Source organism: Undibacterium hunanense, assembly GCF_014284335.1.
Classification (GTDB): Bacteria; Pseudomonadota; Gammaproteobacteria; order Burkholderiales; family Burkholderiaceae_D; genus Undibacterium; species Undibacterium hunanense.
In genome coordinates this window covers 1-57,671 of the sequence record NZ_JACOGF010000007.1, presented here as the reverse complement: position 1 = coordinate 57,671, position 57,671 = coordinate 1, and the positions used below count along the sequence as shown (strand labels likewise).

Annotated in this window: 47 protein-coding genes and 2 pseudogenes (1 of these 49 running past the window's edge); 26 read left to right on the top strand and 23 right to left on the bottom strand. The window is 51.5% G+C overall.

Translation table 11 applies throughout. The annotated features are described in order from the left end of the window. The 4 genes from H8L32_RS14670 to H8L32_RS14655 form a co-directional block, all read left to right on the top strand. A protein-coding gene (locus H8L32_RS14670) for a tautomerase family protein (RefSeq protein WP_186948004.1) crosses the window boundary here: on the top strand, positions 1 to 107 show its final stretch. 274 nt of this gene lie to the left of the window's left edge; only the last 107 of its 381 coding nucleotides appear in the window; its start codon lies beyond the left edge, outside the window; its stop codon occupies positions 105 to 107. A gap of 176 nt (positions 108 to 283) precedes the next feature. Next, on the top strand, positions 284 to 868 hold the full coding sequence (locus H8L32_RS14665; protein ID WP_186948003.1) for a TMEM175 family protein: 585 nt from the start codon (positions 284 to 286) through the stop codon (positions 866 to 868). Between the two features lie 52 nt (positions 869 to 920). Next, complete coding sequence (locus tag H8L32_RS14660; RefSeq protein WP_186948002.1) at positions 921 to 1,907, top strand: alpha/beta hydrolase family protein; 987 nt, start codon at positions 921 to 923, stop codon at positions 1,905 to 1,907. Between the two features lie 113 nt (positions 1,908 to 2,020). Then, on the top strand, positions 2,021 to 2,839 hold the full coding sequence (locus tag H8L32_RS14655; RefSeq protein ID WP_186948001.1) for a DUF2189 domain-containing protein: 819 nt from the start codon (positions 2,021 to 2,023) through the stop codon (positions 2,837 to 2,839). A 17-nt stretch (positions 2,840 to 2,856) separates the two neighbouring features. Here H8L32_RS14655 and H8L32_RS14650 read toward each other — a convergent pair whose 3' ends face one another. Then, on the bottom strand, positions 2,857 to 4,899 hold the full coding sequence (locus H8L32_RS14650; RefSeq protein WP_186948000.1) for a hypothetical protein: 2,043 nt from the start codon (positions 4,897 to 4,899) through the stop codon (positions 2,857 to 2,859). Between the two features lie 326 nt (positions 4,900 to 5,225). Continuing rightward, positions 5,226 to 8,603 (bottom strand): S41 family peptidase, encoded by a 3,378-nt coding sequence (locus H8L32_RS14645; RefSeq protein WP_186947999.1) that lies wholly within the window; start codon positions 8,601 to 8,603, stop codon positions 5,226 to 5,228. Between the two features lie 215 nt (positions 8,604 to 8,818). Here H8L32_RS14645 and H8L32_RS14640 point away from each other — a divergent pair, with 215 nt between their 5' ends. Then, a complete protein-coding gene (locus H8L32_RS14640) occupies positions 8,819 to 10,600 on the top strand; it encodes a glycoside hydrolase family 44 protein (RefSeq protein ID WP_186947998.1) in 1,782 nt (593 codons plus the stop codon). 62 nt (positions 10,601 to 10,662) lie between these two features. On the opposite strand, the gene H8L32_RS14635 is transcribed toward H8L32_RS14640, so the two are convergent. The 4 genes from H8L32_RS14635 to H8L32_RS14620 form a co-directional block, all read right to left on the bottom strand. After that, the gene (locus tag H8L32_RS14635; protein WP_186947997.1) at positions 10,663 to 11,676 is read right to left on the bottom strand and encodes an NADP-dependent oxidoreductase; all 1,014 of its coding nucleotides are present in this window, start codon (positions 11,674 to 11,676) and stop codon (positions 10,663 to 10,665) included. 276 nt (positions 11,677 to 11,952) lie between these two features. Further along, positions 11,953 to 13,947, bottom strand: a complete 1,995-nt coding sequence (locus H8L32_RS14630) for an alpha/beta hydrolase family protein (protein WP_186947996.1) — start codon at positions 13,945 to 13,947, stop codon at positions 11,953 to 11,955. 191 nt (positions 13,948 to 14,138) lie between these two features. Continuing rightward, positions 14,139 to 15,338: an acetylornithine transaminase gene (locus H8L32_RS14625; RefSeq protein WP_186947995.1), complete on the bottom strand. Its 1,200-nt coding sequence runs from the start codon at positions 15,336 to 15,338 to the stop codon at positions 14,139 to 14,141. A 481-nt stretch (positions 15,339 to 15,819) separates the two neighbouring features. Continuing rightward, positions 15,820 to 16,845 carry a CDP-6-deoxy-delta-3,4-glucoseen reductase gene (locus tag H8L32_RS14620; RefSeq protein WP_186947994.1) on the bottom strand — a complete coding sequence of 342 codons (1,026 nt, stop codon included), beginning with the start codon at positions 16,843 to 16,845 and terminating at the stop codon, positions 15,820 to 15,822. A 566-nt stretch (positions 16,846 to 17,411) separates the two neighbouring features. Here H8L32_RS14620 and H8L32_RS14615 point away from each other — a divergent pair. Further along, positions 17,412 to 18,989 carry a methyl-accepting chemotaxis protein gene (locus tag H8L32_RS14615; RefSeq protein WP_186947993.1) on the top strand — a complete coding sequence of 526 codons (1,578 nt, stop codon included), beginning with the start codon at positions 17,412 to 17,414 and terminating at the stop codon, positions 18,987 to 18,989. An 86-nt stretch (positions 18,990 to 19,075) separates the two neighbouring features. Continuing rightward, a complete protein-coding gene (locus H8L32_RS14610) occupies positions 19,076 to 19,993 on the top strand; it encodes an SDR family oxidoreductase (protein ID WP_186947992.1) in 918 nt (305 codons plus the stop codon). Here the strand turns inward: H8L32_RS14610 and H8L32_RS28360 are convergent. The 6 genes and pseudogenes from H8L32_RS28360 to H8L32_RS14590 all read right to left on the bottom strand — a co-directional run bounded on the left by H8L32_RS28360 (position 19,918) and on the right by H8L32_RS14590 (position 26,000). Continuing rightward, positions 19,918 to 20,427: a sensor histidine kinase gene (locus tag H8L32_RS28360; RefSeq protein ID WP_408058906.1), complete on the bottom strand. Its 510-nt coding sequence runs from the start codon at positions 20,425 to 20,427 to the stop codon at positions 19,918 to 19,920. The genes H8L32_RS14610 and H8L32_RS28360 overlap by 76 nt on opposite strands. A gap of 15 nt (positions 20,428 to 20,442) precedes the next feature. Then, a pseudogene (locus H8L32_RS28355) lies at positions 20,443 to 21,132 on the bottom strand (PAS domain S-box protein); the annotation flags it as partial. A 168-nt stretch (positions 21,133 to 21,300) separates the two neighbouring features. Continuing rightward, positions 21,301 to 22,647: pseudogene (locus H8L32_RS28350) on the bottom strand (CHASE domain-containing protein); the annotation flags it as partial. Positions 22,648 to 22,670: 23 nt separating this feature from the next. Continuing rightward, on the bottom strand, positions 22,671 to 24,452 hold the full coding sequence (locus tag H8L32_RS14600) for a GspE/PulE family protein (protein ID WP_186947990.1): 1,782 nt from the start codon (positions 24,450 to 24,452) through the stop codon (positions 22,671 to 22,673). 22 nt (positions 24,453 to 24,474) lie between these two features. Then, the gene (locus H8L32_RS14595) at positions 24,475 to 25,293 is read right to left on the bottom strand and encodes a spermine/spermidine synthase domain-containing protein (protein WP_186947989.1); all 819 of its coding nucleotides are present in this window, start codon (positions 25,291 to 25,293) and stop codon (positions 24,475 to 24,477) included. Between the two features lie 206 nt (positions 25,294 to 25,499). Further along, complete coding sequence (locus H8L32_RS14590) at positions 25,500 to 26,000, bottom strand: DNA-deoxyinosine glycosylase (protein ID WP_186947988.1); 501 nt, start codon at positions 25,998 to 26,000, stop codon at positions 25,500 to 25,502. Between the two features lie 195 nt (positions 26,001 to 26,195). Between H8L32_RS14590 and H8L32_RS14585 the strand changes: the two genes are divergently transcribed. Together H8L32_RS14585 and H8L32_RS14580 are read left to right on the top strand one after the other, a co-directional pair. Continuing rightward, positions 26,196 to 26,648, top strand: coding sequence for an outer membrane lipoprotein (locus tag H8L32_RS14585; RefSeq protein ID WP_186947987.1), 453 nt, complete (start codon positions 26,196 to 26,198; stop codon positions 26,646 to 26,648). 249 nt (positions 26,649 to 26,897) lie between these two features. Continuing rightward, positions 26,898 to 27,404 (top strand): DUF3016 domain-containing protein, encoded by a 507-nt coding sequence (locus H8L32_RS14580; protein WP_186947986.1) that lies wholly within the window; start codon positions 26,898 to 26,900, stop codon positions 27,402 to 27,404. Between the two features lie 78 nt (positions 27,405 to 27,482). On the opposite strand, the gene htpG is transcribed toward H8L32_RS14580, so the two are convergent. Further along, on the bottom strand, positions 27,483 to 29,393 hold the full coding sequence (gene htpG / locus H8L32_RS14575; RefSeq protein WP_186947985.1) for a molecular chaperone HtpG: 1,911 nt from the start codon (positions 29,391 to 29,393) through the stop codon (positions 27,483 to 27,485). A gap of 281 nt (positions 29,394 to 29,674) precedes the next feature. Between htpG and H8L32_RS14570 the strand changes: the two genes are divergently transcribed. Further along, entirely contained in the window at positions 29,675 to 30,472 is a 798-nt protein-coding gene (locus H8L32_RS14570; protein ID WP_186947984.1) for a type 2 periplasmic-binding domain-containing protein, read from the top strand. A gap of 333 nt (positions 30,473 to 30,805) precedes the next feature. Further along, positions 30,806 to 32,884, top strand: coding sequence for a TonB-dependent receptor plug domain-containing protein (locus H8L32_RS14565; RefSeq protein WP_186947983.1), 2,079 nt, complete (start codon positions 30,806 to 30,808; stop codon positions 32,882 to 32,884). 57 nt (positions 32,885 to 32,941) lie between these two features. Here the strand turns inward: H8L32_RS14565 and H8L32_RS14560 are convergent, their stop codons facing one another. Together H8L32_RS14560 and cysS are read right to left on the bottom strand one after the other, a co-directional pair. Further along, the gene (locus H8L32_RS14560; RefSeq protein WP_186947982.1) at positions 32,942 to 33,562 is read right to left on the bottom strand and encodes a hypothetical protein; all 621 of its coding nucleotides are present in this window, start codon (positions 33,560 to 33,562) and stop codon (positions 32,942 to 32,944) included. A 90-nt stretch (positions 33,563 to 33,652) separates the two neighbouring features. Further along, entirely contained in the window at positions 33,653 to 35,026 is a 1,374-nt protein-coding gene (cysS, locus tag H8L32_RS14555) for a cysteine--tRNA ligase (RefSeq protein WP_186947981.1), read from the bottom strand. A gap of 421 nt (positions 35,027 to 35,447) precedes the next feature. On the opposite strand from cysS, the gene H8L32_RS14550 reads away from it, so the two are divergent. Together H8L32_RS14550 and leuE are read left to right on the top strand one after the other, a co-directional pair. Further along, positions 35,448 to 36,533, top strand: a complete 1,086-nt coding sequence (locus tag H8L32_RS14550; RefSeq protein ID WP_186947980.1) for a GGDEF domain-containing protein — start codon at positions 35,448 to 35,450, stop codon at positions 36,531 to 36,533. A gap of 62 nt (positions 36,534 to 36,595) precedes the next feature. After that, positions 36,596 to 37,252: a leucine efflux protein LeuE gene (gene leuE / locus H8L32_RS14545; RefSeq protein ID WP_186947979.1), complete on the top strand. Its 657-nt coding sequence runs from the start codon at positions 36,596 to 36,598 to the stop codon at positions 37,250 to 37,252. A 56-nt stretch (positions 37,253 to 37,308) separates the two neighbouring features. On the opposite strand, the gene H8L32_RS14540 is transcribed toward leuE, so the two are convergent. After that, the gene (locus H8L32_RS14540) at positions 37,309 to 38,730 is read right to left on the bottom strand and encodes an aminotransferase-like domain-containing protein (protein WP_186947978.1); all 1,422 of its coding nucleotides are present in this window, start codon (positions 38,728 to 38,730) and stop codon (positions 37,309 to 37,311) included. A 194-nt stretch (positions 38,731 to 38,924) separates the two neighbouring features. Here H8L32_RS14540 and H8L32_RS14535 point away from each other — a divergent pair, with 194 nt between their 5' ends. The 11 genes from H8L32_RS14535 to H8L32_RS14485 all read left to right on the top strand — a co-directional run bounded on the left by H8L32_RS14535 (position 38,925) and on the right by H8L32_RS14485 (position 48,571). Further along, a complete protein-coding gene (locus H8L32_RS14535; RefSeq protein ID WP_186947977.1) occupies positions 38,925 to 39,536 on the top strand; it encodes a LysE family translocator in 612 nt (203 codons plus the stop codon). A gap of 37 nt (positions 39,537 to 39,573) precedes the next feature. Then, the gene (locus tag H8L32_RS14530) at positions 39,574 to 40,446 is read left to right on the top strand and encodes a DMT family transporter (protein WP_230412222.1); all 873 of its coding nucleotides are present in this window, start codon (positions 39,574 to 39,576) and stop codon (positions 40,444 to 40,446) included. A gap of 19 nt (positions 40,447 to 40,465) precedes the next feature. Continuing rightward, the gene (locus tag H8L32_RS14525; RefSeq protein ID WP_186947976.1) at positions 40,466 to 40,630 is read left to right on the top strand and encodes a hypothetical protein; all 165 of its coding nucleotides are present in this window, start codon (positions 40,466 to 40,468) and stop codon (positions 40,628 to 40,630) included. A 58-nt stretch (positions 40,631 to 40,688) separates the two neighbouring features. Then, positions 40,689 to 41,147: a RidA family protein gene (locus H8L32_RS14520; RefSeq protein WP_186947975.1), complete on the top strand. Its 459-nt coding sequence runs from the start codon at positions 40,689 to 40,691 to the stop codon at positions 41,145 to 41,147. Positions 41,148 to 41,202: 55 nt separating this feature from the next. Beyond that, a complete protein-coding gene (locus H8L32_RS14515; RefSeq protein WP_186947974.1) occupies positions 41,203 to 42,396 on the top strand; it encodes an aminotransferase-like domain-containing protein in 1,194 nt (397 codons plus the stop codon). A 191-nt stretch (positions 42,397 to 42,587) separates the two neighbouring features. After that, positions 42,588 to 43,199 (top strand): outer membrane lipoprotein, encoded by a 612-nt coding sequence (locus tag H8L32_RS14510; RefSeq protein WP_186947973.1) that lies wholly within the window; start codon positions 42,588 to 42,590, stop codon positions 43,197 to 43,199. 200 nt (positions 43,200 to 43,399) lie between these two features. Then, positions 43,400 to 44,236, top strand: a complete 837-nt coding sequence (locus H8L32_RS14505; protein WP_222619365.1) for a substrate-binding periplasmic protein — start codon at positions 43,400 to 43,402, stop codon at positions 44,234 to 44,236. Positions 44,237 to 44,314: 78 nt separating this feature from the next. Next, positions 44,315 to 46,258 (top strand): ATP-binding protein, encoded by a 1,944-nt coding sequence (locus tag H8L32_RS14500; RefSeq protein ID WP_186947972.1) that lies wholly within the window; start codon positions 44,315 to 44,317, stop codon positions 46,256 to 46,258. A gap of 74 nt (positions 46,259 to 46,332) precedes the next feature. Continuing rightward, positions 46,333 to 47,046 (top strand): pseudouridine synthase, encoded by a 714-nt coding sequence (locus tag H8L32_RS14495; RefSeq protein WP_186947971.1) that lies wholly within the window; start codon positions 46,333 to 46,335, stop codon positions 47,044 to 47,046. Between the two features lie 124 nt (positions 47,047 to 47,170). Continuing rightward, positions 47,171 to 47,785 (top strand): ParA family protein, encoded by a 615-nt coding sequence (locus H8L32_RS14490; RefSeq protein WP_186947970.1) that lies wholly within the window; start codon positions 47,171 to 47,173, stop codon positions 47,783 to 47,785. Between the two features lie 153 nt (positions 47,786 to 47,938). Continuing rightward, positions 47,939 to 48,571: a lysophospholipid acyltransferase family protein gene (locus H8L32_RS14485; protein ID WP_186947969.1), complete on the top strand. Its 633-nt coding sequence runs from the start codon at positions 47,939 to 47,941 to the stop codon at positions 48,569 to 48,571. A gap of 84 nt (positions 48,572 to 48,655) precedes the next feature. Here H8L32_RS14485 and H8L32_RS14480 read toward each other — a convergent pair whose 3' ends face one another. Further along, on the bottom strand, positions 48,656 to 49,744 hold the full coding sequence (locus H8L32_RS14480) for an acyltransferase family protein (protein WP_186947968.1): 1,089 nt from the start codon (positions 49,742 to 49,744) through the stop codon (positions 48,656 to 48,658). 300 nt (positions 49,745 to 50,044) lie between these two features. On the opposite strand from H8L32_RS14480, the gene H8L32_RS14475 reads away from it, so the two are divergent. Then, positions 50,045 to 50,653: a flagellar basal body-associated FliL family protein gene (locus H8L32_RS14475; protein ID WP_186947967.1), complete on the top strand. Its 609-nt coding sequence runs from the start codon at positions 50,045 to 50,047 to the stop codon at positions 50,651 to 50,653. Positions 50,654 to 50,818: 165 nt separating this feature from the next. Here H8L32_RS14475 and H8L32_RS14470 read toward each other — a convergent pair whose 3' ends face one another. The 4 genes from H8L32_RS14470 to H8L32_RS14455 all read right to left on the bottom strand — a co-directional run bounded on the left by H8L32_RS14470 (position 50,819) and on the right by H8L32_RS14455 (position 54,137). After that, complete coding sequence (locus H8L32_RS14470) at positions 50,819 to 51,697, bottom strand: EF-hand domain-containing protein (protein ID WP_186947966.1); 879 nt, start codon at positions 51,695 to 51,697, stop codon at positions 50,819 to 50,821. Positions 51,698 to 51,896: 199 nt separating this feature from the next. Further along, positions 51,897 to 52,910, bottom strand: a complete 1,014-nt coding sequence (locus H8L32_RS14465; protein ID WP_222619364.1) for an ATP-binding protein — start codon at positions 52,908 to 52,910, stop codon at positions 51,897 to 51,899. A gap of 8 nt (positions 52,911 to 52,918) precedes the next feature. Then, a complete protein-coding gene (locus tag H8L32_RS14460) occupies positions 52,919 to 53,650 on the bottom strand; it encodes a response regulator (RefSeq protein ID WP_230412221.1) in 732 nt (243 codons plus the stop codon). A gap of 1 nt (position 53,651) precedes the next feature. Further along, on the bottom strand, positions 53,652 to 54,137 hold the full coding sequence (locus tag H8L32_RS14455; protein WP_186947963.1) for a CinA family protein: 486 nt from the start codon (positions 54,135 to 54,137) through the stop codon (positions 53,652 to 53,654). Positions 54,138 to 54,600: 463 nt separating this feature from the next. Here H8L32_RS14455 and H8L32_RS14450 point away from each other — a divergent pair, with 463 nt between their 5' ends. Beyond that, complete coding sequence (locus H8L32_RS14450; protein ID WP_186947962.1) at positions 54,601 to 55,428, top strand: HDOD domain-containing protein; 828 nt, start codon at positions 54,601 to 54,603, stop codon at positions 55,426 to 55,428. A gap of 58 nt (positions 55,429 to 55,486) precedes the next feature. Here H8L32_RS14450 and H8L32_RS14445 read toward each other — a convergent pair whose 3' ends face one another. Together H8L32_RS14445 and H8L32_RS27590 are read right to left on the bottom strand one after the other, a co-directional pair. Continuing rightward, a complete protein-coding gene (locus tag H8L32_RS14445) occupies positions 55,487 to 57,100 on the bottom strand; it encodes an NAD(P)/FAD-dependent oxidoreductase (RefSeq protein WP_186947961.1) in 1,614 nt (537 codons plus the stop codon). Between the two features lie 178 nt (positions 57,101 to 57,278). Continuing rightward, positions 57,279 to 57,671 (bottom strand): hypothetical protein (locus tag H8L32_RS27590; protein ID WP_222619363.1); only part of this gene is annotated, 393 nt, incomplete at its 5' end.

Sequence of the window (57,671 nt, the reverse complement as noted above, 5' to 3'; positions counted from 1 at the left end):
AGCGGCTTTGCGACAAGAGCATGAATCCGGAAAACATCATGGTCTGTTTCAGGGAAACTGCCTGGGAAAACTGGTCATTTGCCGGTGGGCGATTGCTGCATACCTGAGAGTCTGGGTGTAAGGCTGTCTGACGAAATGCGCTTTGGAATCGGCGCTGGCCGGTATACCATGGCGACTGGCTCAGTACACCCTGCTTCCACGCGAACACCGTAGCAGCTTGCTGCTGGCGGCAGATGTGTATATCCGATCGCACAGACAAGACTAAAGAATGAGGTAGTTAATAATGGGAAAAACCCGACTGGAAGCATTCAGTGATGGCGTTATCGCTATTCTGATCACCATCATGGTGCTGGAAATGAAGGTGCCACATGGCGGCACGCTGGATACCTTGCTGGAGGTCTGGCCTGTATTCTTCAGTTATATACTAAGCTTTATCTACGTCGGTATTTACTGGAATAACCACCATCACATGCTGCATACCTGCCACCGGGTCACCGGCGGCATCCTGTGGGCCAACCTGCATTTGTTGTTCTGGTTATCCCTGATACCCTTTGCATCTGGCTGGGTCGGTGAAAATCATTTTGCTTCTGCGCCAGCGGCGCTGTATGGCCTGGTGTTGTTGATGGCAGCCATTGCCTATTTCATTTTGCAGCAGCAGATCATTGCGACCCAGGGGCCGGATTCGATTTTGAAAAAAGCCGTCGGCACCGACTGGAAAGGCAAGCTGTCGCCGATTACCTATGCAACAGGCATTCCCCTGGCTTTCTGGTACCCGCTGGTTTCCATGGCTCTGTATGTCACCATGGCCATGATCTGGCTGATACCTGATCGCCGCATCGAAAAAGTCTTGAGAAATCATGATGCCTGAAGAGCCGGTATTTGATTCATTTCCCGTTCAAAAGCAATCACCATATAAATCTATGCGCCTGATTTTATCTGCCGTTTTAAGTATTGTCTGTTTGAGTTTCTATGTTGACGGCATGGCTGCCGAACCGCCGGTGATACAGATGCCTGAACAGGATATGGTACTTGCAACCGATACCGGCAAGATAGCTGGCAGCTTGCTGTTACCTGCCGGTGCTGGTCAGGCTAAAGTGCCAGTAGTACTGATCATTGCCGGATCTGGCCCGACAGACAGGGATGGCAATACTGTAGGCATGAAGGGAAAAAACAATTCCCTGAAAATGCTGGCGCAGGACATGGCCGCTGCCGGTTTTGCATCCCTGCGTTTTGACAAGCGTGGTATTGCAGCCAGCAGTGCCGCAGCCACCAGCGAATCTGCCTTGCGTTTTGAAACCTATGTCCAGGATGCAGTCGCCTGGTTGAAGTTGCTGAAAACCGATGTGCGTTTTTCTGGCGTGGCCGTGCTGGGCCATAGCGAAGGCTCACTGATAGCCATCCTGTCGGCACAGCAAGTGAAGGTAGGCGCAGTGATATCAGTTGCGGGCCCGGCGAAAAATGCTGGCGATATCTTGCGTCAGCAATTCCAGGGCAAATTGCCACCTTTGCTGACACAAAAAAATGAAGATATCATCAGTGCCCTGCAAGCCGGAAAACTGATTAGTGATGTGCCGCCAGAACTGAAAGCTTTTTATCGTGACAGTGTGCAGCCCTATCTGGTTTCCTGGTTTCGCTACACCCCGGAAAATGAAATCGGCAAGCTGACTTGCCCGGTCTTGCTGCTGCAAGGCGACAATGACATACAGGTCGATGCCAAACAATTGACTGCTCTGAAAACCGCCAAACCGGACGCGACGCAACTGCTGGTTCACAATATGAATCATGTGCTGAAGATAGTCACCGGCGACATGAGCCAGCAAATGGCCTCGTATGGTGACCCAGGCCTGCCGCTGGCACCCGAACTATCCTCTGCGCTGACCAGGTTTTTACGCGACAAGCTGCAATGAGGCGTGCCTGAGTGTCACCTATGTATCGTTTGACTATCTGCCCAGGCATTGCCATTCCTCACTTGCTGGCTTAGGATATCAGCCAAACAAAGCTGATAAAAAGGGGACCGGCAATGGGCAATCAAACCAGGGATGGAGATAGTGCGCCGCCCGATATCAAGACGGTGATAGACAGGGAAGCGGTATTTCCGCCCTTGCGAAGGGTGGGAATATTCCGTCCTTTTGCCTGGTTGAAAATGGGCTGGCAAGACTTTCGTGCATCCGGTGGTGCCAGTTTATTTTATGGCGTCTGTTTTGCTGCCATGGGTCTGATACTGAAACTGGTGCTCAATAATGCACCAGAATATCTGTCTGCCCTGACTTGCGGTTTCCTGCTGCTCGGCCCCTTGCTGGCGCTGGGCTTATACGATATCAGCCGTCGTCTGGACAATGTACGCTCCGGCCTGTTGGGGAGTGTATTTTCCATGCGCGGGCGCTGGAGCAATATCGGCGTACTGGCTCTGGTACTGGCCGTCATCATGATGGTCTGGGCGCGTGCTTCGCTGGTGATCTTTGCGTTGTTCTACAACAAGGGTATGCCAACCATGCACGGTTTTCTGGCGCAGCTGTTTTCCCTGGATAACCTGGAGTTTCTGGGCGTCTATCTGTGCATAGGTTTTATCTTCGCCAGCCTGGTATTTGCGATCAGCTGGGTATCCATACCATTGATGCTGGACAGGGACACGGATGCCATCACGTCCATGATCATCAGCTGTGTGGCCCTGTTCATCAATGTGCCGGTGACGATGGTATGGGCAGCACTCATTATCGCCAGCGTGGTGCTGGGTTTCATGACCTGGAACATCGGCTTTCTGATCATCATGCCTATCATCGGTCATGCGACCTGGCATGCGTATAAAGAGGTGGTCGGTCATGCCGATGATCGTCAATAGGCGAATCACTTTCAGTATCAGGCATTGACATTGATATTGCCCGCGACTTCTGCAAGTTTATCCGGCTCACCCAATTCTTCGGCTTCATGATAAGCAGAATCAGCCTCTGCATCATGGCGCTGGTTTTGGGCGTGTTCATGTAAATCCAGCGTCACGGGTTCTACGACGGTGATTGCTTCTGTCGCTGTCACCGTGTCAGTTTGCGCTGGACGCGGTTTTTCTGTTGTATTGGCTTGAATACCATCCCTCACACGATATGCCGCTACCGCGGCGGAAATCAGGGGATTGATGCCGTCCTGTATGTGCGGTATGTCAGTTGCATTGATATTGGCATTGACTGCGGCACTGTTGCTGGCAGACATTGTTTGCTGGGTGCTGGTATTACTGGTCACTGTACTCGCAGTTGTCGTCGAAGCCAGGCTGGCTGGCGGGCTTTGATTGCTGGCCGTTATATTGCTTGCTGCCGTGCTGGTCTGGTTAATGGTAGCTAGCGTGGTATCCAGTGTCTGGCTCACTGCTGCCAATGCAGAGTAGTTGTTAGGGGCTGTTTTCGTATTGCCCGATGCCGTGGTGGATGCGGCGTTTTCATTGGATTGTATTGAATTTACAGCGATCTTGTTTTCCAGCTGGCTTTCCGTCAGTAGCGACGACGGTGTTGTCACGGGTGTCGTAACATTTGCGGCCAGCCTGTTTTCAGTTACTGTATTTGCCTGTACAGCTGTGGATGTGTCCACGATTTCAGTTGATGGCGATTGGAGTGGTGTCTGTACCGATGTTTGTGCCGGTGTTTGGATATTCAGTGACTGTGGCAAGGTAGTGTTGGCTGTGTTTGCTGTATCTGCCGTATCTGCCGTATCTGCTGTGATTGACAGTGTGTTGCCAGTTGCCGCGGCATCAATGGCCTGCGCATTTGATGCCACATTCAAATCTATACCTGTTCCTGTATTGGCCACAGAATCGGGAACTGTATCAATCCTTGCATTGGTAGCATTAGTACCATTAGTACCATTCGTGCTTATCGTCAAAGCTGCATTGGTAGGCGTATTAATTTGTGCCGTGTTTGTAGCGTCATTTGAAGCAGGTAATCCTGCTGCCCTGGTTTCAGGTGACGCCGGGATACCAGGTATTGCCTGCGCAGCGTCGTCCACAGTATTGACAGTAACTGTGTTTGATACATCGGCATTTACTGCAGCCTGAGAGTTTCTGGCGGTTTCGATTTCAGCCTGCAATGCCTTGTCCGCTAGTGTTTGCTGTAGTAGTGCCTCTGCATTGGCCGCCGGAGTAACAGTATTCACATTGCCTGTTGCTGTCGCTGTCGTGCCTGTGGTGTCAGTGTTGGGATCGCTGTTGGCATTGATATTGTTACTGTTGTTGGCTGCATTCGTTGTTGCGGTATTCTCAATTGAATTGTTGTCGGTATTCGACAGGATATTGCCGGAAGCGAATTCCTGATTTTGTGTAATGACCGTACTCTCTGCGCTACCCAATACCTGTAGTGCTTGCGCCAGTAAAGCAATCGTGCCTGAGCTATCTTTTGCCAGTACATTTTGAAAACTGGCCACGTCAAGTGTCAGCAAACTATTGCTATCGGGCTGGGATGCATTTTGCAGATTAATCCCTATGCCTCCCAATTGTTCGAACAGACTGGTGCCATCCGCATTTTGTGCGCCAGCATTGATAGCCTGCAACAGACTGTCGCTACTGGTTGGGACCAGAGGGTTTTCGGACAGACTGGAATTGCTGGCTTGCAGTTGATTAAAGGCATCCACAAATGAACTTGCAATGGCAGTGAGCTTGGCAAGGTCTGCTTCGGTTTGAATTGTGTCGGTGCGATTGACGCCATCCGAAGTTTGCCGGTTTTGCAATTTGCTCACGTAGGCCAGTAATTCACCCAGGCGAGAAACATCAACAGTAATATTGCTGTTGCGTGCCGTGTCCAGCAAGCTGGAATCAGCGCCTATGCCTGATGTCAGGGATAGCGCACTGACCGTATCCGGACCGCGTGCTGCCGTAACTTGTAATCCCGGAGTCGTCACTGAACTGATGGGCGAGATAATCATGCAATGCCTGCCTTCTTTGAACATACTTTTATACGTGCTTACAGATTATCTGCCAACTGGTCAATATTCTGTGCGGTATGTCACTTAGAACCTGTCTGCGATCTTACTGCGCGCGTGATCGGGGCTCATGTGCTGCTCAAAATGCTCATGTAACTAGAGTACATTCCGCTTTTTGCGCTGCGTTTTATGTTCCCCTGACCCCGCCGACGCACGCTCGCTACAGATCGCAAACAGGTTCTTAGAAAACGAAACAGCGAAATATCATTGCAGAATGAAAAAATCCTCATAGCGTTCAGCTATGAGGATTTTTTATGCAGCAAGAAAAACTATTTATTCAGCGGGGGAATGACTTGAGGCACCAGCGCTTTAACTGGTTGCTCTTTAAGTTTTTTCTCCAGCAGTTGTATGGCGGTTTCCAGTTGTTGATCCTTGCCGTTGAAGGTGGCGTGCGGCAGATTGTCCACTTCCACATCTGGTATTACGCCTACACCTTCGACCAGCCAGCGGCCATCCATGCCAAACTGTGCATTTTCAGCTGCCCTGATCATGCCATTGTCGGACAGAGTATTGCCGTCGGACAGCCATACACCAGCACCGGCAGTACGTTTGCCGACCAGTGGGCCGAGTTTAAGGGCCTTGACGCCAGCGGCAAAGGTTTCACCGTCAGAGTAGGTCAATTCATCGACCAGCACCACCAGATGACCACGGAAGGTCTGCTGCATGTTGACGTAAGGAGCAGATGTTGGGTTAGCCCAGAATGCCCAGGCCTTGCGCAAGAGTTTTTCTATGATCCAGCTGTCGATATTACCGCCGCGATTACGTCGCACATCGATGATCAGGCCATCGCGTTCGATGTTGCTGTAGAAATCGCGTGCAAAGCTGTTGATGTCTTGCGCACCCATGGCACGCAGGTGCAGATAACCGATGCGACCCTGAGTCTGCTTGTTGACCTGCTCGCTACGGCTTTGCTCCCAGTCGCTGTAACGCAGATTGGCATGCTTCATCATATTCACTGGCGTGACGATAACGGCACGGACTGCTTGGTCGCCGCGTTTCACATGCATCAATACCTGTTTATCGGCCTGGTTGGTCAACAGGTCCGAGATATCGCGCGCTTCCAGTACGGGCTGGCCATTGATGGCGGTGATGATGTCGCCTTCTTTGACATCCAGATCAGGTTGTGACAGCGGCGTGCTTTCGGATGGCAATTCCGGTTCGGTATGATAAATATGATCGATACGGTAGCCTGTATTGGTGCGGCTCAGTACGGCACCCAGCGAAGCAGCCTGGCCTTCCGCAGCTACACGGCGGACGTCACCCGGGCGTGTTTGCGAATGCAGGGTGCTGACTTCACTGGCCATCAGGCCAAGTACATCATTCAACTCGGCCCTGTCGGTCACGCGATCCACCAGCGGCGCATATTTGCTGCGTACCTTGTTCCAGTCCACGCCGCGCATTTTGTCATCAAACAAAAAGTCGCGGTGCATGCGCCAGGCATCGGCATACATTTGCTGCCATTCGAGTTTAGGACTGAGGAAGAAACTCCAGTCACTGATATTCACCTTGGCCTTGCTGATGTCAGACGGTTGTCTGGCACCGGCTTCAACGACGATGAAATCACCCGGGCTATTGGTGCTGTGGGTGCGATAAAACACATGCTTTTTGTCGGCAGACAAATCAAACTGACGTATATTGCCTGCAAAAATATCTGGTTGCGGTGCAGTTTTGCTGATGGCCAGGGTTTTCAGTGTGGCCTTGCCATCGGTGCCTTCGAGCTCGGTAAAATACAGGCGTTTGTCATCGATCGCCAGATCACGATAATTGCCATAGGCCAGCGGTACCTGGTAGAGGCGCTCTGCCAGGCCAGCATATTGAATGGCGGGCAGGGCTGGTTTTGCCGGTTTCTTGCTGTCCTCGGCTTTATCCGTGGTTTTGTCTGTAGTTTTGTCACCAGTTTTTTCAGCTGATTTGTCGATGGATTTATCGACGGATTTATCTGCGGGCTTGTCGGTTGCTTTGTCTGCCGCTTTGTCTGGTGTCTTGTTCAGTTCATCATCTGCCTTGAACGGGAAGCGGCTGCCAGTTTGCAGGGCCAGTGCGTAGATGCCGGTGCGTTTTTCAAAATGCGGCCCCATGTTGCGGTCGCCCCAGGGCGCGCGATTGCTGACCTGGAAATTGCGTTCAGAATAGAAGTAAAGCCAATGCCCATCCGGTGAAAACACAGGGTTGTGCGAGTTGTATCGGTCGCTGGTGACAAAATGCAATTGCTTGCTGTCCAGCGCATACAGACCTATCTGCGATCTTTGCAGTTTGTTGTCTGCCCTGACAATGGAGATGGTCTTGCTGTCGGGGGACCAGACGATTTCTTCCTGTCTTTCAGCCCCGATTTTGCCAGCATCATCAATCACCTGGTTGGTTTTTGTGGCCAGATCGAGCAGCCATAACCTGCCGCGCTTGTCGGTATGCGCCAGCCATTTGCCATCGGGAGAAGGATAAATGTGATAGCGATATACATTGCCATTGGTGGTCAGCATTTCTGGCTTGCCTACGCCATTGGCAGGAAATTTCCATATTTCATTTTCACCACTGGTGTCGACAATCGCGAATACCGATTTGTCGTCATGTGAAAAAATGGCTTCGCGGGCGCGTGCATTTTCAGGTACTGGCAAGTCTATGCGACGTTGCGGGCCAGTACCGGCAATCGTTACGCGACCGCGGGCGGTGAACAGCAGGCGTTCTTCCTTGCCGGATATTTCTACATTCGTCAGGTATTCCAGTGGCGTCTTGATCTGGCGTTTGCGCTGCTGGTCAAAATCAGATACCAGGTCTATGTTGATGAGTTCGTCTTTGGCAGTGGCAATATCGAGCACGCGCAGGTCTGCCCCCAGTTGATAGGCAATCTTGCCATCGCCCAGATTGGCGTTACGCACTTCCCAGTCCTTGTGCTGGGTCAGCATGCGGGCATCGCTGCCATCGGGATTGGCGCTCCATATATTGAAAGCACCATTGCGGTCGCTAACGAAATACAGGCGACCTTTCCACCACATCGGGCGGCGGTTATTGCTGGTGTCGCCGGCAAACAGCTGCGTGGCTTCGGTTTTGGCCTGGACGTCATAACGCCAGACCTGTGCCGTGGCACCACCGCGATACTGTTTGACATTGTCATTCGTCATTTGCAGGCCAAAGCGGGTGAAGTACAGGTACTTGCCACTTTCATCAAGTACTGCTTCATTCGCATCTGCCACCGGGAAGACACGACGCAGCATGGTCTGCGGATTGATGGCGGCCACCACGCGGTGGGATGAAGGACCGGTGCTGTTCAGTGTACTGACCAGGACTTCGCCGCTGTTGGTCCAGCCCAGTACATTCACCTGGTCATTTTCGAAACTGATGCGCTTGGGCACACCGCCACTCATGGGCATGACATAGGCTTCCGTCGGGCCTTCATAGGCGGCTGAAAATGCCAGCCATTTGCCGTCATGCGAGATGGCAGGCAAGGTTTCTGCCGCCGGGTGCGTGGTCAGTCTTTGTGCCTGTCCGCCGTGACTTGCCACTTTCCATAAATCGCCTTCGGCAGTAAACACGACTGCATCTGCACGTATGCTGGGGAAACGATAATAGGCTGGTGCAGCCAATGCCTGCATGGCTGTCGCAGTAGTCAGGCCTGCCAGGCTGAGGGTAAGCGCAAGTGTAGAAAGTCTCATTTTTGTCTGGTATTGGTGTGGAAATAAGAGAATGGGAGCAAGTTTTTTGTTTTTGTATCAAATATGCTGCACAGCTGATGAATAAAACGGCAAATATTGCGGCAATTGTAAATAAATATTACATATTTGCCGGATAAAGAAAGCTAACTTCTGGCATACTTTGACTTTAATATTTCCAAGTGGAAATGGTGCTGTGGCAGGCCAGGAGTCATCTCATGAGACAAGTCAGCGTTTGCAAAGTTCTTGCAATTCTATTTATTTCGGCAGAATTTTCGACATCGTCGGCACAGAATGTCACGTTCTCTATCGACACTCAAGCTGAACGCAAAGCCATCAGTCCGCTGATTTATGGATATAACGCCTATGCCGACGGTAGCAACCGTGCCGGTCTGGCAAATCAGGGTGGTCTGGCCAGCCTGCAAGGTCTGAACCTGCGCTCGCGCCGTCTGGGCGGCAACAATATGACCAGTTATAACTGGGAAAATGGTGTGAGCAATTCCGGCGCAGACTGGTGCAATTCATCGAATGCCGGTGTGAGTGCGATGAGTGGTGCCGGTGACCCTCTCCAGACTGCCGGGCTGGCTTATTATGCCCCCGGTGCTGCGCTCAAAAGTTTTCATGACCAGTCGCTGCTGCTGGGGACATATTCCCTGTTGCAATTGCCTGCTGCCGGCAAGTTGCCAAAAGATATCGTCAATCTGAATCCTCCTTCTACCTGCAATGGTTCCCAGTTATGGCAAAGCACGGCTGGGCCAGCCAATGTGGATACGGCGCGCTGGGTCGACATCGTCAATGACAAGCCCGCTGCTGCCGGTGGCCTGAGCCTGGCACCTGGCCTGACGGATGGTGTGGTGTATATCGATGAAGAAATCAATTTCCTGGTACAACAGTATGGTGCTGCAGCAACAAGCAGCGGTATCAAGGGCTATGAGCTGGATAATGAACCAGACCTGTGGCATCACTGGACCACCAGCAGTGGCGAAAGTGGTACCCATGCCAATCTGTATCCGCAAGTAACAACCGTCAGCGATGTGCTGCAAAAGAATATCGCGCTGGCAAAGACCATCAAACGTATGGATGGCGGAGCCGAAACCTATGGACCAGCTATCAGCGGCTATCTGGGTTTGTTCAGTCTGTGGGCAATCTGGGATGGTTCGCAATCTCACCAGCCAACTGACTGGGCGCAATACAATGTCGAGCCCTATGTCAGTAATGGCAGTGGTGACCGTTATCGCTATAACGGCATGACCATGGCAACTACCTATCTGGCGAAGATGCAGCAGGCTTCCCAATCGGCAGGCAAGCGTTTGCTGGATGTGTTTTCATTCCACTATTATCCACAGGCTTCAAGCTCCACTACCGACCGGGTACAGGCGGCACGCAGCCTGTGGGATGCAACGTATGTAGAACCCACCTGGATTACCCAGTCTGGTAATGGTTTTACCGATGGCCGCGGGCTGCAAATGCTGCCCAAGCTGCAACAGGCCATCACTGATTTTTATCCTGGTACCAAGCTGGCCGTGACCGAATATGATTTTGGCGGCAAGTCCGATATCACCGGTGCCATTGCCCAGGCCGATGCTTTGGGTAGCTTTGGCAGGCAGGGGGTCTATCTGGCTACGTATTTTGGGGATGCCGAAGGCTTTATCGCCTCTGGTTTCAAAATCTACAGAAATTATGATGGCAATAAATCGGTCTTTCCTGCTACTTCAGTCAAGGCTGTTGCCAGCAATAATGCCAATGCAGCCGTGTATGCAGCAGTTGACAGCAATGACCCGAATGTCATCCATGTGATCGCCATCAACCGTCTGGCCAGTTCACTCAACAGCAGTTTCCAGCTTAGCCATCCTGTGACGCTGAAATCGGCCCAGGTCTGGGGTGTCAGCGGTACGAATACTGCAGTCACCACCAGAAGCGGTTTGAACAATATTGCGCAAAACAAGTTCAGCTACAGCCTGCCAGCGCGTTCGGTACTGCATTTTGTGTTGAAACCCTGATCATTCAAAGGCGTCAGTGAAGCAAAAGCCGTCAGCATACTGGCGGCTTTTTTTCGGGCGCTTCAACTTTGCATCACTTTAAGAATCAGTTTGCCATTGTTTTCACCGGTGAATAATTTCTGGAAAGCTTCAGGAAATTTTTCCAGACCTTCCACGATATCTTCACGGCTTTTCAGTTTGCCAGAACTGATCCAGCCTCCCATATCCCTGGCTGCTTCCATGGCGCGTGGGTAATAGTCAGATACCATTACGCCCTTCATCGTGGCCCGTTTCACCATCAGGTTCAGGTAATTTGATGGCCCTTTGATCGGGGTGGTATTGTTGTATTGCGAAATCGCACCGCAGATAACAACGCGGGCACCAAAAGCCAGTTGTGCCAGTGCAGCATCGAGAATATCGCCGCCAACATTATCGAAATACACGTCTATGCCATCCGGGCAATGCTGGCGCAAGGCGGTACTCACATCTTCGGTCTTGTAATCGATGGCGGCATCAAAGCCCAGTTGTTCAATCAGGTAACGGCATTTGTCGGCGCCACCGGCAATGCCGACCGCGCCTGCCCCCTTGATTTTGGCAATCTGGCCGACGATAGTGCCGACGGCACCGGCAGCACCAGATACCACGACCGTATTGCCTTCTCTGGGTTGCCCAACTTCAAGCAGGCCGAAATAAGCCGTCATGCCCGGCATGCCCAGTGTGCTCAGGTACAGGGGCAAGGGGGCCAGCCTGGCATCCACCTTGCTGATACCCTTGCCGTCGGAATACGCATATTCCTGCATGCCCAGTAAGCCGCTGACATGTTCACCGGCAGCAAACCTGGCGTTTTTGCTGGCGACCACCTGGCCAACGGCCAGGGCACGCATCACTTCGCCGATGGCGACAGGCGGCATGTAAGAATTTTTACTCTCATTCATCCAGCCACGCATGGCCGGGTCCAGCGAGATATACAGGTTTTTAATCAAGATTTCATCTTCCTGCAAATCGTGCAATTGCTCGGCGACATAGTTGAAGTCGCTGGCTTTGACACTGCCCTGGGGGCGGCTGGCAAGCTGGAACTGATAGTTGATGGTATTCATCTTGTTCTCCCCCGGCTGCTATTGGTTTTTTTAGGTTGTTATTGTGATGCAGCTTGGCACTGACCACGCATACCAGTATAGGCAGGAAGTTACTGCTTGATAAGGGGGATTTTTTGCGAAATGTCGCGCAATGTTGTGGCGTGAAACAGCGCAGTAGGTAAAGCTGCTGTTATAGAAAAAGGCCACGAAAGTGGCCTTTTTGCAGGAAAAACTATGTGCTACGTATTATTTTTTGTTGGATTTGCTGTTGGATTTGCTATTGGCTGATGCCGGTTGTTACGGTGTTTTGCCTATGTTCTTGTCAAGGAATTTTTCGACGCGGCCCCAGAAGTCGATATTGTTCTTCAACAGGTAAAAGCCGTGGCCTTCTTCGGCATATTCCACCCATTCGACATCGGCATTTTTTTCCTTCACGGCCCGGTAGAATTTAGTTCCATGTTCTATCGGTACACGGCGGTCGCGTGTACCGTAAGCCATCAACAGCGGACGCGTCAGTTTGGCTGCATTTTCCAGTGGTGAAGTGGCTTTCAGTTGTGCTGCATCCTTGGTTTGATCACCAATCAGCACCGGCATGCCATACCATTTCCATTCATCGGAAGCATCGCTCCAGTGAATATTGTAGAGCAGGTTGATGTCGGTCACACCCACCCATTCTATGCCGCAGCGGAACAAATCCGGATCCTTGATCAGGCCCATCAGGGTGGCATAGCCACCGTAACTGGCGCCGGCGATACAGATACGGTTCGGGTCTGCATAGCCTTTGGCGATGGCCCATTTGGCGGCATCGGCCACGTCATCCTGCATGGCCAGGCCCCATTGTTTCATGCCAGCATCGAAATGTTTGACACCAAAGCCGGTGCTGCCACGAAAATCCGGTTCAATCACGGCATAGCCGCGTGAGGCCAGAAACTGGACTTGCGGATTCCAGTTCCAGTGACCGCCACGTACGTAAGGGCCACCATGCACCAGCACAATGGTGGGTAGATTCTTGCCGTTTCCATTTACTGGCAGGGTGAGATAAGCTGGAATTTCGAGACCATCACGAGCAGGGTAGCGCAGCATTTCCTTGGTGGCCATTTGCTCGGGCTGTATGTCAGGATTGCTGCTGCCCAGACGGACCAGTTTGTCGCTGGCAAAATCATATAACTGCCATACACCTGGATTGGTATCGGAATAAGAATGAATAATCGCGACACTGGCCTTACTGTCGTCGGCGAAAGTCAGCATGTTGACTGTGTCGGGCAAGAGCGCATCGATCTTTTTCTGTCTTTCGGCTGCCACTGTATCAAACCAGCGCGTGGCCGGCTTGCTCATTTCGTAGCGTATGCCCAGCACTTTCTTTTGCTGGTCGCTGTAGATCAGGCCGCCATCGAAGTCATATCCCTTGAGTTCAAGCACAGGCTCGCCATCCAGCTGGTTCTTTTCCAGGTCGAAGCGATACAGGGCGCGCGTGTTCTTGCCATTGTAGGCACGTACATACAAGTCACCTTCAGGACTGAAAAAGGTCGGGTCCAGACGTGCATTTGAGGTCCAGGGGGATGATGCCAGCTTACGCCATGCATTGGTCTTCGGGTCCATGTAAAACACGGTGGACTCGGCACCATCTATGGTTTCGGCAATGCGTGGTACACCGGATTTGTCGATCAGCCATTTGCTGACCTTACCCGGACGTTTGATCAGTTCGGTATTGCCGGTCATGGTATTGAGGCGATACAGGTCATAGGTTCTGGAGTCAGAATCCTGGGCCTGCTGTACATACACGTCTGGTGTACTGGAACCGTGGACGACATCAAGAAAGTAAGTGTGCCATGCCAGTGACGGCCCGGTTACTTTTTCGCGTGCACTGGTGTATTGATGCGTGACCAGGCGCAAGCGTTTCGAGCGGTCTTTATTGACGGCGTACAGGCCTGGTCCAAAGAATTGCTCAACGTCCTTGTGTTGATAATTGGTCAGGTCATACACCAGTCTGTCGTTATTGATCCAGTGGAAAGAACGGACATCCTTGTCTTCATAATTGGCAATGACTTCAGGCTTTAACTGACCGACTTCCAGCACTGCCAATATGACACGGTCATTGGCACCCAGCATCAGCATGCCTATGGATTTGCCGTCTGGTGACAGGCGTGCTTCTCTGAATTTAGGATGTTTGAAAAAACTGGCAACAGGAATCGCTTCCGTTGCGGCCTGGGCAGGTGCCAGACCCAGCAGGCTGATACTGCAAAAAATGCAGGCAGTTAATTTGAAGAATAAATTCTGTTTGAACAAGGACATGAGCGCTTCCGCAAGTGAAAGAGATCAAGCATTATACGCATGTAAAATGCCAAGATGGCAAGTTGAAATCCGGAGAATTTGTATTCCATTCCGATTCGAGCCATGGCTCTAAAATAAGAAAAGGCATGCACAAAAAATGATTGTGCATGCCTTCACCGAAGACGTATATCTTGATTTTTATGCAGTAAAAATCATGCAGCCTTGTTTTTTACTTCCTGTATCACCACGCGCAGCATGCTGATCAACTGATCGATTTCTTCTTTCGTCACATTCAATGCCGGCATGAAGCGCAGCAGGTCAGGGCGGGGTGAATTGATCAGCAAGCCGACCGGCTCCATATCGCGTGCAGCATCCACCAGCTTGCCACCGATGTTGTCGCCCAGCTTCAGAGCGCGCAGCAAGCCAAAGCCGCGTTCACCCTGCATGCCGAATTCGGCAGACAATTGTTCCAGTTGCTGGCTCAGGTATTCGCCTTTTTCCTTGACCGATGCCAGGAAGCCAGGTTTGGTCAGTTCCTTGAACACGGCAATGCCGACGGCGGTCATCAACGGTGCACCGTTGTAGGTGCCGCCCTGGTCGCCGGGTACAAAACAGGCCACTTCTTCGCGGCACAGCAGGGCACCCAGCGGTACGCCGCCACCGATGCCTTTGGCCAGGGTCATGATGTCTGGTTCTATATTTGACAACTGATAGGCGAACAATTCACCGGTGCGGCCCATGCCGGATTGCACTTCATCCACGATCAGCAGGATGCCGTGCTTTTTGGTCAGTGCGCGCAGCGCCTGCATGAATTCCGGGCTGGCCGGAATGACGCCGCCTTCACCTTGCACCGGCTCTAGCATGACGCCCACGGTCTTGTCGGTGATCAGCTTTTCTACCGAAGCGATATCGTTCAGATCAGCCTTGGGGAAGCCGCTGACTTGCGGGGCAAAAATCGTGTCCCAGCCGGGTTTGCCAGATGCCGACATCATTGCCAGGGTGCGGCCATGGAAACCATGGTCAAAGGTAATGATTTCAAACGCGCCATTCTTGTTCAACTGGCCCCACTTGCGCGCCAGTTTGACTGCACCTTCATTGGCTTCGGCACCACTGTTGGTGAAAAACACACGGTCAAAGCTGGAGTTTTTAGTCAACAGATCGGCAAACTCCACCATCGGGGCGTTATAAAAACCCGGGGAAGGGTTCAGCAATTTTTTGGACTGGCTGACCAGTGCTTCATGGATCACGTCAGGGCTGTGGCCCAGGCAGTTGACAGCCCAGCCTTGCAGATAGTCGAGATATCGCTTGCCCTTGTGATCAGTCAGCCACATGCCCTTGCCTTCGACGAACACAAGTTCGGGGCGCGGTGTGATGTACATCAGGGAATTTACGTTGTACTGACTGAATTCCATTTCAAGACTCCTAAGGTCGTTACAGGGGGGAAAGACAAAAAATCAGGATAAAAAAAAGCCACAGGACCGAACCTGTGGCTTGATATTCGTGGTGTCGCTTTTTACGCGCACGCTCACTCTTACATCGGCCCAGGCTCGCTTGGCGAGACGCGACGTCGTGCAATATTTGGTGAGGACATGTCAGTAAAGATTTTCATAAAACGGATAGTAGGACTTTTTGCGCACTGCGTCAAAATAAATTTGTGGGACTTACGCAAAAGCGCCCCAACTGCGTTGCAGCTCCTTGCCGTACTATTCGTACTGTCTTCGTCGCTTGTGGTGCAGTCGGGGTTTCAGACAACATGTTGTCTGCCGACGTAACGAACCTCCCTTGCAAGGGAGGTTTCCTAAAAGCGATAGCCTTGTTGGGACGATTTTGCGTAAGTCCCGTTTATGGAGATTTTCATATCATGTTTTTATGACATGCGGCAGGCTAACAGGGTCAATTTGCCAGATCAGCTTCTGAGGTGAACGAGTCGGCATAGAATTCGTCCGCAGGTAACTGGCACTGTGCCGTGAAGTCCCGTTTGGCTGATTCCACCACCACCGGCGCACCGCAGGCATACACCTGGTAGCCCGACAGGTCGGCATGATCTGCCATGACAGCCTGGTGTACAAAGCCGTTGCGACCGGTCCAGCCATCTTCTGGCTGGGCATCAGAGATGACCGGGATATAGCTAAAACCGGGCAATTGTGTGGCCCATTCTTTGCACAGGGCATCCATATACAGGTCAGCAGGGCGGCGGCCACCCCAGTACAGACTGACAGGTCGCTTCGACTCAAGATGGATCAGATGTTCCACCAGCGCCTTGATCGGGGCGAAACCGGTGCCGGATGCCAGCAAAATAATTGGCTTTTCACTATCTTCACGCAGGAAGAAGGTACCTTGCGGGCCTTCAAAACGCAGGATGTCGCGTTCTTTCAGTGTGGAAAAGACCTGGTCGGTGAACAGGCCACCCGGCATGTGGCGTACATGCAGGCTGATATGTTCGTCGAGGTGAGGGGCATTTGCCATGCTGTAGCTGCGGCGCTTGCCATCTCGCAACATGAATTCTATATACTGGCCGGCGCGGTATTGCAGGCGCTCATTAGCGGGCAATTGCAGGGCGATGAGCATGACATCGTCAGACAGTTTTTCCAGTTTTGCTATGCGGCTAGGCATTTTCTTGACCGGATAATCACCGTCAGCAACGATTTCACGTGCTTCTATGGTCAGATCTGATTGTGGTTTTGCGCAGCAAAACAGGGACATGCCCTGTGCTTCTTCCGCTTCCGGCAGGGCACGCACCTGATGCGGGCCATGCTTGACCGTGCCGCTGGCGACTTTGCCTTTGCACGAGCCGCAGGCGCCATTTTTACAGCCGTATGGCAGCACGATGCCAGCACGCAGGGCGGCTGAGAGCACGGTTTCATCTTCGTCACAACTGAATTGACGGCCACTAGGGGTGACAGTTACTTGAAAAGTCATCGGGTATGTTTTGAAATAAGTAGGGTCTGTTCTGGATACCGGAACACTAAAGCCTGGTGTGTTCTGCCAAAAGAGGGGCAGACAGGAATCAAACGGGAAGACATGATAGCGTAAATCCGGCAAGACCAACAAGCATGCATGCTGGCGGCAATATGAAGCTGACCCGGCAGTACGCCAGTGACAGGCCCCCGCTGGCAAGCCTGGCGTAAAAATACGGACATGTACTGTTAAATTTCAGCCTGCATAATTACATCAAATAAGCATGCCACATAAGCAGGTCACATAAGCAGATCAAATAAGCATGTCACATAATGAGTCTATATTCAGTATGTATAAGTGAGTATGGCTTATGGTGTTTTTGATATTTATTTAACTTATGTTAATTATTTTCCTCAGGGAAATCAGTACAATTGTTATAGAGGGCTACTATGGCTCATTTATATAGCTCATTTATATTGTTCAAGCGCCGGTTTTCTTGTAGACAGAATGTGTTCTGAAATTGAAAATTGTATTTTGCAATAAAACACGATGTTTACAGCATCGTATAAAGTTTAAAAGAGGTTGATATGAGATGGTTTCTGAACTTGAAGATAGCCTACAAGCTGTTGCTTTCGTTTCTTGTTGCTCTGAGCCTGACACTGGCCACGGGTATCTTCGGAATCGTGCAAATCTCGCACCTGAATGCAGCTTCTACCGAAGTACTCACCGATACCCTGCCCAGCGTGCGTTATGCATTGCTGATGAAGGCGACGCTCAACCGCATGCGCGTGTCTGAACTGCAGCACATCCTGTCCAACGAAGAAGTGGATTACAGCTACTACGAAAAAAGCATAGAATCCCGCTCCACCGAATTTATGGGGTATGAATCCAAATACCGCTCGCTGGTCAGTTCACCGGAAGAAAAACAGATATTCGATTCCCTGGCACAGTCTTTCACCGCCTATGGAAATGCCAGCAAAAAATTACTGGCCTTGTCACGCGCCGGAAATACCGAAGAAGCCCGCAAGGCGATTCGTGGTGATTCCGTCAAGCTGTTCCGTGCCGTGAATGATCTGGTCGACAAACTGGTTGAACTGAGCCAGGCTGAAAGTGAACGCGCTTTGGTGACCAATGACAGCCTGTTTTCATCATCGCGTTTATGGATAGCTGGCATACTGGCTGTCGCCATGCTGCTTAGCGTGATTCTGGCCTTGTGGATTGCCCGCCTGATCAGCCGGCCATTGCGTGCTGCGGTCAGCATTGCCGAAAGTGCTGCCAGTGGTGATCTGACGGTATCGATAGAAGTCGGTTCAGAAGATGAAATTGGTCAATTGCTGCGCGCCATGCAAGCGATGAATACCAGCTTGCAAAAACTGGTGGGCCAGGTGCGTGAAGGCACCGACGCCATCAGTACGGCATCGCAAGAAATTGCCACCGGCAATCTGGATTTATCCGCCAGGACTGAGCAACAGGCGGCATCACTGGAAGAGACTGCATCGGCGATGGAAGAGCTGACTTCCACCGTCAAGCAGAATGCGGATAACGCCCGTCATGCCAATAGCCTGGCCGCGTCTGCTTCCAAAGTGGCAGGCAAGGGTGGTGAAGTGGTTGGTGAAGTGATTGCCACCATGAGCTCCATCAATGATTCATCCCGCAAGATTGTGGACATCATCAGCGTTATTGACGGCATTGCCTTCCAGACCAATATTCTTGCATTGAATGCCGCAGTGGAAGCTGCCCGTGCCGGTGAGCAGGGACGTGGTTTTGCCGTGGTCGCAAGCGAAGTACGTAACCTGGCGCAACGCAGTGCTGCAGCGGCCAAGGAAATCAAGGAATTGATCAATGATTCTGTAGAAAAAGTCGGTGCCGGCAGCAAACTGGTGACCGAGGCTGGCAGTACCATGGAAGAAGTGGTCGACAGCGTGCGCAAGGTCAGTGACATCGTCAACGAAATCAGTTCTGCCACGATGGAACAAAGCAGTGGCATAGAAGAAGTCAACATTGCCATCATCAAGATGGATGAAGTCACCCAGCAAAACGCCGCACTGGTGGAAGAAGCCGCTGCCGCCGCACAATCCATGCAAGACCAGGCGGTGCATTTGACCAATGCCGTCAGCGTATTCCGCCTGGATTCAACTTCTGTGCGTAGGGCGACACCGAGGTAAGTGGTGTAAGCTGGAATTTTTATGGTCAGCGTTGCCGGTATGGCATTTTTCCTGCGCATACCGGACCTGGCCGTCTAGTCCTGAACATGAAAAAACAGTGTAAACAAATCGGCAAGCCACGCTTGCTTATCGTCGGCTGTGGTGATGTGGGCATGCGCCTGCTGCCTTTGTTGCAGACGCATTTCCGGGTATTCGCCCTGACCAGCCAGGCGGCACGCTTTTCAGAATTGCGGGCTGCCGGGGCGGTGCCTATTCTGGCGAATCTTGACCAGCCGCATAGTCTGGCACGACTGGCCGGGTTGGCAAGCCGGGTGGTGCATCTGGCACCGCCACGCAGCGAAGGGAATACCGATATCCGTACCCAAAACCTGATTGCGGTTTTGGCTGACAAAAGTCAACTGGTGTACGTCAGTACCACCGGCGTGTATGGTGATTGCGCCGGTGCCGAATTTGATGAAACCAGAAGCGTGAAACCGCAAAATGCCCGGGCAACACGGCGGGTGGCGGCAGAACGCAGCCTGCGTGCCTGGGCCAGGCGCAGCCAGTCTGGTCTGTCTATCTTGCGTGTACCTGGCATTTATGCGGCAGAGCGCCTGCCACTGGAACGCTTGCGCAAGGGTACCCCAGCCCTGATAGAGGCGGATGATGTCTACACCAATCATATCCATGCCGATGACCTGGCGCAGTTGATACGGCTGGCGCTGTTTCGCGCTTTACCCAATCGTATCTATCATGCGGTGGATGACAGCGATATGAAGATGGCCGCCTATTTTGATCTGGTGGCAGATAGTTTTGAATTACCACGCCCGCCACGTCTGCCAAGGACAGAACTGGCGCAGCAGGTCAGCCCGGTATTGCTGTCTTTCATGTCAGAATCGCGGCGCTTGCGTAATCAGCGCATCAAGCTGGAACTGGGCGTGCGCCTGCGTTACAGCTCGGTCAGGGAAGGGGTGCTGGCGGCACTGGATTCCAGCGGCAGGATGATGAAAAAGACAGAACCCTGACCCTCTTCGCTGTGGAAGCCGATTTCGCCGCCCATTTTTTCTATCATGGTCTTGCTCAGACTTAAGCCTAGTCCGGTACCCGCATATTTACGGGCAGCCTTGGCATCTTCCTGGGTAAACTTTTGGAAAATGCTGCTCTTGAATGCCTCTGAAATGCCGATGCCGTAGTCCTGCACTTCGATGCGGGCATAATTGATGTTGGCGCTGATGGTGACATCAACTCTTCCATTTTCACGCGAAAACTTGACAGCGTTGGACAATAAATTCGACAAAACCTGGGTAAAGCGTTGTGAATCTACCCTGACCGGCAAAGCGCGTTCTGCCAGTAGCTTGTAGCGTATGTCGACGCCAAAATTCTGGGCATAACCCAGATTTGACTGTATGGTGTTTTGCACCAGTTCGTCTAGTTGCTGGGTTTCCAGATGAAATTGCATGCTGCCGTATTCAAGTTTTTCAAAATCCAGCAAATCATTGATCAGCGTGGTCAGCCGTGTCGCATTGTCATTCGCCATGACCAGCATGGTATGTGCCTTGCCAGGAATTTCCCCGGCGACGCCACCCACCAGCAAACCCAGCACGCCGCGTATGGATGTCAGTGGAGTACGCAACTCATGCGAGACGGCAGAGACAAATTCTGTCTTCAGTTTTTCAACCCGTTTTTTTTCTGACAGGTCATGCATGATGATGACCAGCAGTATCTTTTGCCCCAGCTTGACACGGGTGATGGCCAATTCTACCGGTACTTCATGACCATCTTTTTTGATGGCCATCACTTCTTCACGGTCACTTTTACCTGTCTCTTCAAATGACATACCCAGACTTGAGCTGGTCAAATGGCGTACCAGCAGCATGCGGGAATCGGGATCGGGAAACAGGTTCAGCATGTTCAGGCCAAGCAGGCTGTCATGCGTGTATTTGAGCAGGATTTCTGCCGATTGGTTGGCCGATTCGATGACGCCATATTCATCGGTAGTGAGTATGCCTTCCGCCGCATTGTCGAGTATGGTGCGCAGGCGTTCTTCACTGTCGTGCAATTGCGTGGTTCTTTGCGCCACCAGGTTTTCTATGCCATAGGTATGCGCGGTAGCTACCAGCAAATAAGCGCCCAGCAAGCCGGTGAACAGCAAGCCACCTATCATGGTGATCCAGGTGATCCAGGCGACATGGGATTTCCAGTATTCGGACGAAGGCTGGGCCAGGAAAGCATATTGCCTGCCGCCGAAATTGATGGTGGACTGGAACAGGTAACGATTGTCGATTTCTGCAATGTCGTCGAGGAAGACCCCTTTTTTTCCTGGATAGGACAGGTCATAGAATTTGACGCTGAGATTTTTCAGGTCTTCGCTTGCCAGGTTGTCCTTGACCAGTGCCCCCATGCGCAACATGCTGACTGCCGTACCTGAAAATGCAGTTCTTCTCTGCTCTATGTTCTCCAGTGGCTTGCCATGTTCATAGACCGGGGCGAACAGCAGTACATGCAGTTGCAGGTCGCTAGCCTCCAGTGATGTCAGCGGATCGGTGACTGTCAGGTGACCGCTGTCGCGGGCATCTTCAATAGCGTTTCTGCGCAACACGCTGGAACCCATGTCATAGCCGAAGAACTGATGGTTACTGATAAATGGTTCTATGTATTTGACGGGGTAATATTCATCCCTGATTCTGGCTTCGTCCAGTGATTGCCGTTCATTCATTTCCAGTATCTGGAAATTGGCAAACCCCTCACGCAGCACGGATACTTCAAAACTTTCCCTTTGCGACTGCATCACTTTGGGCACCCAGGCCAAAAAGGAAATGGCTTTTTGATTGGCAATGGTATGGCTCACGAACGTGGCGAATTCACTCCTTTCGACCTGATTGGAACTGGCATACAGACGTTCGACATTGCGCATGATGTCGGAATGGCTATCCAGCCGGTTTTGCAGACTTTGACCTACACGTTCTGCTTTCAGGCGAAATTCAAGCTGCTGTTTCTGTTCTTCGCGATAGCGGGTGAAGGTGAATGCCGTGACCACCAGCAGCAGGCAGACAAATAGCGGCAGCATGACGCTCCATCTGCGGGCATGCCAGATGGCACGGGGTTTGCCAAAGATGACCATGACGATGGGGGTGATCGTCAGCACGCCGAAGGTGTCGCCGGTCCACCAGGCTATCCAGTTATTGGTGAATTCTGGCCAGGGTACGATATTCAGCGTTGCCAGGGTAAGCACGCCTATGCTGGCATTGATCAGGCAGGCGACCAGCGCGCCATAAAAAAAGAACTGGAAAATACGTTTGTCAGTGCCGAGTGACAGATCGTCCTGCAAAAAATGACGCACCATGCGACAACCTGCTGCGGCCTGCAGCATGGCACCGATAGCAACGGCGGATGAGGCGATCCAGGCACTGGTATCGAGCAGCCCGCCGCTAATTTCAAAATTGATAAGCAGATTGGCGAACAGGGCACCAGCAGCGACACCGGGCAAGAGCCGATAACCACCGGTCAGCACCACACCCAGGGCAATACCGGCAGGCGGGTAAATGGCGATCGAGTAGCCGGGTGGAATTGCCAACAGCAGGGAAAGCCGCCCCAGCACCGCATAGACCAAGGCGACTGCCAGTATTTGCTGTAGCAGTTGTCGTCTTGTAACGGATGTGCTGGACGGTGCTGTCTGCATTCCTGCTTACCCTGAAAACTGCGCTAAATCAGCGATGAAGTCACTTTCAATACTTCATCGGCGGTGGTCATACCTTCTATGATCTTATAGGCACCTGCAATGCGCAAGGGTTTCATGTCATCTTTGACACTTTGTGTACGCAGAGCGTGGATATCGGCTTCTTCAGTAATGAGTTTGCTGAACGGCAGGGTGACAGTCAGCAATTCATACAGGCCGGTACGTCCCAGGAAGCCGGTCTGACGGCATTCCGGGCAGCCAACCGGGCGATAAATGGATTGTGGCTTGGGAATGCCCCAGTCTTCTACCAGCGATGACCAGACGGCATCCTGCATTTCCCCATCGGGGGATTTGCAGTGTACGCACAGGGTACGTACCAGCCTTTGCGCCAGGATGCCGATGATGGTTGCTTCCAGTAAATAATAGGGTACACCCAGTTCCAGCAGACGCATGATGGCCGAAGGGGCATCATTGGTATGCAGGGTGGACAGGACCAGATGGCCGGTCAGCGCGGCCTGTATCGCCATTTCAGCGGTGGGCAGGTCACGGATCTCACCCACCATGATGATGTCCGGATCCTGACGCATCAGCGCCCGGATACCATCAGCAAAGCCAAGGTCAATGGACGCCTGTACCTGCATCTGATTGAACGAACCTTCCACCATCTCGATAGGGTCTTCGACCGTACAGACATTGACATCCGGCGTTGCCAGTGCTTTCAGCGTGGTGTACAGGGTGGTGGTTTTGCCGGACCCGGTAGGCCCGGTTACCAGGATGATGCCATGCGGCTTGCTGGTCAGATGATCCCAGCGTTTTGCATCATTGATGGGGAAACCGAGTTCGGGCAGGGTCTTGACCACGACTTCCGGGTCAAAAATACGCATGACCATTTTTTCGCCAAAGACGGTGGGCAGGGTGGACAGACGCAATTCCACTTCCTGGCCATCATTGGTCCGGGTCTTGATACGACCATCCTGCGGGCGTCGTTTTTCGATCACGTCCATGCGGCCCAGCAGTTTGATACGCGCCGTCATGGCTATCATGACGGTGGCTGGCACCTGGTAAACCTGATGCAGTACACCGTCGATACGGAAACGGATGATGGAAATATCACGTTTCGGTTCCAGATGGATATCCGAGGCGCGCTGGTCAAAGGCAAACTGCCACAGCCAATCCACGATATTGATCACGTGCTGATCATTGGCGTCCACCTGCTTGTTGGCTTTGCCCAGTTCGACCAGTTGTTCAAAGTTCTGCCGTAGTGCCGCATCATTCTTGTTGGCCTTGCGTGCATCCTTGATTGATTTCGCAAGGGAGAAAAACTGGACGATGTATTGTGAAATTTCCAGCGGGTTCGCCAATACCAGACGAATTTCCTTGCGTGTGAATTTCAGGATTTCCTGCTGCCATTCGAGATTGAAAGGCTCGGTGGTGGCAATGACTACAGTGCTGGCGGTAGATTCCACCGGCAGGATGTTGAAACGCGTCGCATACGAAGATGACATCACGTCCGAGACATTGGTGAAATCAATTTTCAGCGGGTCGATGCGGTAGAAAGGCATGTTGACCTTGCCCGCAGTCCACTCTGTCAGCCAGTCCAGCGTCAACAGTATGTGTGGCGAAACGGCAGAATGCAATTTGGATTGTGCCACGGCCGTCAGCGGATGCATGGATGCCGGGCCATTTTTCAGCAAGGCCTGGGACGCATTGAAATGCGCTTTTGCTTCCTCTTTGAGGACGATGCCATCTGCCATCAGCCAGGTAAAAATCTGCTGAAGATTCAGGCTGCGGTGTGCTGGTTTATTCATATTGTTTTGGCGTCTCAGATAATCATTTTGGATTGCAGGCCGCTTTTAGCCCGTTGACCCAGGTCTTGGCAGGAAGTTTGGTGCTGGCCTTGATCTGCTCTGCACGTTCATACAGGCTGTCGAAGTCGAGTGATTGTTTTTGTTTGAAGGCGATGGCCACCACATTACCGTCATGCACTTCGGGCAGGCACAAAACCTGGTCAAAGGCAAAGCGCAAGGCTTTCAGATTGCGCGTATAGCTGGGGTGGTCACCAAACAGGTTGACTGTCAGTATGCCTTCGTCTTTCAGGCAGGCGGCGCAGGCCTGATAAAACTCGGCACTGTCCAGTACCGGGCCACGTGCGGTGGCGTCATACAGGTCCACCTGCATGGCATCAATATTGCCATGATTGTTTTCATCATTGACGTAATCCAGTGCATCCATTTCCAGCACTTGCAGACGTTCGTCATTGGCCGGCAGTTTAAACATGCTTTCACAGATGGCAATCACCGAAGGATTCAGTTCCACTGCCGTCACACGTGCATTCTCAAACTGGCGGTAGCTGAATTTGCTCAGTGCACCAGTACCCAGACCCAGTTGCACCAGATGGCCGGGTGTATCGATGAACAGCATCCAGGCCATCATCTGCTGGGCGTATTCCAGTTCTATGGCATCCGGTTTGCGCAGACGCATGGCACCCTGTACCCATTCGGTACCGAAATGGAGAAAGCGTACGCCGTCGAATTCGGACAGGGTAACCGGGGCAAATTTGGGTTTGCGGTTGGCCTTCTTGATGACCGCAGCTTTGGGGCCGGAGCGATGATTCGCTTCGGCTTCTATGGATTTTCGTTTGATTAGCATGGCCTTATTTTAACCAGTCACCTGACGCTTAAAAAGGAAATTTACATGATTCCTGTTGTCAGTCATTATTTTCGCCTGAAAATGACTCATTTGAACAGATTTCCAGACATAAACCAGCTATTTGGCAAAAATGTCGCCACGCCACCCGCGACATCCACATCAGGGTGTTAAGAGCAGCATTACATTTCGGTTTGGAATACTGCCCCTTAGTCGCCTTGAAACTGGGCCTTCCATTCCCGCAGCTTGTCTTCAAAAGACCGCACGGCATACGCCGGTGAAGAGGACGGCAGTATGGCGGTCTGGTAGCCGCGTTGATTGAAGTAGCCCGCCATCTTGCCGGCAGTCTGGCCATTGAAGCAGAGCTTACGCAACTGCGGATGTTGTGCCTGCAAGCCGCTGAAATCATTCAGCTTACCCTCACGTATCGCCGAATCCAGACTGCCCGATCGCAGGCAGGAATGAAACACATCCCACAAACCGACGCCATGCGCCAGCAAACAATCCAGCCGTTGCTGGTATGCCAGGGCCAGCATATCGGTGTCCAGCGAGGCGGACATCAGACGCCAGAACTGGTTTTGCTTATAGGCGTAGTATTGAACCGCCTGCAAGGAAGCTTCGCCAGGGAAGCTGCCCAGCACCAGCGTATGGGTGTGCTGATCAATGACGGGAGGGAAGCCCTGTAATAGTGGCCTGGTATCAGCCTGCATGCCTTGTTCTTTCGTAGTGATAACTGGTAAAGCGTGAACTTGCACCAGCTTAGCAAGCATTCGCCAAATTTGCTTGCGTGCTTATGTTGGGAATATGTCAGGAGTATAAAGCGGGGAACTTACCTGCAGCATTGCCAGTCAACCTTATTGAAAGTCATGCGTTTTATGCTAATTGAAATGATAAAGGAGTGTATCTTGAAACGTCTTATTATTCTGCTTGCGGTAGCCAGCCTGAGTGCCTGTGCTGTTACGTCGCACAATTCGGGTAGTGTGTACAACTCCAGACAGACTCAGAATGAGCAAAGTGTACGTATGGGCTATGTAGAATCCATACGCGATGTCACCATAGACCGTGGTCAGAGCGGTGTCGGTACTGCTGCAGGTGCAGCATTGGGCGGTATTGCTGCCGGATCATCCATAGGCAAGGGTAATGGCGCTTTGGCTGCTGGCATAGTCGGCGCGATTGCCGGTGGCATGATAGGACAGAATGTGGAAAAGAATGCGACACAGGTGCGCGGTCTGGAAATTACGGTCAAGCTGGATAATGGTGAATTGCGCGCGATTACCCAGGATGCGGATGAACTGTTCCGCGCCGGTGACAGGGTACGTTTGCTGTCAAATGGCAGAACTACCCGCGTAACGCATTGATTCGGGCGGGAAGTAGCATGGTTATCCTGGCAGATTGAGGCCAGGGGCTGAAAAGTCTTGTCACAAATTCGATCCCCGGAAACGACCAGCCAGTCTGGTCGTTTTTGTTTTCATCGTCTATGCTTGAAGAGTTAAGCCGCCCGGTTTTTGCGCCTGTTTTCGCCACAGGCGTGGACTGACAATAGTCGGAATTCAAGTATAGTACGGGCTGGACTGTATCCTCAGTACGCAGGAAAAAAGGAGGTCAAAGTGAAAAAGATTTGTACCGTAATGTTGCTGGCCGTCGTCATGACGGGGCCAGCCTATGCGGGTAGCGCCAGGGTAAGCTGGCAAGAGCCGGAGAAATTTACCGACATTCGTCCTACCAATGAAAGCAAGATCGGTTTTCAGGAAAGAGTCATCAAGGAATTTGACCGGATGTTTGACGATCTGGCCAAAAAACTGCCGGATGGGTATGTGTGGGATATTACGGTGACAGATGTCGATCTGGCCGGTGATGTCAGGCCATTCTTTACCCCTATGGTGAGTGAGGTGCGTGTAATCCGGGATTTGTACTGGCCACGCATGAGCTTTCGCTTTGATCTCAAGGATGAACAGGGCAAGACCGTGGCATCTGGTAACGAAGATGTGAAGGACATGAGTTTCCTCATGCGCCTGGGTGTGGCCAGCGGACATAACAGTTTTCAGTATGAAGAGCAGATGCTGCGTGACTGGTTCAGCAAGCAGCAAAAGGAAAAGATTTTTCCTGTACGCTGATTTTGATGGCGCATAAAAAAACGGACTCAGTTCAAACTGAGTCCGTTTTTTTTTGAGTGAATTTTCTGTTTGATCTGTTTATTTATCCAACAGCAATTCATTCAGGCGTTTCACGAAACCGCTAGGGTCGCTGAGATTGCCGCCTTCGGCCAGCAGGGCCTGATCAAACAGGATGTGTGACCAGTCACTGAATTTCGCTTCTTCATATTTCAATTTCTGAACCAGTGGGTGGTCAGGATTGACTTCCAGAATAGGCTTGGATTCCGGCGCACTTTGGCCTGCTGCCTTCAACATGCGCGCCAGGTTACCGGACAAATCATGTTCATCCGCCACCAGGCAGGCCGGTGAATCAGTCAGACGGAAAGTCACGCGTACATCCTTGGCTTTATCGGCCAGCGCAACTTTCATTTTCTCGACCAGGTCTTTGAACTCGGTCTGGGTTTCTTCGTGCTGTTTCTTTTCTGCTTCGTCTTCCAGTTCGCCCAGATCCAGACCGCCTTTGGCGACAGATGCCAGTTCCTTGCCTTCGAAGTCGGTGAGGAAGGACAGCATCCATTCATCTACGCGATCCGTCAGCAGCAAGACTTCTACACCTTTCTTGCGGAAAATTTCCAGGTGCGGGCTGTTTTTGGCTGTGGCATAGCTTTCAGCTGTCACATAGTAAATCTTGTCCTGGCCTTCTTTGGCGCGTGCCAGATAATCTGCCAGCGAGACATTCTGTACATCGCTGTCATTATGGGTAGAGGCAAAGCGCAACAGTTTGGCGACGCGGTCTTTGTTGGCACTGTCTTCACCCACGCCTTCTTTCAGTACCTGGCCAAATTCTTTCCAGAACGTGGTGTATTTGTCTTTTTTTGCTTGTGCGTCGTCATCACCATCGGCATTTGCCAGGTCTTCCAGCATGCCCAGTACACGCTTGGTAGAACCTTCGCGTATGGCCTTGATGTCGCGGCTTTCCTGCAAGATTTCGCGTGAGACATTCAAAGGCAGGTCATTCGAATCGATGACACCTTTGACAAAGCGCAGGTATACCGGCATCAGTTGTTCTGCATCATCCATGATGAAGACACGTTTGACATACAGCTTGATGCCGCCGCGCTTGTTGCGGTCCCACATGTCGAACGGTGCACGTGCTGGTATATACAGCAGTTGCGTATATTCGCTGCGGCCTTCGACACGGTTGTGGGTATGTGTCAGTGGTGCTGTGTAGTCATGCGATACATGCTTGTAGAACTCATCATATTGCTCAGGCGTGATGTCAGACTTGCTGCGCGCCCACAGGGCACTGGCCTGGTTGATGGTTTCCAGTTCGTCTTTCAGGACCTGTTCTTTTTTCTCTTCATCCCATTCTTCTTTCTGCATTTTGATCGGCAGGGAGATATGGTCGGAATAGGTACGGATGACGGATTTCAGTTTCCATGCCGACAGGAATTCATCTTCACCTTCACGCAAATGCAGGGTGATGCTGGTGCCACGACCAGGTTTGACGATATCTTCGACACTGAAGTCGCCCGCGCCTTCGGATTCCCAGCGCACGGCCTGGTCTGCAGGCAGACCAGCACGGCGGGTTTCTACGGTGATGCGGTCAGCGACAATAAAGCCGGAATAAAAACCGACGCCGAACTGGCCTATCATGGCAGCGTCTTTTTGCTGGTCGCCCGACAGTTTGCCGAAAAATTCCTTGGTGCCGGATTTGGCAATAGTGCCCAGATGCTCAATGGTATCGGCCTTGCTCATGCCTATGCCATTGTCGGCGATAGTGATGGTGCGCGCTTCCTTGTTGAAGCTGACCTGGATATGCAGGTCCGGATCGCTTTCAAACAGGCTGGCGTCATTGATGGCTTCAAAGCGCAGTTTGTCGGATGCATCAGAGGCATTCGAGATCAATTCGCGCAAAAAGATTTCCTTGTTTGAATACAAGGAATGAATCATCAACTGCAAGAGTTGTTTAACTTCGGCCTGAAAGCCCAGGGTTTGCTTTTCTGACATGGTTTCCCTCAAAGATTTCATTATTTAGTGGTGGCAAGTGGTAGCAAGTTGTAGCAACTACCTGCCTGCTGCTTTTTATCGCAACATTAATTTTGCTAGCGGTAGGTGAGGTCGCTTTAGTGGATTTCAAGATCGTTGTAGAAAAAACATGAAATATTCATGGCTTATGCACAGATGTGCATATTTAGTTGTACACATATTTGTAATATTTGCAAAAAATTACTAAACTTTCATGATGATTGAATACTTTGCTAATGTTGCCAGGCGCATGGAGTGAGTGAATGTTGCTTAAGGTATTGAATTTGCCGGGGTTTTGTCTGCTCAGTGGGCTATTGGGACTATTGGGGCTATGCGGGTATACCCCGCAGCTCATGGCGGCAAACCTGTACCTGACGGAAGTGGCCCCTTTTGCCTTTATCAAGGACAGCAAGGATGGCAAAACTACTTACGATGGCATTAATGTGCGCATAGTGAATGAATTGCGCAGGCGATCTGCGGTGCCCATTGAGGTGCAGGTCGTACCCAGTTCCCGCCATGTTGCGATGTTTCCTGCGGACAAAGAAGCCTATAGCATCTCACAGGCTGAAAATTTTACCGATCTGGATGGCGTTATCTTGTCCGAGGTAACCCAATACCCCATTATTGTCGTCGCGCAGCGCGGCGTAAACCTGAGAAATTTTGATGATTTGATTGCCCTGTCTGCGGAAAAAGGCATAGGCATGATGCGCAGGCTGAGTTATGGCACTTTCGGACAGGATGAACGTGTCAAGAAGGTGGAAATCAATAACCTGGAAAATGGCTTGCGTATGCTGGAGGCGGGTCGTATTTCCGGCCTTGTCGGTAGCCAGCCGGCTATCCTGGCTGCGGCAGAAAGAAATGCGTCCATGCAGTTATTAGGCCCCAGCCTGGTGATTGCCTATGGTTCCCATGTGATGCGGGTGCGGCCAGAATTTGCCACCAGTTCCACTTCCAAAGTCTTGAGCGCCAATTTGCTGGCGATGAAAAATGACGGCAGCATTGCCCGCATCCTTGATGAATTTTTCAAATACACCAGATCAGGATTGCAACCCGCAAAATAAAAGCTTGAGACAGCAAGCGCTTAAAAGTTCTTGCTCTGTCACCTCATTCCGGGTTTTGGTCACAAGCTGATTCTGTGATGGTTTTTCCCACTTCATAATCTCTCCTGTTTTCCAGATTTGGCAGTCGATTTAGCTATCGGTTTAGCTATCGATTTAGTTGCTACATCTGGCCATATTTAATTTCCGCCCAACCTGATCATCGTCATGTCCAAGCTTGTCTCAAGTCGTCCAACGCGCACGTCCTCTTTGTATCTCAAAAAATTCATAAAAACGGGAACCACCGGTCTGGGAAGTTTCATTCTGCTTTGGAGTAATCATCTCCATGCTGCGGACGTGCCAGCCAAAAAAGACGATGTGGTACAAACAGTGGAGGTTGCTGGGCCAGGTGCCAGTGCCCAAAGAAAAAACGATACCGCTGCCAAAATCGTTATTAACGCGGCAGAGTTATTGCAATATGGCGACGCGCAATTGTCTTCGGTCTTGAAGCGGCAGCCCGGTATTTCCGTCGTGGGGAATGAACTGCGCATGCGCGGCCTGGGTTCTGGTTATACCCAGATATTATTGAATGGTGATGCGGTGGCTCCCGGGTTTTCCATAGACAGCATTGCGCCTGAATTGATAGAGCGGGTGGAAATATTACGGACGACGAGTGCGGAATACAGTGCCCAGGCAGTGGCCGGTAGCATCAATATCATCTTGAAAAAAGGGGTGAGCAGTGCCAGGAAAGTCGTCAAGTTCAGCCTTGCGCATGGCGAAAATAACTGGAATCCTTCGCTGTCCCTGGAGGTGGCCGACAAGAACGCAGGGTTTTATTATGCCGTCACTGGCACCTTGTCAAAAACCGGTTATGAGAATGCACCCGTTGTGACCGAGAGTCTTGACGGCACAGCTACCCAGGCCAGGACTTTGCGTTTGATACAGCAAAAAAATCTGGCTGACTTCTGGCGCCTGGCGCTCACGCCACGCCTGAACTGGGAACTGGACAATGGCGATACGCTGAGCTGGCAAAGTCTGATTGATTATTATCGCAACGTGAACTGGGGACGTGATCATGAAATTCTCCTTGAGGGAGACCACACGCTGTATCCCGACAATAATTACCGTGCTTCTTCGCACACGGGTATGTTGCGGTCTGACCTGAACTGGGCGCACAGAATCAATGCAGACAGCAAGCTGAATGCGAAGCTAGGCCTGAGTTACAACAAGCGCGAGACGGATTACAACTTCTATGGTTACCCACAGGAACGAGTGCTGCCTTTCAATCGCCATGTGGTATCGAATGCGATAGACAGCAGTGTCAGCAGCAGCGGTAAATACCTGAGTCGCTTTCGCGATGACCATAGTCTGGCGCTGGGTTGGGACACTGCGCTGACACAACGCAGCGAAGCGCGCCTGCAATTTGATCGCCAGCCGGGTAGCAGTGTTGTGCAGGATCTGAATGAAGATTACAAGGCCAACGTGCGTCGCCTGGCTTTGTTTGTGCAGGATGAATGGGATGTGACGAATCGCCTGCAAGCCTATCTGGGCTTGCGCTGGGAAGGCTTGAATACCGAAACCGCAGGGCGCCTGATGCCAGTGGTACAGACACGGTCCAGTGTCTGGAGCCCGGTCATGCAATTATTGTGGAAGTTGCCAGAGCAGGAAAAAGACCAGTTGCGCTTTGCTCTATCACGCACCTACAAGGCACCGACCCCGCGCAGCCTGGTGCCGCGCCGTTATACGGCCAATAATGACAATGGCCCGAATAATCCAGACTATCAGGGTAATCCTCAGCTTTTACCAGAACTGGCCTGGGGCGCTGATCTGGCGTATGAATCTTATTTTGCCAAGAACAGCATGTTCAGCCTGTCTGCCTATGCCAAACGGGTACAGGACGTGACAGTGCAAAATCTATATGAAAAAGACAAAGTCTGGATTACCTCTCCGTATAACCATGGCACAGCCAGGGTCATGGGCATAGAGTTTGACGCCAGGTTTGCCTTGCAGAACTGGCTGCTTGCGGCACCCCCGGTGGAGGTGCGTGTGAATGCGGCACGTAACTGGTCAAAGCTGGATGCCATACCGGGGCCGGACAATCGCCTGACCGATCAGGTACCGCTGACCGCCAATCTGGGTATGGATTACAAGCCCGGTGAGCAGCAGTCATTTGGTTTCAACTTCAATTTTCAGACGGGTGGCAATGTACAGGTCGCCACTGGCTTGCGCAACTATAGTGGCGTTAGCCGTAACCTGGATATGTATGGTTTGTGGAGGCTGGAAAATAAAGTGCAACTGCGTTTGTCGATCAACAATCTCCTGCATCAGGATGTGCTGCAGGCCTCGCAATACAAGGATCAGGATGGCCGCAGGCTGCGCAGCTCGGTGACGCCGGGAAGTACAACGATACGTTTTCAGGTTGAGAAGAGTTTATAGACGCAAATCATAGACGCAAATCATAGACGCAACAGGGGGAATTTATTTCCCCTGTTTTTATTTGATTCCAGGATTCTTGAATTTTTCAGGATTGAAATCGGCGATATCAATTTTGCCGAAATGCCTGGGTGGCGTATAAATCTTTTCTTTGGCTTTGTCCGGTTCGCTGGTGTGGAAGGAAGATTCAGACACTTTCACCAGTTGCCAGGTATCGTCCTTGCGCGAATAATTGAACTGATAGGCATTCGCCCAGCGCCAGGCGCTGCCACCGTAATGGGACACCGTGAAGCTTTTCTTGTTTGCCGTCAGGTCGGCAAACGGGTCGCCCATCATGCCACCACAGGTGGAGCAGAGGACGATTTTTTCATTGGTCTTGACCAGTTTCAATTTGCCATCGGCCTGGCGTATGGCGATATGCAAAGGACGCTGCCCATCTTCTATATCTTCATCCGCAGGGCGTTTCTTTTGTTTTTCCACAACGAAGACATAATCAGGCTTGTCGTCACCGTTCAGGTCCGCGCTGACAAAGGCCAGCAGTTTGGTATCGGCAGTGACGAAGGGACGCAAGTCTGTGGGTATGTCCTTGCCCTCGATATAGGTACCCGCCTGACTGAAACCCGGCAGTACCATCATGCTGGCGATGATTGCTGCATTGCTTAACAACGAAGGTTTTTGCATGATGCTTCCTCTGGTCTTGAAAGAAAACAGGGGAAACTATTGTTTCCCCTGCTGGTTTTATGCTGCTAATTATCTTTATGCCGCAAATTATTACAGTTTCTTGATCTGCATGCCTTCAGCCTTGTCTTCTACTTCATAGCCTAATGCATGCAGTTCGCCGCGCAGGCGGTCTGCTTCGGCCCAGTTTTTGGCCTTGCGCGCTGCCTGGCGCTGTTCTGCCAGATGTTGCACTTCTGCCGGAATTGCCAGCACGGCAGGTTGCCATTGCGCCAGGCCCAGGCCAAAGACTTTATCGAATTCTGTCAGCGTGGCTTTTTTGTCGGCGTCGGATAAATCGGCTTTCAGCATTTCCCAGACCAGTGCCAAAGCACGCGCAACATTCAGGTCTTCATTGATGAAGGCAGTGAATTTCTCACGGTATTCGGCACTGACGTTGCCGCCTTCTGGCCATGCGTGGTAAGTCTCGCGCAAGCGTTGCAAGGCAGTCTGTGCGGATAGCAGGGCTTCAAAGCTGAATTGCATCTGGCTGCGGTAATGCGCAGTCAGGCACAGATAGCGATATGCCAGCGGATCAATATCCTGGTCCAGCAAGGTTTGCAGGCGTAAAAATTCACCAGTCGATTTGGACATCTTGCCAGAATCGATTTGCAGGAAATAACCATGCATCCAGAAGTTGGCCAGGCGGGTACCATGGCAAGCCTGGTTTTGCGCTATCTCATTGCTATGGTGGATGGCGATATGGTCTTCACCACCGCAATGGATATCAAACCAGGGCGTCAGGTATTTGGCCGACATGGCCGAGCATTCTATATGCCAGCCAGGGAAACCACGGCCCCATGGGCTATCCCATTCCATTTGCCGGTGTTCATCCGGCGGGCTGAATTTCCACAGGGCGAAATCGGTTGCATGTAGTTTTTCACCCAGGTCAACACGGCTGCCAGCCTTGATGGCATCACGCTTGATGCGCGCCAGAAAGCCATAATCATCCTGTTTGCTGGTATCAAAATAAATACCGTCACTGGTGCGGTAGGTGTAGCCATTTTTTTCTATGGCAGCGATGAAATCAATCTGTTCGGCAATGTGATCGGTGGCCTTGCACCAGATGGCCGGTTCCAGGATGTGCAGGCGATGCAGGTCATCCTTGAAGGCTGCCGTGAAGCGGTCAGCAATCTGCCAGGCAGATTCACCGGCTTTGCGGCTGCCTTTTTCCATCTTGTCTTCACCGTCATCACCATCCGACACCAGATGACCAACATCGGTGATGTTGATGACGTGACGCACGGTATAGCCATTCCATTCCAGGGCACGACGCAGCAAGTCTTCAAACAGATAGGTGCGCAGGTTGCCTATGTGGGCATAGTCATACACGGTAGGGCCGCAGCAATACATGCCGACCCAGTCTTTGTTCAGCGGGCTGAAGGGGCGCAGGCGGCGTTCCCAATTGTCGTAGAGAAGTATGTCCATCTTGTTATAAAAATATGAAATTGAAAATGTGGTAGGTGTGACCTGATGCATCGCAGGGGGAGGGCAGTGCCCTTCTGCGCTAATTGTGCAGACTCAACAACAACAGCAGGTGGCGTGGAAGACTGGTGTGCTGATTGCTGCGCCTGTTGGCGTGACTATGTTTGCGCGCGCGAACATGCCTGGCACAGGCGCGTTGCCTATGCAATCTTTAACATGTTGCTGCTGCAAGTGGGGCATATAATTAAGTCGGGCTTGGTCAGGCTTTGTTGTGCTTTATAGGGCTTATCTGAAGCGACGGAAATTCAGAATGAGAATGTAGCATAGATATGCACATATGACCAAACGAAGTGCTCAATTGATAATAATTGACTGAGAAGTAAAGCATCACAAACATGATAAACAGTCAGGTTCCGGAATCCAGATGAACTACAAAGATGTCAGCGAAGAGAATTACCGTTCTCAATATACAAAACAGGACCGGGCACAGGTACGTCGGGTGGTACGCATCATGCTGTGGGCATTTTTGCCATTGGCACTGGTGGATGTGTTGTTTCATGATATAGGCTGGCCACTGGCTGGCCTGTTATTGCTGCGCGTCGCTGTGCTGGCTTATTCGATATGGCTGATCAGGCAATATGCGAAGGTGGAAAATGTGCCGGTACTGGACCGCTATGCCCTGCACTGGATAGTGATGGTATTGCTGACGCAGTTCATCAGCAATGCCTGCCTGCCGCGTGAATATTTCGGGCATTACATGGTGGATGCCTGGTTGATACTGATGGCTTTTATTTCCTTGCCGCTGGCTTTGACCCAGTTACGCACGCCGCTGTTTGCATTTGCGGCAGCGTCCTGTTTCTTGTTACTGTATAAGCAGGCCAGCACGTTTTCCCAGGCTGCCAGTGTGGTGTTGATGTTGCCTGCCGTTGCCATTACCGGCCATGCAATTGCAGCCTATGTACACAGGTACAGAAGAAAACTGCTGAGTGCAGAACAGGAACTGGAAAGACAGGCAAACACGGACCCGGTCACCGGCGTAGCCAACTGGCGTGAGTTCATGCGTGTTTCCGATGCAGAGCTGCAGCGCCATACACGCCTGGGCAAGCAGTTATCGGTGCTGGTGCTGGATTTGAATGATTTTAAACATATCAATGACACCCATGGACCACAGGTAGGAGATGTCATCCTGGTCGAAGTAAGCCGGCGTGTCAAACGGGCGATGCGCTCTTATGACTGCATCGCCCGCTATAGCGGTGAAGAATTCTGTGTGTTGCTGCCAGAAGCATCGGCAGAGGATGCCGACAAGATTGCTGACCGCGCCCGCGCTACCGTGGTAGCCATGCCTATTGCCGTATCCGGCAAAGAAATGAAGATCAGCGCTTCGGTACGTACGGCAACCTTGCGTGAAGGCGATACCGCACTCAGCCTGATGCGCAGAGCCGGTGAGGCATTGGTCAGGCACGAGCGGGAAGCAAGACAAACTGGTAATCTTGAGGCTGTATCCGCATGAGTTTTGATGCCCACGTGGGCATGCATAATCAGCGATCAGTTATCAATGAGGGCAGGTGAAAAATGAGTTTTTATGGTGTAACCGATTTGTGGACATATGTGCTGGGGGCTTTGGGTATAGTCTTGTTGCCAGGACCGAATTCTATCTATGTGCTGGCAGTTGCTACTGCACGCGGCGTGCGTGAGGGCTATAAAGGGGCCATGGGTATTTTTGTTGGTGACAGTGTGCTGTTGATGCTGACAGCTCTGGGCGCTGCCAGTATTTTACGTACCTACCCGGCCCTGTTCCTGATGGTTAAATATGCAGGTGCGGCTTATCTGGCGTGGGTGGGTATCAATCTGATCTGGGCGGCTGTTCAAAAGTGGCGCAACAAAACCGTAATGGTGACTGAAACACAGGCGGTTGCGGTGAATATGCAAAACCCGTTCAAGCGAGCGCTGGTGATCAGTTTGCTGAATCCCAAGGCGATCTTGTTCCTGTTGTCCTTCTTTGTGCAATTCATCGATCCGAATTACCCGACACCGGCGATTCCCTTCCTTATCCTCAGTGCGGTGGTGATGGTGTTCAGTTCATTGTATTTGTCGGTATTGATTTTTGTGGGCGCACGCCTGGCACGCGGCTTTAGCCAGCGCCGCCGTCTGTCGGCCAGCCTGTCCAGTGGCGTAGGTGGCCTGTTTGTCTGGTTTGGGGTCAAGCTGGCGAACGCCAGCCTGCATTGACACGTAATTCTTCACAATCGCCACAATCGTCACAAGAGAGCCGCCATTAAGTTGCATCAGCGTGCTTCTCGTTTCAAGAATTCCCACACACCGGTGTCAGACATCGCAGCGATGTTGATGCGCATCCTGGTGGACGGTAGCTGGTTGGGTGAAAACAGGCTGCCCGGAGCCAGCAAATAGCCTTGCTCCATGGCTTTTTCGGTCAGTTTGTTGGTGTCGCAGCCGGTTTCTGTCCACAAGAACATGCCTGCCGGCGTGCGGTAATCGATCTTCATGCCCAGTTGCTCAAGACGCTTGGTGATGTCGTCACGCACACCATCGAGTTTGACGCGTATGCGGTCGACATGCTTGCGGTAATGTCCTTCCGACAGGATCTTGTAGACCACCCTTTCACCAATTTCGGTAGTGGTCAGGGTGGACAGCATTTTACGGTCAGCCAGGCGTATCGCCAGTTCTGGCGAGGTGGCGATGAAGCCTACCCGCAGATTTGCCGCCAGTGTCTTGGAAAAACCTCCCAGGTAGATCACCCTGTGCAACTGATCCAGTGCAGCGATACGGGTGGCGGCCTGTACGGCCGGGCCCGGGTGCATGTCGCAATACACATCGTCTTCGACGACGATGAAATCATGTTCTTCGGCAGTTTTCAATACCTGGAAAGCCTTGGCAGCGGACAAGGAAGTCGAGGTCGGGTTATGCAAAACCGAGTTGATGATATACAGCCTGGGTTTGTGCAAGGCCGCCAGTTCTGCCAGTTTTGCCACGTCCGGACCATCATGCAGGCGCGGTATGCCTATCACTTTGGTGCCAAGAATGGCGAAAGAGCCAAACATCAAAAACCAGGCAGGATCATCGACAAAGATGGTGTCGCCGGGCTGGGTAAATTCACGTGCGACCAGGTCCAGCGCCTGGGTAACGCCACTGGTCATGACGATCTGTTCGGGTGATGCAGCAATTTCCAGTTCAGCCAGTTTCAGTTGCAACTGCTGACGCAACGGCAAAAAACCTTGTGGGGTGCCGTAATGCAATAACAAGTTCTGGTTCAGGCGGCTGATGGCGCGCAGGCCGTTGGCGACCAGTTCGCCATCAAGCCAGTCGTGTGGCAAGACCCCTGATCCTGGCATTTTTTGTGGCGGCAATTGACGGAACATATTGCGTACCAGCCACACCACATCCAGATTCTGGGTAGGGAGAATGGCCTGTGCTGTGCTAGGCACATTGTTAAGCATGGACGCCCGCTCACGTACAAAAAAACCTGCACCACGTCGCGACTCCAGGTAACCCTTGGCCACCAGCCTGTCATAGGCTTCCACCACGGTAAAGCGCGATACCGCCTGTTCATCAGCAAACTGGCGTATCGACGGCATGCGTGCCCCCGTGCGCAACAGTTTGTCGTCTATGCGGGTTGCCACCGCATTGACGATTTGTTCTACCAGTGAACCGCCAGAGTCGCGGGAGATATAAAAGGTGGGTGTCAGCATGCCATGTCTCCGTGCTGTAATGGATAAAGAGCCATTACAGTATGAATATTATTGGTTGTAGTGTATTGGTACTGTATTGGTTTTTGCGTTTAGGATAGCACAACACCAAAGCAAAAAACGGAGAATCATGATGGACGAGACACTTACATTCAGCCAGCACACATTGCAGCCCCTTGCTTTATTGGCGGCTTGATATGGCGATACATACTTTCATGGCATTTGCCCTGTTCGCCCTGGTTTCTTCGATCACACCAGGCCCCAATAACCTGATGTTACTGGCTTCTGGTGTCAATTTCGGTTTTCGTGCCACTTTGCCACATATGATGGGCATCAATCTGGGTTTTATGGTGCTGGTACTGGCCGTAGGTGTGGGCCTGGCTGGCCTGTTTGCAGTTTTTCCATGGTTGTATGTTGTCTTGAAATGGGGCGGCGCAGCTTACCTGCTGTACCTGGCCTGGAATATCGCCAATGCCGGTTCGTTGGAAAACAAGACCCAGGATGGCACGCATAAAGCCAGTCCCATGAGTTTCATGAGTGCGGCTGCGTTTCAATGGATCAATCCCAAAGCCTGGATCATGGCTCTCGGTGCTTTTAGCACTTATATTCCGGCCTCGAGTGGTTTTTGGGTGGTCGCCCTGGCGGCAGCTGTGTTTGCCCTGATCAATTTACCCAGTATCAGTCTGTGGGTGCTGTTTGGTGCCAAAGTCAGGCATTTACTGAAGGTGGAACGGAATCTGCGCATCTTTAACTATGGCATGGCCTTGCTGCTGGTTTTGTCGCTGTACCCTATGCTGGTGACTTCATGATGCATAACAACTTATTTATTGAACGGACAGGTTCGCCATGGTGATACAGGAAAACAAGGGCATGGTACTGGGCCTGGTCGGTGTCATCATCTTCAGCCTGACCCTGCCATTTACCCGTATGGCAGTGGCAGAATTGAACCCGGTATTTGTCGCGCTTGGGCGCGCCGTGGTGGCGGCCTGTTGTTCCGGCATATTGTTGTGGATGCAGGGCGGCAAGTGGCCACAGCGCGCGCAAATGAAACCCTTGCTGATCACAGCGCTGGGCGTGGTAGTGGGTTTTCCCCTGTTCAGTTCCATTGCCATGGCACATGTGCCGGCTTCACATGGGGCTATCGTGCTGGGCATCTTGCCACTGGCAACGGCCTTGTTTGCAGCGCTGCGTTTCAATGAAAAACCTTCCATGGGGTTTTGGCTGATGGCATTGCTGGGTAGTGGCCTGGTGATCGTGTTTGCCCTGATGCAAGGGGGCGGCTCTTTCCAGATGGCTGACCTGGCCTTGTTTGTGGCCGTGATCGCCGCTGCCATGGGTTATGCCGAAGGCGGGCGCCTGTCACAAAGCATGGGTGGGCAACAGGTGATTTCCTGGGCCTTGCTGCTGGCGATGCCGGTATTGTTGCCAATTACCTTGTGGCTGGGCTGGCATTATGGCATTCAGGCGTCGGGCCGGGCCTGGGCCGGGTTTGCCTATGTATCCGTGTTTTCCATGTTCATCGGTTTTTTCTTTTGGTACAAGGCGCTGGCGCTGGGCGGGATTGCCCGTGTCGGGCAAGTGCAATTACTGCAACCCTTTTTGAGCCTGCTGGGTGCGGCTGTGATACTGGGCGAAACCCTGAGCGGCAGAGAAATCCTGTTTGCGCTGGCGGTGATTGTGGTGGTGGGCTTTGGTCGGCGCATGAATATCCGTCGCTGAAACGGTCTGGAAAAAAGCCATGACCGAATTTAATCTGCCTCCAGCGCTAGCATTAGGGGTGTTAATCGGGGTGGCAGGGGCTTACAATAGAGGTCTAATAAAGAAGACTTCCGATATTCCTGAACTGGTGAGCGAGGCCCTTCATTTTGCAGAAACAGGTTTTTTGCAAAAAATAATAATTTAAACTTAATTTAATCAAGTGGGCCAGTGAGGGCTGTCCGACTTTTTTCTGGAAAAAACACATGTCATTTTATGCAAAGCTTCAAGCACTGAACATTGAACTGCCAGCAGTAGCAACTCCGGCTGCGGCTTATGTGATGTATGCACAAACCGGAAATACGGTTTTCCTCTCTGGCCACATTGCCAAAAAAGACGGCAAGCCATGGGTAGGTCAACTTGGCAAAAATATTACTACTGAAGAAGGCAAACTGGCGGCACGTGCCGTGGCGATTGACCTGATCGCTACGTTGCAGGCTGCTTGCGGCGGCGACCTGAACCGCGTCAAACGCATCGTCAAAGTCATGAGCCTGGTGAATTCCACGCCTGACTATATTGAGCAGCACCTGGTGACCAATGGTGCATCCGAACTGATAGGCGAAATTTTTGGCGAACAGGGCAAGCATGCCCGTTCAGCATTTGGTGTGGCGCAAATCCCTATGGGTGCTTGCGTGGAAATCGAATTGATCGCCGAAATCGCTTAAATTTTATAAAACGATAACCTGCCTGTGATGGCAATCCTTATACAGTGAGACCAGCATGAAACTTGAGAATCCCAGCCCGATAGATTGGAAATTTTCCCAACGTGCAGAGCAGTTGCAAAGCTCGGCCATTCGCGAAATTCTGAAAGTGACCATGCGTCCTGAAGTTATTTCCTTCGCTGGTGGATTGCCATCGCCTGAAACTTTCCCGGTAGAGCGCATGCGCGCCGCCTTTGACAAGGTATTGTCACAACAGGGCAAATCGGCCCTGCAATACGGCCCTACCGATGGATATGCACCGCTGCGCGAATTCCTGGCAGATTCCTTGTCTACCAGTGACTCCAAAATATTGCCAGATCAATTGCTGATGGTATCTGGCTCGCAACAGGGGCTGGACCTGCTAGGCAAAGTACTGGTCGATGAGGGCAGCAAGGTTCTGGTGGAAACGCCCAGCTATCTGGGCGCCTTGCAGGCATTTTCTGTATATCGTCCTGAATTTGAATCGGTGGATACTGACGAGCATGGTGTCGTACCGGCATCTGTCGCCGCCAAGGGTGAAGGCGCACGCCTCATGTATGCCTTGCCGAATTTTCAAAACCCTACCGGTCGTACGCTGTCTGTAGAGCGTCGCTTCGAACTGGTTGAAACCTGCGCCCGCATGGGCATACCGCTGATCGAAGACAATCCTTACGGTGATCTTTGCTATAGCGGTGAACCCTTGCCCAAGATGCTGAACATGAATTCGGGTGGCGTAATCTATATGGGTTCTTTCTCCAAGGTACTGACACCAGGCATACGTCTTGGCTATGTAGTCGGGCCTGCACCGCTGATACGCAAGCTGGAACAAGCAAAGCAGGCAGCCGATCTGCATACGGCGCAACTGACGCAGATGGTGGTGTATGAAGTCATCAAGGATGGTTTCCTGACCGAGCATATTCCCACCATCCGTACTTTGTATGCCAAACAATGCAATGCCATGCTGGAAGCCATGAGCAAATATTTCCCGGAAGGCGTGCAATGGACCAGGCCAGAAGGCGGCATGTTCATCTGGGTGACCCTGCCTGCGCATATGGATAGCAAACAATTGCTGGATGAAGCGATACAGCAAAACGTGGCCTTTGTTCCTGGTGGCCCTTTCTATGCCAATAACCCAGCCCCGAATACCTTCCGTCTGTCTTTCGTGACGGTATCGCCAGAGCGCATCAATCAGGGTGTGGAAATACTGGGCAAGCTGATCAAGGCAAAGCTGTAAGCGTTTTGAGTATCCTTTTTGAAGACCCGCCGCCCGGCGGGTTTTTTTATGCCTTCCAGACATTTCTTCAAAAACGATCTAATATGGAACTGTCAACTATTGTGAGTTAGGTCATCAAATTTCCCTTATCGACGTTATAAGTAATATGTTTCGCAAAGCGATACAATTTTTGATTAATTAAGGAGCTTTACATGAACAAGAAAGTGCTGATAGCCAGCCTGATGTTGACCGTAGTGACTGGCGCATTTGCGCAAAATCCTGCTGCCAGGCAACGTTATGCTGAGGACAGCAAACGTGCTTCTGTCCGCTATAACGATGATAAAAAATTGTGCGCAGACGCATCTACTTCATCTGCCAGAATGCAATGCCTGCGCGACGCCAGGGCGGAATACAATGCAGCACTGGCCCAGGCCAAACAAAACATGAACAAGCCGCTTCCTGTACCTGCTGCTGCCAGGGTAGAACCGATTTGCCCTGAGTGCGGCAAAGTGGTGGCAGTAGAGATGGCCGAGAAGGAAGGTGAGGGTGGTGCACTGGGTGTGATTGCTGGTGGCGTTGCCGGTGCTTTGCTGGGTAATCAGGTAGGCGGTGGTACCGGACGTGATCTGGCTACTATTGCCGGTGCAGCAGGCGGTGCCCTGGCTGGCCACAAAATCGAGCAGAAAGTAAAAACCACCAAGATCTGGAATGTCACTGTGGTGTTCGAAGGTGGCAACAAACAAACCTATAGCTTTGAACATGACCCTGGCATGATGTCCGGTGATCTGGTGAGAAGCAACGGCAACAGTATCGCCAGACGTTAAGTCGGTTTGTCCTGTCTTTGTTTTGCCGTGCAACGTATGCATGGGCTGCATGGAGCAGGGTGAAATTGACCGGCAAACGTCGGTCAATTATTTTCTTTTTGGAAACCGTTCCTTAAGCACAACTACTTTCTTGCCAAGCCTAATTCCAGCAGTTAGACTTAAACATCTATTCCCCCCATTCTTGCTGAGAAGGTTGTGCTATGAAGCGGTATTCTTGCAAAGCTATTCCTTCCAATAGTGCTGTGTGGCAACTGGCTTGCTGGATGATACTGGCAGCACTGATGGTTGTTGGCTTTCCCGTCCACGCCAATGAATCCTGCAAGAGTTTGCTGGCAACCGGCAATCCTGAATATCCTCCTTATCTGTGGCGTGACCCTGAAGATGAAAATCGTCTGATGGGTGCCAATGCTGAATGGATACAACTGCTGTCCAAGGAAATCGGCGTAGCCATTGATGTGAAATATGTCGGCCCCTGGGGGCGGGTGCAGGAAGAAGCGAAGCTGGGTCGCGTCGATTTGCTGGCTGGTGCTTTTTTTACCCAGCCACGGCTGGAATACATGGATTATTTTTATCCGGCTTTTCGTGAAACCCGTACCGTGATCTGGACGCGCAGCAATTTCAATCTGCCCTACAAAAAATGGGCTGATCTGGCTGGCAAACAAGGTGTGACAGTGATCAATAACAGCTTTGGTGAAGAGTTTGATCGCTATGCCAAGGAATCGCTGAAAATTTCCATGGTGCCCAGTCTGGAACAAGCCTTGAAGATGGTGAGCCTGTCGCGTGCTGATTATCTGATTTATGAAGAAGATCCTGGCCTGGCCTATGTAGCCAAGCTGAATATCACGGGACTGAAAACCGTCTCGCCGCCCATCACGAATGAAAATCTGTATTTGACCCTGTCGCATAAATCGCCCTGCAATACACCGGAAATGCGCGGGCGGATTGCCAAGGCTGTATACAAACTGGATAAACAGAACGTGATGAATAAATTGATTGCGTCGAATATACAGTTATGGCGCAAGCAGCAATCGAAGTAACTGCCGCTTACGACAGGTAATCCATTGCGAACGCTTTCACTCCGACAAATTCTTATTCTTGGCGTTGTAGTTGGTATCGTGTTGCCAGCGACCGTGCTGGGACGTTTTCTGGTGCAAGACCGTTACGAACGCGAGTTGCAGTTACGCGTCCGCAATCCCATGTCGCAATATGCTGACATGCTGTCCCGGGCCATGGCAGTGCCGGTCTGGACGCTGGATAAAGCTGTTGCCAATCAATTTATCCAGGCCGTCATGCGCAACCCCGAAGTGGTGAGCGTTGAAGTATTTGACGAATCCAAATCCATCTTTGCACGCAGCGCCAAATTCAAAAAAGCTGACGCCAAATTCCTGCATGAGGAAAGACCCATCTTGCTGGAAACCAAGGTGATCGGCACGGTCATGTTGGAACTGACCACGGAACACATAGAAAAAGAATTGTGGGCCGACTTCCTCAAGCTGGGGCTGGCCTTGCTGGTGCAGGTGATATTTTCTTTCATCCTGATCTGGTTGCTGTTTGAGCGCCGCATCGTCAGGCCGATACAGGAGTTGCAACTGGCAACGGGCCGTCTGGCGCGTGGCAAGCTGGATCAGCCGCTGGAATGGCTGCGTCAGGATGAAATCGGCAACCTGGCGCAGGGGTTGGATAAAATGCGCCTGAACCTGGGGCGTCTGATTACTGAACGCGAAGCGCAAAACATTGTCCTGCAACAGGAATTGAACGAGCGCCTGCGTGCCGAACAGGCATTGAAGATTACCGAAGAAAAATTTATCGGCATCTTCCAGGCATCCCCGGTTGCCATGACTGTCTTGCGCAAGTCACAGCACTACAACATGATTGACGTTAATGATGCCTGGGTCAGGCAGTTTTTATGGTCACATGATGAAATCCTGGGCGATACCGACACCCAGAAAGCACTGTGGCGCAGTGAAAATGATTTCTTTGAAATTTTGCGTATCGTTGAGCGCGATGGCGAAATTCATGATTACGAAGCCTGGCTGACTTGCGGGCGGCAAGAAAAAATTATTCTTTGCCAGGTATCGGGACGCATGATACGGCTGGGAAATGAACCGCTGATTATTCTGGTGCAGGAAGACATTACCGAAAAGCGCCAGAATGAGCAGGAAATCCGTAACATGAACACCACGCTGGAAAGACGGGTATCAGAACGAACCCAGGCACTGGAAGTGGCAAACAGTGAATTGACGGTGGTGCTGGAAAACCTGCAACGCGCCCAGCGCGAGCTTTTGCGTACTGAAAAAATGGCGGCACTGGGTTCGCTGGTGGCAGGTATTGCGCATGAACTGAATACGCCTATCGGCACCAGTGTCACCGTGGCCAGTACGCTGGCGCAACACACCGATGATGTCTTGCTGGAATTTGACAAGGGCATGCGTCGCTCGGTGCTGGAAGAATATCTGAAAAATGCCAAGACTGGCGCGGATCTGCTGTTGCGCAATTTGAGCAAGGCATCGGAACTGGTGATCAGCTTCAAGCAGGTGGCAGTAGACCGTACCAGCGCCAACCGTCGCGTGTTTGCCCTGGATGAAATGCTGTCCGAACTGATCGTCACGCTGGGTCCGACCATACGCAAGACACGCCACGATATCATCCTTAAAGTGCCGCCTAAACTGATGATGGATAGCTATCCCGGACCTTTGGGGCAGGTGCTCACGAACCTGATCAACAATGCCTTCATCCATGCATTTGAAGGGGATTATCGCGGTACGGTGTCGATCATGGCACGGGTGGTCGATGAAGAATTTGCAGAAATTGTAGTCAGTGACAATGGCAAGGGTGTACCGGAAGTCAATCTTGGTCGTATTTTTGACCCTTTCTTTACCACCCGGCTGGGGCAGGGTGGGAGCGGCCTGGGCTTGAATATTGTCTATAACCTGGTCAATGAAGTCTTGTGCGGTAATATTCTCGTAGAAAGCGAATTGAACAAGGGAACCAGCTTCAAAATCACTTTACCGCTGGCGCCCAAGCTCAATGATGATGATGTGCAAGTCAGTGCTGAATGAAAACCGGCCAAAGGTAGTTCAGTAGTTCGCCAGCCCGCTAGCGTGGTAGTGGCTACATCTGATAAAGTCGCGTCATGACAAAATTAAGCTTAGATAAAATCTTGCAGTCGCAAGGATTTGGAACCCGGAAATACTGTCGCGATCTGGTGGAAGATGGCGAAGTAAGCGTGAATGGCGAAGTGGTACGCAGTACCAAGATGAGCTTTGAAACCGCTGGCCTGCAATTCCATATCTTTGATGAAGACTGGGAATACCGTGAGCGCGTGTATATCGTGCTCAATAAACCATCGAATTTCGAATGTTCGCGCAAACCCAGCCATCACCCTGGCGTGTTGACGCTGCTGCCAGAACAATTCAGCTGGCGTGATGTGCAGCCGGTAGGGCGTCTGGATCATGACACGACTGGCATGTTGCTGATGTCGGATGATGGTCCCTTTATTCACGCACAATCTTCACCCAAGCGACATGTGCCCAAGGTGTATCAGGCAACCACGGCAGAGCCAGTGACAGACGAACTGGTCAGTTTGTTGCTGCAAGGGGTTAAACTGCATGATGAACCTGCCCCGCTGGCAGCGGTGCATTGCCAGAAGCTGGATGAATACCTGATAGAAATTGTGCTGGAACAGGGCAAATACCACCAGGTCAAGCGCATGCTGGCCGCTGCTGGCAACCATTGCGCCGCCCTGCAGCGCACTGCCATAGGCAAGCTGACGCTGGCCTCGCTGGATATCGCGGAAGGTGAATGGTGTTACCTGACGCCCGCACAACTGGGCTTACTGGTACCATAAGGACAATAATTTCAAATTACTGTAGATGGTTTGCTTGTAGATTGTTGGTTTTAGACATGAAATTGGGAAGCAGAACTGCTATGTAGCAGGTATCGCTTCCATGAATTGAATAAAAGGAACACACATGCCAGTCATTGCCATTGTCAATCCCAAGGGTGGGGTAGGAAAAAGCACGGTCGCTACCAATCTGGCAGGTTATTTTGCTGCGCAGGGGCACAAGGTGATGCTGGGCGATACCGATGTACAGCAATCATCGCGTACCTGGCTGTCTTTGCGCCCGGGCAATTTGCCTGTCATCCATCCCTGGGACATCGCTGACGGTAAAGTGTTGAAACCGCCGAAAGGGACGACCCATGTGGTACTGGATACGCCAGCTGGTCTGAAGGGTAATCGACTGGAAGCCGTATTGAAGCTGGCAGACAAGGTGATCGTTCCTTTGCAGGCATCGATATTTGATATTCTGGCAACCGAGGATTTTTTGAAATCCCTCTCCAAAATGAAGCTGAACAGCCAGATCGGCATCCTGGGCATGCGTGTGAATACCCGTAGCCGCGCGGCCGATCAGTTGGGCCATTACGTTGGTCAACTGGGTTTGCCAGTGCTGGGGTTTTTGCGTGATACCCAGAACTATGTACAACTGGCTGCCCATGGCGCCACCCTTTGGGACGTCGCTCCTTCTCGTGTCGAGAAAGACTTGCCGCAGTGGGAAGAAGTATTGAAGTGGCTTAAAAACAGCTAGCCCCCTAGGCCAGACTTCCCTCAACTGGTATGACAATTTCGTGAAATTTGGAAAAACTTCCCGATTTACTCCCCTGTATTTGCCGTAGATCACTATAATGCCGCTTGCTTGAAGAGAAGGCAAAATTCTCTTTTGTGATCAAAGACTTACGGCATGCACCTTACTATTTTTGAAACTCCCATCATTAATGCGATCATGCGCTATCTGTCTCTCATGGGCTTGCGCCTGGCGGGATGGCGGGTTGAGGGTATAGTCCCGGCAGAGCAGAAATATGTATTGATTGCGGCACCACATACCAGTAACTGGGATTTTCCAGTCACTCTGGCGGTCTGTTTTGCCTTGCGCCTGCGGGTGTACTGGATGGGCAAATCCAGCCTGTTTCCACCTGTCATAGGCGGCATCATGCGCTGGCTGGGGGGCATTGCTGTGGACCGCAGCAAATCCGGTAACCTCGTACAGGGCACGGTAGATGCCTTCAATGAAAATCCACGTTTGACAGTGATCGTGCCGCCAGAAGGAACCCGTGGCAAGGTGACACACTGGAAAACCGGGTTTTATTACATTGCCCTTGGCGCAGGTGTACCCATTGCATTGGGTTACCTCGATTTCAAACGTAAAGCCGGTGGTATAGGCAAGATGTTTGTACCAACCGGGGATATCGCTGCCGACATGGCGGAGATTCAGCAGTTCTATTGCGGTATTTCTGGCAAGAACCCACAGCAGTTTGATAGCCAGACTATTCAGACTGGCAACAAGGATCAAAACAGGGATCAAAACAGGAATTAGGCGGCACTGGCCATGTCAGTACATGGCCAGTGCTTTATTGGTGGTGGTTACCGCCAGGCCAGATCATTACCGGCGGTTGGGGCTTTAAGGTTCCTGGCCCAGGGCTTTTTTACCGGTTTCTGCCGTGGCAGGTGTCACTGTAGTCGGTTTGCTGCTGTTGCCTTGCGCTGTCAGCAGCCAGCTCATGGGGTTCAGAATAAAGCGCTTGGTCACTGCCGCACATTTTTCATGCGCGCACAGCCAGACGATAGCCATTGATACCAGTGCCGAGATCAGCAAGGCCAGTCCATGGTCCAGCTTGAAGATATGGCGCAATACGCCTGATTCTTGCAGGATGATCAAGGCCATGCCATGCCACACGAGTACATAAATCGAACGCTGGCCGATGCCGGCCAGGCGCAAATTCTTTTGCGCTAGCAAATACAGGACAGACAGGCCAATCACTGTCGACAAGGCATATTGCAGCAGTTGATAAGCAGAGCCAGCCAGCGTCGCCATTTCCAGCCTGTGCAGGGAATAGCTGCCATAAAACCAGCGATAATCGAAATCGCTTTTCAGCATGAAAGAACCGATCAGGGCTGCCAGTACCACCACGGCGCTGAAGATCAGTTTTTCTTTTTTCTTGTCTGCCAGTCCACGCTGACCCAACTGCCAGCCCAATAAGAAATACGGGAAGAAGACCAGAGTTCTCGAAACGCCAAGGAAATAACCTGCATGTTCGGAATAACTGGCGACCAAAGACAGCGCCAGCGCCAGCATGACCGGGAATTGTATGCGCGCAAACAGCGGCAATAACAGACGCCAGCACAGCAGGCTCAGCAGATACCATAGCATCCAGTAAGGTGCCACCAGATTGGCATAGACGCTGACGCTGCCCTTGAGGGCAAATTCTGTCAGTTCATAAATGATTTCAAAGGCCAGCAGGGGCGCAAGTACGCCAGAAATCAACTGGCTTGAACTTTTCTCATTCCATTGTGCTTTGGAAAACATGCCGGACATAAGGGCGAACATCGGCATGTGGAAGGAGTAGACAAAAATCCAGATGGAACGCAAGACATGATCTTCACCGACATATATTTCTATCAGATGGCCAAAAACCACCAGAAATATCAAAACAGCTTTGATATTGTCTATGCTGGAATTTCGGTCGGAAAGTGCGGTGGAGGTTGACATGCGATTAATACAAATGCTTGAAATGTCGCCATGATAGCGAAATCAGCTGGTGTTTTATACCCTTAGTTTGTAACGAAACTTGATCATAAATTGTTGTACATCATTTTTTTGGACAAAATTACTGTCCCGGTTTTATCAAGCGGTCACTTAATTTAAGTAAAATACAGGGAACTTAAGCTGGTTTATCTTCTCAAAAAAGTTTCCTTGTGGAAAATTATGTAATGACCAAACACATGATGTTTGCTAGATAAGGTAGGTATGCCGAAAGACAGGTCAAAGGCGAGCTTGTTAAGTGAGCAATTGGATTTTGAATCCATTGATGGCGAATCCAGGGCGCCAGAGCGCGGTACGCTGGAATTTGAGCTGGAGCCACCGGCAACTGCCAAGCCTGCAGTATCTGCTGCGCAAAGGCCTGCTACAGCTGGCAAGCGGCCGGCAGCATCCACTGCGTCCAAAAAGCCTGCACTGGAAAGAAAGCCCGTCAAAGCAGCAAAAGTTGCTGAACCTGATCATTTTGGCCGTTATGCTGCGCTGATTATTCTGTGTGGATTTGCTATTTTATTGGCAATTTTCTTTTACTTTCGCACGATACATGGCAACGCCGCCGGACTGGCCTATATCGAACTGCCGCAACAGGTGGCGTATGTGGATGGGCAGGTAGTGCGTATGAAAGTGACTATACAGGTGAGAGAGGACGACAAGGACTGGCTATATGAAAACAAAAAGACCCTTGCCACCTATTACCAGATTGAGCTGGCCAAGGTGAATCCTGATGACCTGCATTCAGAAGCAGGATTTGAATTGGTCAGGGCGCAATTGAAGGAAGGTTTGAACAAGGGTTTGCAAACCGACAAAGTCGAATCGGTATTGATTAATGAGCTGCTCATGCAAAATCGTGATCCTGAATAACCAGAACGCATCTCACCCCTATTTGTGAAATGGTGAAATGAGTTCTGGTTACAGCTTCAAAAAAGCCCGGACAGTCTTCAATGACTGTCCGGGCTTTTTGTTTTCTAAAACCTGCCTGCCGGGATATCGGTACCGCAGTGCAGCGTCAATGCAGTATCAATAAGCTCAGGCAGTGACTGACAGACCCTGAGTCTGATCTTGCGGAGGAACCGCGTAGGCGCGCAGTAGTTGCAGGGCTTTCTTGAAAATCGCCGCATCACTGGTGCTGCTGGTACTGTCCGTGCTGGAACTTGCTGTCGTACCGCTGGTGCCCGAGGTCGCACTGGTACCCGTACTATCGCTGCTGGTGGATGTTCCAGAAGACGCGCTGGTGCTGGTCGTGCTGGCGGTAGCGCTTGTACTTGTGCTTGTGCCTGTGCTTGTGGTGCCGCTGGCAGATGCTGTCTTTTCAAGATAGGCAATCGATTCTTGTAAGCTGACTTTGCCATCCTGATTGGTATCGGCTGCCTCAAAGTTCTGGGCCACTTGCGTCAGGGCTGCGCCCGCACTGCTATTGCTTTCGCCGACTTTCGAGGCAAGATCTGTCAACTGGGTTTTATCCAGACCGCCATCTTCACCCTGACCACCGCCATCAGGTGGAGGTGGCGGACGTGCGCCGCTGGTACGACGTGCGTTGAACTGGGTTTCCAGTTCATCACTTAATTTCTTGATGCCGCTACTGAATTCATCCTTGGTGACCTTGCCATCGCCATCACTGTCCAGCTTTTTGAACAGATCATTGACGGTCGAGGAATTGGACGTACTGCTGGTGCCGGTACTGGCCGTGCTGCTGGTTGCACTGGTCGTGCTGGATGATGTGCCAGAAATATTGCCAAATGCTGTTTCCAGATCCGATATTTCCAGGTAACCCTGGTTTTTCGTATCCAGCTTGGAAAATACACTGTCCGCTAATTTTGCCGGATCGCCGCGCCCGTGTCTCTGAACACCGCTGCTGGCCTGGGAATAATAATTGCTGCTGCCACTTACGCCACTTACGCTTGTCATCGCATCCTCCTGGAAGTCTAACCACTATCAGTCAGATGCCAGTGTGTCAGTTGGATGTTGCCTGCTTGTGTCGGCTTTGTATCGGTGCTGATACAAAATCGGGGTAAATGTAAAGATACGTAGTGAGGATATGTAGTCTGTTACAAAAAAATTGACCTTAACAATTTACCCTCTATAAGTTAACCCCAATAAGTTGCCCCTAATGACGTGGCAGATGTAACTCTGCTATCAGGCCAGTGCCTTCCTTGCGATTGCTGAGTATCAGTGAACCACGGTGCCGTCTGGCTATTTCCCTGGCGATACTCAGGCCCAGGCCAACGCCGCCGCTATTTTTATTGCGTGACGTAGCGAGGCGAACAAAGGGTGAAAATACGTTTTCCAGTTCCTGTTCCGGAATGCCTGGCCCTTGGTCGCTAATGCGGATTAACAGTTCTGTTTCACTGTCTTGCAGGCAGATGTCGGCGGACTTACCGTAAAAAATGGCATTTTCCAGCAAATTGCATAGGCAGCGCCTGAGCTCATTTGGCAGTGCCGATAACGGGTTGGCCGTACCCTGCATACTGACGGCCTTACCTTCATCCTGCATATTGTCGACTATGGCAGCGACCAGGGAACTGACATCCAGCATTTGCAGGGTTTCTTCACTGCCGCGCAGATATTCCAGCGTGGCATCCAGCATCAGGCGCATTTCTTCCACGTCCTGCAAGAGTTTTTCGCCATTGCCATCTTCATGTATCTGGGCAATCCGCAATTTCATGCGGGTCAGCGGCGTCCGCAGGTCATGGGAAACCGCTACCAGAAAGCGCTCCCTTTCTTCCATTTGCTGATACAGGCGTTGTTGCATCTGATTAAATACCAGTGCACTTTGTCTGGCTTCTTCCGGGCCGGTCTCAGGTATAAGTGTGGGTTTTTTCGCATCTCCCAGTGTACTGGCAGCGGCAGCCAGGTCCTGCATGGGGCGAGCCAGGCTGCGCGAGCCTATCCATGCGGCGATGGCCAGCACCAGCAATTGCAACAGCATACTTAGCGTAAAGCCCATCAAAGGACCGCCCAGCAAACCAGGCTCAGGATGGTGGTGCAAATGCGGTCCGGGCGGGGGTGGCGGTCGGTGATCACCCAAAAATACAAACATCAATATGAAGGTGGCGATATGGCTGACCACAACGGCGGCCATGGCCAGACCAAACAGGCGGCTGAAGATGGTATCGCGCATCAGCCGTTTCATTTAATGCTGGCGCTGAACATATAGCCTTCGCCGCGTATGGTTTTCAGCATACTTGGATGGCGTGGATCATCCCCCAGTTTCTGGCGTAATCTGGAGACCAGCAAGTCTATGCTGCGGTCAAATACTTCGCTGGATTTATTGCGGGCAATGTCGAGCAGTTGATCCCGGCTGAGTACCTGGCCGGGGCGGTGGATAAAGGCATGCAGCAGGCGAAATTCGGCATTCGACAGCGGGATGACCAGTTTGTCAGGGTTGCGTAACTGGCGGCTTGCGAGATGCAGGGTCCAGGATGCAAAACGCAATTCCGTTTGCTGGTTTTCAGTTGCTTCATGGACTGATCTTGCTGTTGCGTTGCAACGCCTGACCACGCTTTGTATGCGCGCCACCAGTTCACGGGCATCCAGCGGTTTGATCAGATAGTCGTCGGCACCAGATTCCAGCCCCAGTATCTTGTCGGCGAATTCGCCTCTTGCCGTCAGCATGATGACCGGTGTTGTCGCATGGCGGCGCAACTTGCGCAATAAAGTCAGGCCATCATCACCGGGCAACATCAGATCGAGCAAAATGACATCAAAGTCGCGCGCCTGCATGGCCGTCTGCATCGCCACACCATCCTGTACGGCGACACAGTGGATATCGAATTTTCCCAGGTAATTGCTCAATAACTGGCCTATCTCAGCATCATCATCAACCAGCAATACCTGGAGATGCCCTGTGTTCAGTGACAAATCACAGCTCCTTGACGAACCTGAGTAATTTGTCCAGTGCATGAACCACGGTTTGCTCACGCACAGCCTGACGGTCACCAGAAAAAACCAGCCTTTCCGTATGCGTGATGCCGCCGACATGCCAGCCAAAACAGATGGTGCCAACGGGTTTGCCTGGTACTGCACCGGTAGGGCCGGCAATGCCGGTGGTGGAAAGTGAAATATGTGCTTCTGAATTGGCGATGGCCCCTTGTGCCATGGCTGCGGCGATTTCCTCGCTGACGGCACCATGCTGTGCAATCAAGGCCGCAGGAATATCGAGTAACTCAGTCTTCGATGAATTGGAATAAGTGACGAAACCACAGTCAAACCATTCTGAAGAACCGGCAATTTCTGTAATCGCGTGAGCGACACCACCGCCCGTACATGATTCGGCAATGGTGAGTATCAGTTTTCTGGTTTTGAGTTCTTCACCGACTTGTGCTGCGAGTTCAAGTGCATTTTTCATGATTTGTCTCCTGTCTGGTTACTAAGGCATGACGTCTACAAACTTACTTTACCACCATGTCTGGCCGGAAGTGAAGCAAAGACCGCATCGGGTTTGTAAATCTTCCGGAATCGCTGAAGCAGAGCAGGGGCGTTCACCCGTGTTCGTTTTATGGATGGGCGCGGGGCAAGATGAATGAAAATTTCCGGAATTTGCACCATACGCATAACAAATCACCCGCATAAGCGTTGCATCCAATTGTGGCTTATGTTTAAAACACTGCCTATATCAAAAAAAGCATTTCTGAAAAACGCATATCAGAGTATGATTTTTTATAGCAATAATTAATGCTCTTGCATTATTGGAATACATTCATGGCTGTTCATGAAATGCGTTCCAGGCAATTTGCTGACTGGCGTATCAATTTCCAGACATAAAAAGAGAGACGTGTGGTAGCTGTCCCCTCATCTAAAGGAGATGCCCTATGAAAATCGAGACACTGTTCCAGCAACAAAATGCTTTACCTTCCATTCCCAAGGTTGTGCAGGAAGTGATAGACAGTTTTAATAACGATGACGTGTCTATCGACGAAATTGCCAGGAAACTCTCGGCAGACCAGGTACTCAGTGCCAAACTGTTGCGTCTGGCAAATTCATCCTACTACCATGCATCAAGAACGGTGGGTTCTGTCGATGATGCCGTATTGATGCTGGGCTTTATGACAGTACGTACGCTGGTGGTCAGTAGTGGCCTGACCAGTGGTTTCAAATCCATGCCGGGTGTCGATCTCAAACAATTCTGGCGTTACAGCCTGCATACTGCGGTGGTGGCAAAATGGCTGGCAAAAAAAGCCCATGCCAATTCAGACTTTGCCTTTACCGTTGGATTGATGCATGCCATCGGGCAATTGGTCATGCATGCCGGTATGCCTGAGCAAATGCTACAGATCGATAAAATAGCTGGCCCACTTGATGTCCGCAGGCCAGACGTGGAACGCACCTCTTTTGGATACGATTTCTTTGATGTTGGTGCCGAGTTGTCCAAGCGCTGGCGTTTCCCGGACAGTTTTGCGACGGCCATCAAGGCTTGCGCCGAACCCTTGCAGCAGACTACGTTTGATCAGATTGGCGCTGTGGTGCATGTGGCAGCCTGGTGTGCTCGTGGCGAGGAAAATCATTATTCCAAAGAAGAGCAGGAAGCTACCTTCCCTGTTGAAGTAGCGCAGAAGCTTGGCCTCAAACCCGAAGTGGTCACCGTTGACATGCCACCTTTGAGTGAATTGAGCGCCGGACTGGACGATTTGCTGGGTTAATCCGACAAGAAAGACTCAGGCAGGGCAGATGACCAGACTGGCATCTGCCCTGTTTGATTTATTGAGCTTGTCTGCCCTGTATATCCGTTGCCATCGCTTCGGCAACACGGATGCCATCCACGGCAGCCGATAAAATCCCGCCTGCATAACCCGCACCTTCACCTGCCGGGAACAAGCCCCGTGTGTTCAGGCTCTGCAAATCACCATCATTGCGCTTGATGCGTATCGGGGATGAAGTTCTTGTTTCTACGCCCGTTAGTATCCCGTCTTTCATGGCAAAGCCCTTGATCTTCTTGTCAAATTCTGGAATGGCTTCGCGCATGGCCTGTATGGCGAAGTCGGGCAAAGCTTCTGCCAGGTCGCACAAGGTGATGCCCGGTTTGTAGGACGGTTCCACACTGCCAATTTCAGTTGAAGCGCGCGCCGCCAGAAAATCACCTATCAACTGGCCAGGGGCATTGTAATTACCACCGCCCATGGCATACGCCTTTTCTTCCAGCTTCCTTTGCAAGTCAATGCCAGCCAATGGGTCGCCAGGATAATCTGCCGGCGTAATGCCGACCACGATGGCGCTGTTGGCATTGCGCTCATTGCGTGAATATTGACTCATGCCATTCGTCACTACACGGCCTGGCTCGGACGTGGCTGCCACGACAGTGCCGCCCGGGCACATGCAAAAGCTGTAGACCGAGCGGCCATTCTTTGCATGGTGGACCAGCTTGTAATCGGCAGCTCCCAGAATCTCATTGCCGGCATTCGGTCCAAATCGCGCCTTGTCGATCACGGATTGCGGGTGTTCAATACGAAAGCCTATGGAAAATGGTTTGGCTTCGACATAGATGCCGCGCTCTGCCACCATCTTGAAGGTGTCCCTGGCGCTATGGCCTATGGCCAGTGCCACATGTGATGTCGCGATATATTCGCTGTCGTTCAGGCGCACGCCTTGGACTTTGCCATCCACCACATCAATATCCGTCACTTTTTGCTGGAAACGTATTTCCCCACCCAAAGCTTCTATAGTGTGGCGCATCTCCTCTATCATCTTGACCAGGCGGAAGGTGCCTATGTGCGGTTTGCTGACATACAGAATTTCTTCCGGCGCACCCGCCTTGACGAATTCAGCCAGCACCTTGCGGCCATAATGTTTCGGGTCTTTGATCTGGCTATACAACTTGCCGTCAGAAAAAGTACCTGCACCGCCTTCACCAAACTGCACATTCGATTCCGGGTGCAGTTCACGCTTGCGCCACAGACCCCAGGTATCCTTGGTGCGTTCCCTGACCGGTTTTCCACGTTCGAGTACGATAGGACGAAATCCCATTTCCGCAAGCAGCAGTGCCACAAACAGACCACAGGGGCCAAACCCGATGACTACCGGGCGTTGAAATGGTGTGTCACCAGCACGTGTGACGTATTTGTATTCTGTATCCGGGGTTGGGGACAGGCGCGGACGATTCTTGTGACGGCGCAGTAACTCTTCATCCTGCGTAGTGATGACATCGATTGTATATGTAAGAATGATCGCGGTTTTTTTACGTGCATCATAACCACGGCGAAAAATGGAAAAACTGACAAGCTCCTTGTCATCGATACTCAGTTCAGCCAATACGGCGGCCCTCAGTTCTGCGTCGGTATGATCCAGCGGGAGTTGTAAATCGGTAATGCGCAACATAAATTCGGTCCGGATAACACTAAGCGCCCATTGCTCTTATATAGCAGTGGGCTGGTTTAATGATTTGATGAATCCCGTATTTTAACCGCATGTGACAGGGGCATCAGGATTTCCTTGAGAGGAAACTACCATGGCAAAAAACCAAAGCATAGTAGGGTGTGCCGTGCGCACCGTTTCATTACGTATATATAAGACGCCCGATCAAACCCAAAGAGCCGGTGCGCGGAGCGCACCCTACAAACCGCCACCCCAACGCCAGCCTGCCAAAAAACAATCTAAATAATTCCCGCAAAGCACTTGCAAAGTGGGGGAAGAGTTTGCTATAGTTCGCCTCCCGCTGAAGAGCGGGGAGAAGTGAAGCAAAGTAAAGCTGGCGAAATGAGCGATGGAAGTTATTGCGGAATAAGTCAGTAGCTGTGAATGCCGTGCAACAGTTTAAGTAGCTCGAAAGAGCGAAGAGAAACGAAATGAGTTGCAGGTGTTGACAGTGGGAATAAAGTGCTTCATAATCTCGTTTCTCTGCTGCTGACGCACACAACGCTGCGACGCAAAACTGGGTAAATAAGTAACC

What these genes read in the sequence shown, in the direction of transcription:
- H8L32_RS14665 (WP_186948003.1), top strand. Translation starts at nt 284, where the DNA reads ATGGGAAAAACCCGACTGGAAGCATTCAGTGATGGCGTTATCGCTATT.
- H8L32_RS14660 (WP_186948002.1), top strand. Translation starts at nt 921, where the DNA reads ATGCGCCTGATTTTATCTGCCGTTTTAAGTATTGTCTGTTTGAGTTTC.
- H8L32_RS14655 (WP_186948001.1), top strand. Translation starts at nt 2,021, where the DNA reads ATGGGCAATCAAACCAGGGATGGAGATAGTGCGCCGCCCGATATCAAG.
- H8L32_RS14650 (WP_186948000.1), bottom strand. Translation starts at nt 4,899, where the DNA reads ATGATTATCTCGCCCATCAGTTCAGTGACGACTCCGGGATTACAAGTT.
- H8L32_RS14645 (WP_186947999.1), bottom strand. Translation starts at nt 8,603, where the DNA reads ATGAGACTTTCTACACTTGCGCTTACCCTCAGCCTGGCAGGCCTGACT.
- H8L32_RS14640 (WP_186947998.1), top strand. Translation starts at nt 8,819, where the DNA reads ATGAGACAAGTCAGCGTTTGCAAAGTTCTTGCAATTCTATTTATTTCG.
- H8L32_RS14635 (WP_186947997.1), bottom strand. Translation starts at nt 11,676, where the DNA reads ATGAATACCATCAACTATCAGTTCCAGCTTGCCAGCCGCCCCCAGGGC.
- H8L32_RS14630 (WP_186947996.1), bottom strand. Translation starts at nt 13,947, where the DNA reads ATGTCCTTGTTCAAACAGAATTTATTCTTCAAATTAACTGCCTGCATT.
- H8L32_RS14625 (WP_186947995.1), bottom strand. Translation starts at nt 15,338, where the DNA reads ATGGAATTCAGTCAGTACAACGTAAATTCCCTGATGTACATCACACCG.
- H8L32_RS14620 (WP_186947994.1), bottom strand. Translation starts at nt 16,845, where the DNA reads ATGACTTTTCAAGTAACTGTCACCCCTAGTGGCCGTCAATTCAGTTGT.
- H8L32_RS14615 (WP_186947993.1), top strand. Translation starts at nt 17,412, where the DNA reads ATGAGATGGTTTCTGAACTTGAAGATAGCCTACAAGCTGTTGCTTTCG.
- H8L32_RS14610 (WP_186947992.1), top strand. Translation starts at nt 19,076, where the DNA reads ATGAAAAAACAGTGTAAACAAATCGGCAAGCCACGCTTGCTTATCGTC.
- H8L32_RS28360 (WP_408058906.1), bottom strand. Translation starts at nt 20,427, where the DNA reads ATGCAATTTCATCTGGAAACCCAGCAACTAGACGAACTGGTGCAAAAC.
- H8L32_RS14600 (WP_186947990.1), bottom strand. Translation starts at nt 24,452, where the DNA reads ATGAATAAACCAGCACACCGCAGCCTGAATCTTCAGCAGATTTTTACC.
- H8L32_RS14595 (WP_186947989.1), bottom strand. Translation starts at nt 25,293, where the DNA reads ATGCTAATCAAACGAAAATCCATAGAAGCCGAAGCGAATCATCGCTCC.
- H8L32_RS14590 (WP_186947988.1), bottom strand. Translation starts at nt 26,000, where the DNA reads ATGCAGGCTGATACCAGGCCACTATTACAGGGCTTCCCTCCCGTCATT.
- htpG (WP_186947985.1), bottom strand. Translation starts at nt 29,393, where the DNA reads ATGTCAGAAAAGCAAACCCTGGGCTTTCAGGCCGAAGTTAAACAACTC.
- H8L32_RS14570 (WP_186947984.1), top strand. Translation starts at nt 29,675, where the DNA reads ATGTTGCTTAAGGTATTGAATTTGCCGGGGTTTTGTCTGCTCAGTGGG.
- H8L32_RS14560 (WP_186947982.1), bottom strand. Translation starts at nt 33,562, where the DNA reads ATGCAAAAACCTTCGTTGTTAAGCAATGCAGCAATCATCGCCAGCATG.
- cysS (WP_186947981.1), bottom strand. Translation starts at nt 35,026, where the DNA reads ATGGACATACTTCTCTACGACAATTGGGAACGCCGCCTGCGCCCCTTC.
- H8L32_RS14550 (WP_186947980.1), top strand. Translation starts at nt 35,448, where the DNA reads ATGAACTACAAAGATGTCAGCGAAGAGAATTACCGTTCTCAATATACA.
- leuE (WP_186947979.1), top strand. Translation starts at nt 36,596, where the DNA reads ATGAGTTTTTATGGTGTAACCGATTTGTGGACATATGTGCTGGGGGCT.
- H8L32_RS14540 (WP_186947978.1), bottom strand. Translation starts at nt 38,730, where the DNA reads ATGCTGACACCCACCTTTTATATCTCCCGCGACTCTGGCGGTTCACTG.
- H8L32_RS14535 (WP_186947977.1), top strand. Translation starts at nt 38,925, where the DNA reads ATGGCGATACATACTTTCATGGCATTTGCCCTGTTCGCCCTGGTTTCT.
- H8L32_RS14530 (WP_230412222.1), top strand. Translation starts at nt 39,574, where the DNA reads ATGGTGATACAGGAAAACAAGGGCATGGTACTGGGCCTGGTCGGTGTC.
- H8L32_RS14525 (WP_186947976.1), top strand. Translation starts at nt 40,466, where the DNA reads ATGACCGAATTTAATCTGCCTCCAGCGCTAGCATTAGGGGTGTTAATC.
- H8L32_RS14520 (WP_186947975.1), top strand. Translation starts at nt 40,689, where the DNA reads ATGTCATTTTATGCAAAGCTTCAAGCACTGAACATTGAACTGCCAGCA.
- H8L32_RS14515 (WP_186947974.1), top strand. Translation starts at nt 41,203, where the DNA reads ATGAAACTTGAGAATCCCAGCCCGATAGATTGGAAATTTTCCCAACGT.
- H8L32_RS14510 (WP_186947973.1), top strand. Translation starts at nt 42,588, where the DNA reads ATGAACAAGAAAGTGCTGATAGCCAGCCTGATGTTGACCGTAGTGACT.
- H8L32_RS14505 (WP_222619365.1), top strand. Translation starts at nt 43,400, where the DNA reads ATGAAGCGGTATTCTTGCAAAGCTATTCCTTCCAATAGTGCTGTGTGG.
- H8L32_RS14495 (WP_186947971.1), top strand. Translation starts at nt 46,333, where the DNA reads ATGACAAAATTAAGCTTAGATAAAATCTTGCAGTCGCAAGGATTTGGA.
- H8L32_RS14490 (WP_186947970.1), top strand. Translation starts at nt 47,171, where the DNA reads ATGCCAGTCATTGCCATTGTCAATCCCAAGGGTGGGGTAGGAAAAAGC.
- H8L32_RS14485 (WP_186947969.1), top strand. Translation starts at nt 47,939, where the DNA reads ATGCACCTTACTATTTTTGAAACTCCCATCATTAATGCGATCATGCGC.
- H8L32_RS14480 (WP_186947968.1), bottom strand. Translation starts at nt 49,744, where the DNA reads ATGTCAACCTCCACCGCACTTTCCGACCGAAATTCCAGCATAGACAAT.
- H8L32_RS14470 (WP_186947966.1), bottom strand. Translation starts at nt 51,697, where the DNA reads ATGACAAGCGTAAGTGGCGTAAGTGGCAGCAGCAATTATTATTCCCAG.
- H8L32_RS14465 (WP_222619364.1), bottom strand. Translation starts at nt 52,910, where the DNA reads ATGCGCGATACCATCTTCAGCCGCCTGTTTGGTCTGGCCATGGCCGCC.
- H8L32_RS14455 (WP_186947963.1), bottom strand. Translation starts at nt 54,137, where the DNA reads ATGAAAAATGCACTTGAACTCGCAGCACAAGTCGGTGAAGAACTCAAA.
- H8L32_RS14450 (WP_186947962.1), top strand. Translation starts at nt 54,601, where the DNA reads ATGAAAATCGAGACACTGTTCCAGCAACAAAATGCTTTACCTTCCATT.
- H8L32_RS14445 (WP_186947961.1), bottom strand. Translation starts at nt 57,100, where the DNA reads ATGTTGCGCATTACCGATTTACAACTCCCGCTGGATCATACCGACGCA.